General features: G+C 44.2%; 50 protein-coding genes and 1 tRNA gene (1 of these 51 only partly in view). 21 read left to right on the top strand and 30 right to left on the bottom strand.

All coding sequences use genetic code 11. The annotated features are described in order from the left end of the window. The 3 genes from ACQY3H_RS05895 to ACQY3H_RS05885 form a co-directional block, all read left to right on the top strand. A protein-coding gene (locus ACQY3H_RS05895; protein WP_428075650.1) for a hypothetical protein crosses the window boundary here: on the top strand, positions 1-765 show its 3' portion. It extends 24 nt beyond the left edge of the window; 765 of the gene's 789 nt are visible here — the last part of the coding sequence; the start codon falls outside the window, past its left edge; its stop codon occupies positions 763-765. A gap of 92 nt (positions 766-857) precedes the next feature. Beyond that, positions 858-1,601, top strand: a complete 744-nt coding sequence (locus tag ACQY3H_RS05890; RefSeq protein WP_428075649.1) for a hypothetical protein — start codon at positions 858-860, stop codon at positions 1,599-1,601. A 15-nt stretch (positions 1,602-1,616) separates the two neighbouring features. Then, positions 1,617-2,981: a hypothetical protein gene (locus tag ACQY3H_RS05885; RefSeq protein WP_428075648.1), complete on the top strand. Its 1,365-nt coding sequence runs from the start codon at positions 1,617-1,619 to the stop codon at positions 2,979-2,981. 119 nt (positions 2,982-3,100) lie between these two features. Here the strand turns inward: ACQY3H_RS05885 and pnp are convergent, their stop codons facing one another. The 5 genes from pnp to ACQY3H_RS05860 form a co-directional block, all read right to left on the bottom strand. After that, entirely contained in the window at positions 3,101-5,212 is a 2,112-nt protein-coding gene (pnp, locus tag ACQY3H_RS05880; RefSeq protein WP_428075647.1) for a polyribonucleotide nucleotidyltransferase, read from the bottom strand. A 9-nt stretch (positions 5,213-5,221) separates the two neighbouring features. Beyond that, positions 5,222-5,491 (bottom strand): 30S ribosomal protein S15, encoded by a 270-nt coding sequence (gene rpsO, locus ACQY3H_RS05875; RefSeq protein ID WP_428075646.1) that lies wholly within the window; start codon positions 5,489-5,491, stop codon positions 5,222-5,224. A 203-nt stretch (positions 5,492-5,694) separates the two neighbouring features. Continuing rightward, positions 5,695-7,077: a hypothetical protein gene (locus ACQY3H_RS05870; RefSeq protein WP_428075645.1), complete on the bottom strand. Its 1,383-nt coding sequence runs from the start codon at positions 7,075-7,077 to the stop codon at positions 5,695-5,697. Between the two features lie 5 nt (positions 7,078-7,082). Next, positions 7,083-10,745, bottom strand: a complete 3,663-nt coding sequence (locus ACQY3H_RS05865; protein WP_428075644.1) for a hypothetical protein — start codon at positions 10,743-10,745, stop codon at positions 7,083-7,085. A 139-nt stretch (positions 10,746-10,884) separates the two neighbouring features. Then, the gene (locus ACQY3H_RS05860; RefSeq protein WP_428075643.1) at positions 10,885-11,052 is read right to left on the bottom strand and encodes a hypothetical protein; all 168 of its coding nucleotides are present in this window, start codon (positions 11,050-11,052) and stop codon (positions 10,885-10,887) included. Between the two features lie 198 nt (positions 11,053-11,250). Here ACQY3H_RS05860 and hydE point away from each other — a divergent pair, with 198 nt between their 5' ends. Continuing rightward, complete coding sequence (hydE, locus tag ACQY3H_RS05855; RefSeq protein WP_428075642.1) at positions 11,251-12,291, top strand: [FeFe] hydrogenase H-cluster radical SAM maturase HydE; 1,041 nt, start codon at positions 11,251-11,253, stop codon at positions 12,289-12,291. A gap of 12 nt (positions 12,292-12,303) precedes the next feature. Continuing rightward, positions 12,304-12,870, top strand: coding sequence for a type IV pilin protein (locus ACQY3H_RS05850; RefSeq protein ID WP_428075641.1), 567 nt, complete (start codon positions 12,304-12,306; stop codon positions 12,868-12,870). 36 nt (positions 12,871-12,906) lie between these two features. On the opposite strand, the gene ACQY3H_RS05845 is transcribed toward ACQY3H_RS05850, so the two are convergent. Then, on the bottom strand, positions 12,907-13,473 hold the full coding sequence (locus tag ACQY3H_RS05845) for a hypothetical protein (protein WP_428075640.1): 567 nt from the start codon (positions 13,471-13,473) through the stop codon (positions 12,907-12,909). Between the two features lie 134 nt (positions 13,474-13,607). Here ACQY3H_RS05845 and ppdK point away from each other — a divergent pair, with 134 nt between their 5' ends. From ppdK to ACQY3H_RS05785, 12 genes are all read left to right on the top strand, one after another. Then, a complete protein-coding gene (gene ppdK, locus ACQY3H_RS05840; protein WP_428075639.1) occupies positions 13,608-16,394 on the top strand; it encodes a pyruvate, phosphate dikinase in 2,787 nt (928 codons plus the stop codon). A 162-nt stretch (positions 16,395-16,556) separates the two neighbouring features. Then, the gene (locus tag ACQY3H_RS05835) at positions 16,557-17,972 is read left to right on the top strand and encodes a hypothetical protein (RefSeq protein ID WP_428075638.1); all 1,416 of its coding nucleotides are present in this window, start codon (positions 16,557-16,559) and stop codon (positions 17,970-17,972) included. Positions 17,973-18,193: 221 nt separating this feature from the next. Further along, positions 18,194-18,745, top strand: coding sequence for a hypothetical protein (locus ACQY3H_RS05830; RefSeq protein ID WP_428075637.1), 552 nt, complete (start codon positions 18,194-18,196; stop codon positions 18,743-18,745). An 88-nt stretch (positions 18,746-18,833) separates the two neighbouring features. Continuing rightward, positions 18,834-19,385, top strand: a complete 552-nt coding sequence (locus tag ACQY3H_RS05825) for a type IV pilin protein (RefSeq protein WP_428075636.1) — start codon at positions 18,834-18,836, stop codon at positions 19,383-19,385. A gap of 39 nt (positions 19,386-19,424) precedes the next feature. After that, on the top strand, positions 19,425-20,021 hold the full coding sequence (gene gmk / locus ACQY3H_RS05820) for a guanylate kinase (RefSeq protein ID WP_428075635.1): 597 nt from the start codon (positions 19,425-19,427) through the stop codon (positions 20,019-20,021). 15 nt (positions 20,022-20,036) lie between these two features. Next, the gene (locus ACQY3H_RS05815) at positions 20,037-20,333 is read left to right on the top strand and encodes a hypothetical protein (RefSeq protein WP_428075634.1); all 297 of its coding nucleotides are present in this window, start codon (positions 20,037-20,039) and stop codon (positions 20,331-20,333) included. Beyond that, the gene (locus ACQY3H_RS05810; RefSeq protein WP_428075633.1) at positions 20,333-21,322 is read left to right on the top strand and encodes a uracil-DNA glycosylase; all 990 of its coding nucleotides are present in this window, start codon (positions 20,333-20,335) and stop codon (positions 21,320-21,322) included. Before ACQY3H_RS05815 ends, ACQY3H_RS05810 begins: the two co-directional genes overlap by 1 nt. A 2-nt stretch (positions 21,323-21,324) precedes the next feature. Continuing rightward, complete coding sequence (gene priA / locus ACQY3H_RS05805) at positions 21,325-23,295, top strand: replication restart helicase PriA (protein WP_428075632.1); 1,971 nt, start codon at positions 21,325-21,327, stop codon at positions 23,293-23,295. Positions 23,296-23,346: 51 nt separating this feature from the next. Continuing rightward, positions 23,347-23,976, top strand: a complete 630-nt coding sequence (locus ACQY3H_RS05800) for a DUF805 domain-containing protein (protein WP_428075631.1) — start codon at positions 23,347-23,349, stop codon at positions 23,974-23,976. 24 nt (positions 23,977-24,000) lie between these two features. Then, on the top strand, positions 24,001-25,161 hold the full coding sequence (tyrS, locus tag ACQY3H_RS05795) for a tyrosine--tRNA ligase (RefSeq protein WP_428075630.1): 1,161 nt from the start codon (positions 24,001-24,003) through the stop codon (positions 25,159-25,161). Positions 25,162-25,163: 2 nt separating this feature from the next. Continuing rightward, on the top strand, positions 25,164-26,129 hold the full coding sequence (gene mltG, locus ACQY3H_RS05790; protein WP_428075629.1) for an endolytic transglycosylase MltG: 966 nt from the start codon (positions 25,164-25,166) through the stop codon (positions 26,127-26,129). 88 nt (positions 26,130-26,217) lie between these two features. Further along, positions 26,218-26,727: a type IV pilin protein gene (locus ACQY3H_RS05785; protein ID WP_428075628.1), complete on the top strand. Its 510-nt coding sequence runs from the start codon at positions 26,218-26,220 to the stop codon at positions 26,725-26,727. A gap of 67 nt (positions 26,728-26,794) precedes the next feature. On the opposite strand, the gene ACQY3H_RS05780 is transcribed toward ACQY3H_RS05785, so the two are convergent. From ACQY3H_RS05780 to ACQY3H_RS05700, 17 genes are all read right to left on the bottom strand, one after another. Continuing rightward, a complete protein-coding gene (locus tag ACQY3H_RS05780; RefSeq protein ID WP_428075627.1) occupies positions 26,795-27,865 on the bottom strand; it encodes a UDP-N-acetylglucosamine--N-acetylmuramyl-(pentapeptide) pyrophosphoryl-undecaprenol N-acetylglucosamine transferase in 1,071 nt (356 codons plus the stop codon). A 3-nt stretch (positions 27,866-27,868) separates the two neighbouring features. Further along, positions 27,869-29,086 (bottom strand): FtsW/RodA/SpoVE family cell cycle protein, encoded by a 1,218-nt coding sequence (locus tag ACQY3H_RS05775; protein ID WP_428075626.1) that lies wholly within the window; start codon positions 29,084-29,086, stop codon positions 27,869-27,871. A gap of 2 nt (positions 29,087-29,088) precedes the next feature. Further along, positions 29,089-30,174: a phospho-N-acetylmuramoyl-pentapeptide-transferase gene (mraY, locus tag ACQY3H_RS05770; RefSeq protein WP_428075625.1), complete on the bottom strand. Its 1,086-nt coding sequence runs from the start codon at positions 30,172-30,174 to the stop codon at positions 29,089-29,091. Between the two features lie 2 nt (positions 30,175-30,176). Further along, the gene (locus ACQY3H_RS05765; RefSeq protein ID WP_428075624.1) at positions 30,177-31,523 is read right to left on the bottom strand and encodes a UDP-N-acetylmuramoyl-tripeptide--D-alanyl-D-alanine ligase; all 1,347 of its coding nucleotides are present in this window, start codon (positions 31,521-31,523) and stop codon (positions 30,177-30,179) included. A gap of 22 nt (positions 31,524-31,545) precedes the next feature. Beyond that, the gene (locus tag ACQY3H_RS05760) at positions 31,546-33,240 is read right to left on the bottom strand and encodes a peptidoglycan D,D-transpeptidase FtsI family protein (protein WP_428075623.1); all 1,695 of its coding nucleotides are present in this window, start codon (positions 33,238-33,240) and stop codon (positions 31,546-31,548) included. Between the two features lies 1 nt (position 33,241). Continuing rightward, positions 33,242-33,496 carry a hypothetical protein gene (locus ACQY3H_RS05755; RefSeq protein ID WP_428075622.1) on the bottom strand — a complete coding sequence of 85 codons (255 nt, stop codon included), beginning with the start codon at positions 33,494-33,496 and terminating at the stop codon, positions 33,242-33,244. A 1-nt stretch (position 33,497) separates the two neighbouring features. Continuing rightward, positions 33,498-34,379, bottom strand: coding sequence for a 16S rRNA (cytosine(1402)-N(4))-methyltransferase RsmH (rsmH, locus tag ACQY3H_RS05750; RefSeq protein WP_428075621.1), 882 nt, complete (start codon positions 34,377-34,379; stop codon positions 33,498-33,500). Position 34,380: 1 nt separating this feature from the next. After that, a complete protein-coding gene (locus tag ACQY3H_RS05745) occupies positions 34,381-35,607 on the bottom strand; it encodes a hypothetical protein (RefSeq protein ID WP_428075620.1) in 1,227 nt (408 codons plus the stop codon). Then, on the bottom strand, positions 35,604-36,251 hold the full coding sequence (rsmG, locus tag ACQY3H_RS05740; protein WP_428075619.1) for a 16S rRNA (guanine(527)-N(7))-methyltransferase RsmG: 648 nt from the start codon (positions 36,249-36,251) through the stop codon (positions 35,604-35,606). Before rsmG ends, ACQY3H_RS05745 begins: the two co-directional genes overlap by 4 nt. Then, complete coding sequence (mnmG, locus tag ACQY3H_RS05735) at positions 36,232-38,022, bottom strand: tRNA uridine-5-carboxymethylaminomethyl(34) synthesis enzyme MnmG (RefSeq protein WP_428075618.1); 1,791 nt, start codon at positions 38,020-38,022, stop codon at positions 36,232-36,234. The genes rsmG and mnmG overlap by 20 nt, the downstream gene beginning before the upstream one ends. 3 nt (positions 38,023-38,025) lie before the next feature. Further along, entirely contained in the window at positions 38,026-39,375 is a 1,350-nt protein-coding gene (gene mnmE / locus ACQY3H_RS05730; protein WP_428075617.1) for a tRNA uridine-5-carboxymethylaminomethyl(34) synthesis GTPase MnmE, read from the bottom strand. A 178-nt stretch (positions 39,376-39,553) separates the two neighbouring features. After that, positions 39,554-40,780 carry an RNA-binding cell elongation regulator Jag/EloR gene (gene jag, locus ACQY3H_RS05725; RefSeq protein WP_428075616.1) on the bottom strand — a complete coding sequence of 409 codons (1,227 nt, stop codon included), beginning with the start codon at positions 40,778-40,780 and terminating at the stop codon, positions 39,554-39,556. 11 nt (positions 40,781-40,791) lie between these two features. Then, positions 40,792-42,390: a membrane protein insertase YidC gene (yidC, locus tag ACQY3H_RS05720; protein ID WP_428075615.1), complete on the bottom strand. Its 1,599-nt coding sequence runs from the start codon at positions 42,388-42,390 to the stop codon at positions 40,792-40,794. A 69-nt stretch (positions 42,391-42,459) separates the two neighbouring features. Beyond that, the gene (gene yidD, locus ACQY3H_RS05715) at positions 42,460-42,696 is read right to left on the bottom strand and encodes a membrane protein insertion efficiency factor YidD (protein WP_428075614.1); all 237 of its coding nucleotides are present in this window, start codon (positions 42,694-42,696) and stop codon (positions 42,460-42,462) included. Continuing rightward, a complete protein-coding gene (rnpA, locus tag ACQY3H_RS05710; RefSeq protein WP_428075613.1) occupies positions 42,697-43,083 on the bottom strand; it encodes a ribonuclease P protein component in 387 nt (128 codons plus the stop codon). 5 nt (positions 43,084-43,088) lie between these two features. Next, on the bottom strand, positions 43,089-43,226 hold the full coding sequence (gene rpmH, locus ACQY3H_RS05705) for a 50S ribosomal protein L34 (RefSeq protein WP_087287867.1): 138 nt from the start codon (positions 43,224-43,226) through the stop codon (positions 43,089-43,091). A gap of 192 nt (positions 43,227-43,418) precedes the next feature. Next, positions 43,419-44,168 (bottom strand): hypothetical protein, encoded by a 750-nt coding sequence (locus ACQY3H_RS05700; protein WP_428075612.1) that lies wholly within the window; start codon positions 44,166-44,168, stop codon positions 43,419-43,421. 138 nt (positions 44,169-44,306) lie between these two features. Here ACQY3H_RS05700 and recO point away from each other — a divergent pair, with 138 nt between their 5' ends. Then, positions 44,307-44,984, top strand: a complete 678-nt coding sequence (recO, locus tag ACQY3H_RS05695; protein ID WP_428075611.1) for a DNA repair protein RecO — start codon at positions 44,307-44,309, stop codon at positions 44,982-44,984. Positions 44,985-45,542: 558 nt separating this feature from the next. On the opposite strand, the gene glyS is transcribed toward recO, so the two are convergent. Then, positions 45,543-47,618: a glycine--tRNA ligase subunit beta gene (glyS, locus tag ACQY3H_RS05690; RefSeq protein WP_428075610.1), complete on the bottom strand. Its 2,076-nt coding sequence runs from the start codon at positions 47,616-47,618 to the stop codon at positions 45,543-45,545. Continuing rightward, entirely contained in the window at positions 47,615-48,478 is an 864-nt protein-coding gene (locus tag ACQY3H_RS05685; protein ID WP_428075609.1) for a glycine--tRNA ligase subunit alpha, read from the bottom strand. The genes glyS and ACQY3H_RS05685 overlap by 4 nt, the downstream gene beginning before the upstream one ends. Before the next feature lie 78 nt (positions 48,479-48,556). On the opposite strand from ACQY3H_RS05685, the gene ACQY3H_RS05680 reads away from it, so the two are divergent. Then, positions 48,557-49,216 carry an HAD family hydrolase gene (locus tag ACQY3H_RS05680; protein WP_428075608.1) on the top strand — a complete coding sequence of 220 codons (660 nt, stop codon included), beginning with the start codon at positions 48,557-48,559 and terminating at the stop codon, positions 49,214-49,216. Positions 49,217-49,222: 6 nt separating this feature from the next. On the opposite strand, the gene ACQY3H_RS05675 is transcribed toward ACQY3H_RS05680, so the two are convergent. Both ACQY3H_RS05675 and lipA read right to left on the bottom strand, forming a co-directional pair. Beyond that, on the bottom strand, positions 49,223-49,549 hold the full coding sequence (locus tag ACQY3H_RS05675) for a hypothetical protein (protein ID WP_428075607.1): 327 nt from the start codon (positions 49,547-49,549) through the stop codon (positions 49,223-49,225). Between the two features lie 7 nt (positions 49,550-49,556). Then, a complete protein-coding gene (lipA, locus tag ACQY3H_RS05670) occupies positions 49,557-50,465 on the bottom strand; it encodes a lipoyl synthase (RefSeq protein ID WP_428075606.1) in 909 nt (302 codons plus the stop codon). Between the two features lie 62 nt (positions 50,466-50,527). On the opposite strand from lipA, the gene ACQY3H_RS05665 reads away from it, so the two are divergent. Continuing rightward, on the top strand, positions 50,528-52,597 hold the full coding sequence (locus tag ACQY3H_RS05665; protein ID WP_428075605.1) for a SpoIID/LytB domain-containing protein: 2,070 nt from the start codon (positions 50,528-50,530) through the stop codon (positions 52,595-52,597). 17 nt (positions 52,598-52,614) lie between these two features. Here the strand turns inward: ACQY3H_RS05665 and ACQY3H_RS05660 are convergent, their stop codons facing one another. The 3 genes from ACQY3H_RS05660 to hisS are packed head-to-tail and all read right to left on the bottom strand — an operon-like array spanning position 52,615 to position 57,413. Beyond that, entirely contained in the window at positions 52,615-54,387 is a 1,773-nt protein-coding gene (locus ACQY3H_RS05660) for a hypothetical protein (protein WP_428075604.1), read from the bottom strand. A gap of 51 nt (positions 54,388-54,438) precedes the next feature. Next, positions 54,439-56,187 (bottom strand): aspartate--tRNA ligase, encoded by a 1,749-nt coding sequence (gene aspS, locus ACQY3H_RS05655; RefSeq protein ID WP_428075603.1) that lies wholly within the window; start codon positions 56,185-56,187, stop codon positions 54,439-54,441. Further along, a complete protein-coding gene (gene hisS / locus ACQY3H_RS05650; protein WP_428075602.1) occupies positions 56,184-57,413 on the bottom strand; it encodes a histidine--tRNA ligase in 1,230 nt (409 codons plus the stop codon). Before hisS ends, aspS begins: the two co-directional genes overlap by 4 nt. A gap of 121 nt (positions 57,414-57,534) precedes the next feature. Here hisS and ACQY3H_RS05645 point away from each other — a divergent pair. Then, positions 57,535-57,607: transfer RNA gene (locus ACQY3H_RS05645), tRNA-Ala, on the top strand. Positions 57,608-57,671 lie beyond the last annotated feature (64 nt).

The raw sequence follows: 57,671 nt of genomic DNA, 5'->3' as shown, positions 1-57,671 counted from the left end.
TTGGCCCTGTTGCTGACAGGAAATAGTTTGGGGTGGGCGCAAAACACAATACTAGCCGCTCCGAAGCAAATAGGTAAAACGGTAACGGGAGAAGTTGTAGATGTCCACGCTTTGATTGCTCAACAAATGAGTGCGATGTGTCGTCAAATGATGATATCTACGGAGATTCGCGTATCGGAAAAATATAACATTCGGTTTGCGGATATGCGCAGTGATATTCCTTCTATCTTGGCTCTTGATTCCAAATTAGAAAATGCGCAAGACTATGTGTTGGCACGTATCGTTCCCAAAAATGATGATATTGTATATAAGCAAGCCTCGTGGAACTTGCGATTTTATTTAATGAATTTAATGAAAGAAGAAGGAACCCATTTTTTTTACCGGGGAATGCGGCTGGCTAGTTTAGAAGCCATTGATCATGTTTTATTGCACGGACTTGAAGTCAACAAAACTGCGTATAACGGAATTTACATGACACCAATGTTAGCGGTGGCCGAAGGATATTCCGGCTCTACGCAAGGAGAAATTCAGGTAATCGTCGTCTTGGACAGTGAAGCGGTAATTGATCATCTTAAACAGGATATGCCGGGGGAGGCATATTCGGAAAGAAACATTCCCCCCTTTGCTATTGTGGAAGTATTGGCCTTTCTTGAAATCAACGGAAAACCGGAATGGTACCGAGTTGTATTAGACGATGAAGGACGTGTGTTTATACCGTTACCCGCTAGCAAAAGAAAAATAGATGATTTTGAGATAGATGAATAACATGTATCACTAGTATGATGAAAAAGGTAGTTGTTATAAACGTATTGCTTTGTTGTTTTTCCCCTGTCTTTGCGCAACAGGGAAAAACGGCCATGGAACTGATTACAGGGAAAATCGGTGCGGATATTGCACGTCAAACTCAAGCGGCTATTTCGCAAGCCACTCGCGCGGCAGACAATGCCGCCCGGGCATCCTATCTCGCTGCACAACAGGTATCTGTTGTTTCCGAAATACAATACACAAAAATTATCAATATACCTGATCAACCAAGCGTCAAATTGAGCGGGAAGTTTGATAATTCTTCGGACGTTTTGTCCGTGCAACTGTTATCCGGATCGGACAGTTGGAATATAATCCGTCCGGCGGATGCTACCGGAAAGTACATGCGTGAAGTGTTTTTGCCGCAAAATATTTCGGGAAATGAACCATCTTTTTACCGGGGAATGAGTTTGGTAAGATTTGCTGATTTGAAGAATTTATTGATAAACGGGTTGGAAATCAGAAAAAGCAACTACGAAGGAAAAATTTTTGTTTCGCGAACTCCGGTGACTTCGCTGTGGTATGCTACCATGGGAAACGACCCTCAATTTCCCGTACTTATTAAAATTCCGTCAACGCCGACCTTGCGCTTATACGCACCGGAAGTATATCCGCCGCATACCTTACAAACGGCAGAAGAAACCGTTTTCCGCCGGGATGTTCCTCCCCGTTTGATTTCCGATGTGTGGGTTTTTTTGGCAGTGGACGGTAAGCCTGATTGGTATAAGGTGGTATTGGAAAAGGATGAATTGGTATTTATACCGGCTAAGGGTGAAATGAAAAAATTGGCCGATTGATTGAAAAGGAAAATTATGAAAAAATTAGCCGTTATTTGTCTTATCGTAGGAAGTTGTTTGCCGGCGTTGGCTCAAAAAGAGATCAAAGCCATAGAGACGGCCGTGCGGATAAATACAGAACTTTCGCGTACTATTTCTCAACAATTATTCAAGGCAGAACAATCGGCTGCTGTCCTTGCTAATACGGTTCAAACGCTGATTCCGTTGCAAATTACCGAAGTATCACCCTCTTTGCAAACAAAAATGGCTGTTTTGCTTGAAAGCATGCAAGGCAGAGACGTCGCCACCGGCAAACTGCTGCGTTCTACCTATATGCGGTATCAAGAGGCGGATTTGGCTTTGAACGATTATTTGGAGCGGATAAATCAAGCGGAAAATACGTCGTTTTTGTATCGGGGAATGCATGTAAATGATCTGCAAGATGTGCAACAAATTTTAGCGCAGGGCATGTTGGTAAACCAAACCGGATATAACAGTATTTATATGTCCGCTAATTTTGCGGTTGCCCGGCATTATGCCAAGTTGGAAGAAGGTATTCCCGTAGTAGTGATGATAAAGAAAGACGATATTGCCGGAAGTTTAAGGCCGGGCAATTTGCCTAACTTTTACGCGGAAAAGGATATTCCTCCTCAAGCTATTTTTGGGGTATTTGTGTTGCTGGATATCAATGGCACCCCGGGGTGGTATCGGGTTCTATGGCAAAATAAACTAATATTTACGCCGCTTACCAACGATACGGTAAAACCCGCCGCCAAATCTCAAGCGTATATCCAAATTACCAATATGCCCGGCGAGCCGACGGTAAAATTAGGCGGGGCGGTAGATAACGCGCCCGCTGTATTATCTGCGCGGTTGTTGCCGAGTGTGGACAGATGGGATATCATCAGTCCTACGGATCCTGTCGGAGTGTACACCGAGCAAACATTTTTGCCGAAAGATATTTTAGAGAACAAAGAATCTTTTTACCGTGGCATGAGATTGGAGAAATTAGACGATGTAAAGAATTTGTTGATAAATGGTTTAGAAGCACATAGAACCAATTATCACGGTGATATTTATGCATCCCTAATGCCTTCTATTGCGCTGGGGCATGCAATAATGGCGGGTGAAAATTTATCTGTCCTGGTACAAATTCCTGCGACAGACAAATTACGTTCCTATGCGCCGGAAGCATTCCCGACAGACGATCGATATGCCGCCAAAGCATTTCAAACAGGTGAAGTGTGCATTTTCCGACGGGATGTTCCCGCAAGTTTTATTTCAAATATATGGGTGTTTTTAGAAGTAAACGGAAAACCCGGGTGGTATAAAGCCACATTAGAAAACGACGAACTTATTTTTACTCCGGTCCCGGCCGCGTACTTGAAGAAAAAGAATTAATTATTCAGAAATAACGAATATGACCAGAAAACAATCCCCCCGGGCATAGCCGGGATTATTTATACAAAACACACCCCTCGCGTTAGACGAGGGGTGTGTTTTTTTGCGTAACTTACAAACTATTTGAGTAACGCTTTGCGTGAAAGACGTACTTTTCCGTTATTGTCAATTTCCACGCATTTTACTTCAATAATGTCGCCGATGTGCAAGACATCTTCAACTTTGTTAATGCGGTGTTTTTCAATTTCGGAAATGTGTAAGAGTCCGTCTTTGCCGGGCAGAATTTCTACAAACGCGCCAAAGGGTTGAATAGAAACCACTTTGCCTTTGTAGATTTTGTTGACTTCCGCTTCCGCCGTCATCATTTCAATTTCGGCTTTGGCTTGGTCCAACTTATCTGCGTTGGCGGCGGCAATCGTTACGGTACCGTCTTCCTCAATATCAATCTTGGTATCGGTCGTTTCGGTAATGCGTTTGATATTCTTACCGCCGGGGCCGATTAAAGCGCCGATTTTGTCAACCGGGATGCGCAGTTTGAAAATGACCGGCGCATAGCGGGAGACATTTTTATTCGGTTCGGCAATCGTTTTTTCCATGTGATCCATAATGAACATGCGGCCTTCGGTCGCTTGTTTAATGGCTTGGCGTAATACGTCTAGCGGGATACCCGTTTTGAGTTTTACGTCCATTTGGAACGCCGTGATACCTTTGCGAGAACCGGTGAGTTTGAAGTCCATGTCGCCGAGGTGGTCTTCCAACCCCATAATATCGGACAACACAACAAATTTGCCGTTTCCGCTAATAGCACCCATGGCAATACCGGAGCAGGCCGATTTCATCGGTACGCCCGCGTCAAATAGGGCGAGTGAGCCGCCGCAGACGCTGGCCATAGACGAAGAACCGTTAGATTCCATAATGTCAGACACTACACGGATCGTGTACGGGAATTCTTCTTCCGACGGAATAAGCGGCAACAAAGCGCGGCGCGCTAATTCCCCGTGGCCGATTTCGCGGCGGCCCGGAGAGCGATCCGGTTTGCATTCACCCGTAGCAAAACCCGGGAAATTGTAGTGGAGCATAAAACGTTCATACGATGTTTCATCTAACCCTTCTACCATTTGTTTATCATCGGGGGTGCCTAAGGTGGCTACCGCTAACGATTGCGTTTGACCGCGCGTAAAGAGCGCAGAACCGTGCGCACGCGGCAAGAGCCCTACCATAGAACTTAACGGGCGGATTTCGGTCGGTTTGCGGCCGTCCACACGTACGTTTTCGTTAAGTACCATTGCGCGGGATTCTTCGTACATAATATTTTCTAACGCAATACCGGCATAGGTAGCAGCATTGTCCGCATAGGTGGCCGTTAATTCTTCGGTGAAGGATTTTTTGAGTTCGGCTACTTGTTTGTCGCGGGTTTGTTTGTCGCTAAACGCGTGCAAAATTTGTTTGGCAGTTTCGCGGAATTTGCCGTTGGCAAGATCCGTTACTTCTTGCGGCAGTTTTTCTACCACATATTCAAATTTCGGTTTGCCGGCGAGTTCGCGCAATTTTAATTGCGCATCGCACATTTTGTCAATTTCCGGCTTGGCGGTTTCCATCGCTTTGATGATGGCTTCTTCTTCTACTTCTTTGGCGCCGCCTTCTACCATTAAAAGACCTTGTTTGGAACCCGCAATCACGAGGTCCATATCACATTCTTCGTGTTGGTCTTTGGTAGGGTTGACGATATATTGTCCGTCTTTGCGGCCGATGCGTACAGCGGCTACCGGCTCGTTAAACGGAATGTTAGAAATAACGAGCGCCGCAGACGAAGCGAGTACGGATAAAATATCCGCATCGTGTTTATCGTCGCTGGAAACGACCATCGCGGTTACGTTGGTTTCGCAAGCAAAACCTTCCGGAAAAATCGGGCGTAACGTGCGGTCAATAATGCGGGAAGACAAGGTTTCTTTTTTGCTGGCTTTTCCTTCGCGCTTAAAAAAACCGCCGGGGATTTTTCCTGCGGCATAAGTTCTTTCTTTATAATTGACCGTCAAGGGCATGAAGTCGGAAATGCCCGGTTTTTGTTCTTTGGTGGAAACGGCAGTGGATAAGACCATGGTTTCACCCACGGTTGCCATTACCGCGCCGTCGGATTGTTTAGCGATTAAACCCGTTTGTAATTTAATCGTTTGTCCGCCGACAGTGACTTCCACAGTTTGAATGTCAAATTTGTGGTTAAAATTTTCCATTTGGTTGTCCTATTTTCTGAGTTTGAGTTCTTTGGTAACGGACTGATATTTTTCAAAGTCAGAGCGTTTCAAGTAAGCCAATAAGCGTTTGCGTTGGCTAACGAGTTTGTTAAGCCCTCTTTCACCCGCAAAATCTTTCGGGTTCGTTTTGAGGTGGTTAGAGATATATTGGATACGTTCCGTAATGAGCGCAATTTGTACGGCGGCAGAGCCGGTATCGTTGGCGCTGGATTGGAATTTGCTGATGATGTCTTTTCTGTCTTTCAATGAAAGTACCATTTTTATTTACACTTAGGGCTGCAACCTAACGACCAAGCCGCATTTATCCTAAAAACGACCGAGCCGCAGCGGAGCCCTTCTCCTATGTTTAATTTTTATACCTTTTACAGTACCGTTTTATTATACCAATTTCCCCTCACTAAAAACAACCGTTTTCTTTTGAAAAACGGTTGTTAAAATATATGAGTTGGTGATATGTTTTTCTAAAGGGTAAAATTGACCATATAATCATCCATATAAGGCCGGAACAAATCGCGGTAGAGTTTGAAGATTTGGTGCGGTGTTTTATCTTGAACAAGATCTTGGGCATTGAGCCATAACGTATAACTGATATCGGGCTTGTCCGAACCTTCCCCCTCCGACGGAGAAATATGTTCTATATGAAAGTGTAATCTGCCCGCAAACGAATCGCTGGTCACCTGACCGTCTTGCAAACCGAATTCGTGGGGTGTCATGCGGACTGAAAAACCTTTAGGACATAAATCTTGAAATACACGCGCTACATCGGCGGCAGTTGTTCCTTCTTCCAAAAAAATTCCGGCGATAGAATCGCGGGTGATATAAAATTTAATGGGGCCGTAATCGTTTTGTAATGCTTTTTTGGCATGCGGTTGCCACTTCGTTAAACCGTTGATTTCTATTACTTCATGGAAATCTTTGGCTTGCGGTAAGGTGGGATTATCCCCGCGATAAGTCACCCGAACGGATCTCCCCTTATCGGAATAGCCTAAATGCATGGCATTTAAGGTGACTAAAATATCATATATCTCATCGTTTAATCCGTTCCCGGCAGCGGCTACACGTACCGATTCAAATGCTTTGGTGGTTTCGGGGGTAGGAATCATGTAGTTCCCATTGTCAAGAAGCCATTGCGGAAAATCGTTTGCCAAATCGCGTGCGTCGGGTGCTCGGTTAATTTCCTGACTAAACATCTGGCGCGATATCGGGCCAGATTGGTAATTGCTCGGATAATCTATCGGAGAAACTCCAAAGGCGTATTTTTCTTGTTCTTCTTGTAAGGCCAAAACAATGGGATCATTCGGCTCTGTGGATGCGAAGAAATATCTAATTCGTCTGGCTAATTGTATTTCTTGAATATCTTGTTTCGTGTACATATCCGGGGTTTTGTCTTCTATTTTTAGACGCGGGAAATGTCCGTTTTCGCTAATAAAAAGTTTGGTTTGAGCATAAAGTATTTCCGGCCCGTGGCGCCACGGAGCCTGATACGGTGGTTTGACATGGGTAACGGCGGGTGATTGGGCGCGTCGTATTGCATTTTCTACGGCGTTAGAAAAAGACGAAGCAGAAAAATCTATCATGTTTTCCGAAGATAATTTCATTTGTCCAAGTATATTTTCTACGTTTATATTGGCTTGCGGGTTGGCCTGCTTAACCAATTGCGTGGCCGCTTCTAAGGAAAGTTGTGGGTTTTGCATGAGCAAAAAGGCGATTTGTCTTTCCGCAGAAGATATCTGGCTTAAACGTTCCAGCCCTTTAATACCGGTTGAAACAATTGATTGGGCTTGAACGGAAATAAAACCGAAGATAATTAAAATGCAAGAGAGGTACAAATGATGTTTATGCATAGTTGTTACCTGCTGTAAATTCGTAATAAATTTTTGATGGCTTCAATATCCTTATCCGTAGTTGTTTGTGTTAAACTAAATCGATATGCCGCTTGACGCAAGGCCGTGCGAATAGGAGGTAATTTTCCGTCGTGTTCCTGAATATATTGCTCTAATTCCGCACGTACTTGAGTCGGCGTACGTTTAATGTTTTTTACATGCGATTCCCATAAGGTCCGCAAGGCGGAAAGGGTATGTTCGTCCCCTTCTACATGGTTGATAACGTGATAATAATTATTGCGTAACGGATGTCTCGCGGGTGGGAGTTGACCGTTATTCATTTCCAAATAAGTTTGTAAATTTTGATACACTTTCTCCGGAGTGCGTTGTACTTCCGGTTGAAATTTATTTTCATTTAGCAACCGCGTAATAGCCGCAATATTCGGATCGTTCTGGTTGCCGACACGTCGTAAATGCTCGGCGGCATTTCGTAATGAACTCCCCCCTTTGGGCAGTTCGTTATGCTCTTTAAGATAGATTTGTAATTGTTTCAACACTATAACGGCACGTTCTTCGGCAGGTGCTATTTTTTGCGCATGCGCTTGCCAAAATTGGACCAAGGCTTGTATATCCGGATCGTTGCTATACTCTTTTCTTACCAAATGCCGATACGCATTATTTAAGGAATGTTTATCCGGCGGCAATTTCCCGTTTTCATTTACATAAGCCACTACGTCTTCGTAGACTTGTTTGGCCGTACGGCGTGTGCGTTGGCGAAGTTTCCCCCACATTTCCGTCACGGCAATAACATCCGGATCGTTCGGATCGCCTTTATGAATGACATTATAAAGGGCTTGGTATAACGGTCCGTCTACCGGAATAGTTTCTTGGTTGGCTGCGTAAATTTCCAATTCCGCACGCACTTGTTTAGGCGAACGCGAAACCACGGTTACATATTTATTATACAAATCAATAATTTGATTGACTTCCGGGATGTTTCTATCGCCATGGTCAATTATATAAGTAATGGCATGACGCAAGGAAGTGGTACCCGGTGGCAATTTATTGTTATGTGTTTGCAAATAAACGACTAATTCATCATAGACTTGTTGGGGCGTACGTTTAGCATTTGCCGTATGCGGAGTAACTTGGGGTAAATCTTGCGGATCTACCGGCGCGGATAGCAATTCCGGTTTGATTTTACGGTACGGATTCGGTTTTTTATGGGCTTGCCACATTTCTTTAATCGCAATCACGTCCGGGTCATTGGGATCTCCGATTTTCATTATTTTGTAGGCGAACGTGTATAAAGGCGAGCCATTGGTAGGCAAACGGGTGTTGTCGGCAAAATAAGTTTCTAATTCGGCACGGCAATCGGCTGCTGTCTTGCCCCGTGTAATGATGTTGTGTTTGCCACCATACGTCTGAAGTAGCCGGATGATTTCCTGCACATCGGAATTATTTTGATCTCCCACTTTGCTTATTTTATACGCAGCCGCCCGTAAAGCATTGTTTTGTGGCGGGAGTTTATTATCGTGTTCGGTTAAATAATTTTCTAATTCTTGGCGCACATTAGCCGGTGTGCGGGTAACTTTTCCCCCTCTGGGTTGAACATGATTTTGCCATAAGGTACGCAAGGCAATCACATCCGGGTCATTGGGATTTTCTATACGAAGTGTCTTATAAATCAACGTGCGTAAAGGGCCGCCGGCAGGTGGAATTTGCCCGTTATGTTTGTTCAGATAAGTCAGTAAATCTTGACGTACTTGTGCCGGCGAGCGGAGAACAGATTGCCGCCCTTTGCTGTGGGAAGAATTTGTTGATAAAAGTTGATCGATAATTGCCATATCCGGGTCTTCGGGAAATTGTTTTTTCATCCTGCGGATTTTTTGGCGCAAACCGGAATTGTTGGGAGGTAATTCTCCGTCATGAAGTTGGATATATTCTTCTAAATCTTTGCGTGCTTTGGCCGGTGTGGTGTATTTATGATATACACTATGGTCTTCTATCATTTGCTGTATCCATTGGATATCCGGATCGGTAGAGGCGGATGCGTGCGAAGTTAAAGAAAAAATTGCCTGACGCAAAGCGCTATTATGCGGTGGCAGGGCGCCGTGGTGATTTTCTATAAATTCCGCTAATTCTTGGCGTACAGATGCCGGAGTGCGGACTTTTCTACTCCGTGTAGAAACCGGTTGTTGGTCTACTTCTTCTATTAATTCGTTAATCGGGGCGATGTCTTCGCTGTCTGTTGCCGCGACATCTTCGGTTGATAAATCGGGAGTTTCCGGCTCGTCATATTCTAATTCCACCCGTGGGGCAGGCGCAGAAGTTTGTAATCTTCTGGCGGCTAGTTTTTCCCATTGTTTGGCTAGCAGAGTGCCTACTCCGACTTGTAATGCCGCTTGCGAGAATTGTTCATCTAATCCGTGGCGAATTTCCTGCCATAATACCGTCACTTCCTGTGAACCATTCAAAAGCACATAGGCAAACGGATGGTGTAATATCAGGTCTTCCCGTAACAGTTCGGGAAGGGGCTCGTCTTGTAAGGCGATACGGTCTTCCGGAATGATAAGACGGGCTTTGTTTTTCGGAATTACGTTTTTTATTCCGCGCCAAACAGCGGCCAGTTGTTTGGGCTGACGTTGGCTATCTGTTTCTTTTAAGCGAATCAGGGCCAATTCCTGTAATTCTTTATAAGCCCCTAAATTAAGTAACGCGCGCGTGAAAAAATAATCTTTCCACAAATCAAACAGGCCGTAATCACGCCGGGCCATTTGTAAAATAGCGGGTGCTGCCAGTTGCGGAGTGCCAAACCAACCTAAATTGACGGCCGCGCTGGCGTACTGGGCAAAACCGTTCTCCGCATATACGGTTTTTTCCACCTGTCCGTTAGCCACACCGAGCCAATAATTTTGTGCAACATCCATTTGGGTAAAAGAAGGAATTATCAATTCGTCGGTAGGCTCTACTAATGCGGCGGGTAAGCCGGACTCAAAAAAAGCCTGTTTTTCCAATCCGCGCAATTCCAGCCATTTTTCTATCCCTTTTTCGTGGGTGATAATATCGTTTGTTCGAAGCGTTTGGGCAAACATATCACTGAAATTTTTTGAAATAACAACTGTTTTGCCGGTAGGATAAATTTTGGTGTACATATCCATAATACGTTGTATGTTCAAACCGAAATTTCCCATCGCCAAAAAATCATTTCTTCGTAATTGTTGGAAATAAATACCATAGCCGGGCACCGGTACTTGCGTTAAACGGGCGGTTGCCTCTCTTAAGGAAGCACTTGTTCCGTTTTCCAGTTGGGCAAAAGTTTGCGGTCTTCGGGGAACACGTTTGCTAGAAAGATTGTCAATAAGCGCTAGGGCTTGTTGTTGGGAAACGTGTGGTTCTGCTACCGGTACATATCCTACATTGTGCCGGAAGAAATATTCCAAATCTGCGTTGGTAGCAATAGGGTCTTGCTTTAAATATTGCATGGTTTTGCGAAGTGCTTCAACAGGAATTTCCGGGTTTTGGATACGTAAAAATTCCACTTGCTTTTCTAGTGAAAAAATAGCCCGCGCCTCACTTAAACCTTTAATAAGTGGGTTTTGCGCAAATCCCTTGATAGATAAGGCGGAAAAAATAATAGTAAGAATAATCCGTTTCCGCAAATTAAGGCTACTAATCAATTGATTCATATACTATAGTTTAAAAAATTTGTTTGCAATTCGCGAGAGTCAAAAGACCTATTTGCCAACGGGTCTTTAGGCCTATATTCTTTTTGATTTACAAAATGGGGCGCCCGCTGGAGAACGGGCGCCGGGTGTTCTGGAGATATTATGAATGTACGGGTTGTAAATCTTCCGCCAATTCTTTTTCCAGTTTGTCAATTTCTAACTGGGTGGCTTGGTACCAATCGGCAAAATCGCAATTGATATCAGCGAAGGCGCGTAGCAAACACGCCGGACGAACGTCTTGTGTAATATTTTGTTTGTTGTTGGCCATATTAGTACCTCCTTATCAAATTGGTGCGGCTTATATATATAATGTATCTGTTTCTGACGAAAACTACGAGGGTCTTTGGCTCTAGGCCCCACCGGAATTTAGACCCATGATTTTTGATAGAATAAGTCCTAAATTTTTTTCTTTCCGGGCCCAGAAACAAATAGGTAATTAGTCCCATATTTTTGATATACTTTTACTATGACAGACGAGATTTTACGGCGTGCCGTTCAAACGCATATCTTATCTAAAGAAGAAATTATCCGCTTGCTTTCTATGCAAAATGCGCAGACTCTTTTTGTTGCGGCGGATGAAGTGCGCCGGAAATTTGTGGGTGACGGCGTTTATTTGCGTGCGCTGATAGAATTTTCTAATTACTGTAAAAATAACTGTTTATATTGCGGTATCCGCGCGGGAAACTCACACGTTAAACGCTACCGCTTAACGCCGCAGCAAATTATAACAACCGCCAAACAAGCCGTATCATACGGCTATAAAACAATCGTGTTACAATCGGGCGAAGACTTGTGGTTTGACACGGATAAACTGTGTGAAATTATCCGCGAAATAAAAAAGTTAGATGTCGCGCTTACTTTAAGTATCGGCGAGAAAACTCGCGAAGAATATGCCGCCTACCGTCAAGCCGGTGCAGACCGTTATTTACTACGCATTGAAACGACCGACAAAGAACTGTACGAAAAATTAGACCCACAAATGCGTTGGGAAAACCGCGTACGGTGCTTGCATGATTTGAAAGCGTTGGGGTATGAAGTCGGTTCCGGTTCGCTGGTGGGGCTCCCGGGCCAAACGGTGGAAAGTTTGGCAGACGATTTATTGTTTTTTCAAAAACTTCCCGTAGATATGGCGGGAATCGGGCCGTTTATCCCCCACCAGCAAACGCCTTTGGCAACTGAAAAAGCCGACGGACATTTTGATTTGGCCCTTAAAATGATGGCGGTAATGCGTTTATTACTGCCGGACATCAATATCCCGGCCACAACAGCCATGGAAACCTTGCATCCGCAAGGGCGTTTGCTTGCCTTACAAGCGGGCGCTAATGTGGTAATGCCAAACACCACAGACACGGAATTTCGTCCGTTTTACGAATTATACCCCGGCAAAATTTGCTTGGGTGATTCGGCGGAAAAATGCCGCGGTTGTGTGGAAAATAAAATCAAATCTATCGGCCGCTTTGTTGCGCACAAAAAAGGTTTCCACGGTGACTATTTGAAAAAAGTTTAAAAGGAGCGTGTTATGAGAAATAGTATATCAGGTCGTTCGAGAGGTTTTACGCTAATAGAATTATTAGTGGTTGTTCTCATTATCGGTATTTTGGCGGCGGTGGCGTTGCCGCAATACACGAAAGCGGTGGAAAAATCGCGCGCCGTACAAATGATGACTCTTGCCAAATCTATCGGGCAAGCGTTGGAAATCTATTACCAAGCAAACGGAACAGGGCCGACTTCATTTGACGAATTGGACGTAGATTTACCTGCTGATTTTACCGGGAATACGAGTCTGTATGATTATTCATTAAAAGATACGCGTTCTAATGCAGATTGGTCTGCTGTTCTTGAAGTAGGAAATGTCATAGCAATTCATGTAGGAAGGCTAAAAGGTAATTATAAAGGGGCCGATTTTTCTTATTATGTAAATACCGCAGCCACCCATGCAAATATTCCTACTCACAAATTACTTTGCGGCGAGATAAAAGAACACAGTTCCTATGTTTTTGGTAAAAACGCGGGTGATTTTTGCGTCAAGTTTTTCAAAGGGGTCAAAAAGCACGATAGCGGTATCCGTTTGTACGAATTGCCTTAACATTAAAACTTTATTTTGCCGATTAAAAATACCGCGTTACCACTCGCGGTATTTTTCTAATAAATCAGCCAATTGCCCGGCATTTTGTGAACTGTCCGCAACGGCTTGTTTGCGTTGCGGATTCAAAATACACAGTTTGCCAAAACAATTTTGAAATATCCACGCAGTGGCACAATCCATACTTTGATGCCCCGGGCAAGAAACGGAAGTGGTTCTTCCTACCGTTATAATGCGTTTGCGGTAAAATTCATCAAATCCGCGTTGCGAAAACAACGTGTCAAATGCCCGCTTATAAGCCCGTGAGTACGGACAACCGGGATAAGTGAACAATAATACGTATTTATGGTTTCCGGTTAAATAGCGCTTAAATCGGGTGTCTTGTGCTAAACTGTCATATACTGTTTGCGGAATATTTACAACTTGCACATTGGCTATATTCTTTGCATAACGAACACTGCCGCCCATGTGTACGGGAACGGGCGAATCTTTTTTGAACATGTTTTCAAAATCAATTTGCCGCCCGAAATGCGCGCCCAAAATAAGCGCACATACTAAAAACACGATGACTTCCCACCCGTTTATTTGTGATAAAAAATTTCGCATATTCTGTCATTTATTATACATACTTTTTATATAAAAAATACTTCCTTTCATAGCGTAAATATACTACAATATATAGGTAATAAGCGGACTGTGTCCGCGGCTGTTTTATTTTATCTAGGAGAACAAAACCGAATATGGTAAAGAAAACCGTAAAAAAAGCGGCCCCCAAAAAAGCCGCTAAAAAAGCAGTAAAATATATCTACTCTTTCGGTGCCGGTAAAGCCGAAGGCAACGGCAAAATGAAAGAACTCTTGGGCGGTAAAGGCGCCAACTTGGCCGAAATGTCCGGTCAATTAAAATTGCCCGTCCCCCCCGGCTTCACGATTACTACCGAAGTCTGCACCTACTATTGGAACAATAAACGCACTTATCCGAAATCTTTGCAAGCCGATGTGCTTGCCAACTTGAAAGAAGTGGAACGCAAAGCGAAAAAAGAATTCGGTTCCGAAAAGAACCCCTTGCTCGTTTCCGTACGCTCCGGCGCGCGTGCTTCCATGCCGGGTATGATGGAAACCATTTTGAACATCGGTTTAACCGAAAAAACCATCCCGGGTATGATTGCCAAAACCGGCGATGCGCGCTTTGTGTATGACGCTTACCGCCGCCTCATTATGATGTACTCCGACGTAGTGATGGAAAAAGCCGCCGGTATTGAACCCAAAGACGGCGAAGGCATCCGCAAAATTTTAGACGGTATGATGGGCGACGTTAAAGCCAAACTCGGCGTGAAAGACGATACCCAAATCCCGGCTGAAGAACTCAAAAAACTTTGTGTAGAATTTAAGAAAACCGTTAAAAAAGTACTCAAAAAAGAATTCCCGGATGATCCGATGGAACAATTGTGGGGCGCTATCGGCGCGGTGTTTGCTTCTTGGAACGGTAAACGCGCTATTGCCTACCGCAACATTGAAAACATCCCGCACGATTGGGGTACTGCCGTCAACGTACAAACCATGGTGTTTGGTAACATGGGTAATGACAGCGCAACCGGTGTCGCTTTCACCCGCAACCCCGGCAACGGTGACAGCCACTTCTACGGCGAATATTTAATCAACGCGCAAGGCGAAGACGTCGTCGCCGGTATCCGCACCCCCTCGCCGATGAACAAATGGTCCACAAACGCTCACTCCAAAAACTTGCCCACCTTGGAAAAAGTAATGCCCAAAGTGTACAAGGAATTAGACCAAATTCAAAAGAAATTGGAAAAACACTTCCATGATATGTTGGATATTGAATTTACGATTGAAAACCAACGCTTGTGGATGCTTCAATGCCGCGTAGGAAAACGCAACGGTACGGCCGCGGTGCAAATGGCGTTAGACATGGTTAAAGAACGCTTGATCACCAAAGAAGATGCCGTCTTGCGTGTAACGCCTGCTCAACTCGGCGAATTATTACTCCCTGCCATTGATCCGAAAGCCGAAGCCGGTGCCAAACCGGTGGCCCAAGGTTTGCCTGCCGGCCCGGGCGGTGCGTGCGGTAAAATCGTTTTCAACTCCGTAGATGCTATTGAAATGCAAGAAAAAGGCGTCAACGCCATTTTAGTACGCGAAGAAACCAACCCCGAAGATATTGAAGGTATGCGCGCAGCGGCGGGTATTTTGACTCAACGCGGCGGTATGACTTCTCACGCGGCGCTCGTTGCCCGCGGTTGGGGTAAATGCTGCATCGTCGGTTGCGGTGAATTGGAAATTGACCTAAACAAGAAAACCGTTTCTATGGGTGGCAAAACCTATAAAGAAGGCGACGAAATCACCTTGAACGGTACGAAAGGTTATGTCTATGCGGGCGCACTCAAAATGTTAGCCGCCGGCGAAGGCAACAAAAACTTGGCCAACTTCCTCGCGATGTGCGATAAAGTACGCACCTTGAAAGTTCGCGCCAACGCCGATACGGAAGAAGATGCTATTAAAGCCCGCAAATTCGGTGCCGAAGGTATCGGTCTGTTCCGCATTGAACACATGTTCTACGGTAAAAATTCCGACAAACCGCTTTTCATCTTGCGCAAAATGATTCTTTCCGGTAGCGAAGAAGAACGCAAAGCCGCCGTCAACGAACTCTTTCCGTACATGAAAAAGGAAATCAAAGCCACGATGAAAGCCATGTCCGGCTTTGGTGTAACCGTTCGTTTGATGGATCCGCCGCTCCATGAATTCGTGCCGACCTTGCCCGAAAAACAACAAGAACTGGCTAAAGCGCTCGGTATTTCTATGGCCGTATTTAAGGAACGTGCCGCCGGACTCCACGAAGTGAACCCGATGATGGGACACCGCGGTATCCGCTTAGGTGTAACGTATCCGGAAATTACCACCATGCAATCGCGCGCGATTTTTGAAGCCGCTGCCGAACTTATTAAAGAAGGCGTAAAAGCCCAACCGGAAGTCATGATTCCGCTTACCTGCGATGTCAACGAAATCATCACCCAAAAGAAACTCATCCGCGCCGCTTACGAAGAAGTTGTAGCCAAGACGAAAGTCAAAAAACTTAACTACTCCGTCGGTACGATGATTGAAATCCCCCGCGCGGCCGTACTCGCTTACGAAGTCGCCGCCGAAGCGGATTTCTTCTCGTTCGGTACCAACGACTTAACGCAAATGACGTTTGGTTTCTCGCGTGATGATATCGGTTCGTTCTTGCCCGAATACCTGAAACAAGGTGTGTTGGAAAACGATCCGTTCCAAACGCTTGACCAACGCGGCGTAGGTATGCTCATTGAACACGCCGTTTGCGAAGGCCGCGAACAAAAACCGCATTTGAAAGTCGGTATCTGCGGTGAACACGGCGGTGATCCGGCCAGTGTGGAATTCTGCCACCGCGAAGGATTCACCTACGTGTCCTGCTCGGCTTTCCGTGTGCCGATAGCCCGCTTGGCCGCCGCTCAAGCAGCCGCCAAAGACGTGCTTGCTAAAAAGCATAAATAAGCATTATTAACGCAGTTTTAACAGGGGAAAAAGCAAAACTTTTTCCCCTGTTTTTTTAGATTAATCTACCCGAATTTACAAGTATTATTTCTCCTTGTTTTTTATTCAAATATCCATTATAATACAAGATATATAATTCCAAAATAGGGGAGCGTAATTTCGATGAAACAATTTACAACCATATGTATGAGTATCGGGTGTGTTTTTTTATTGACTTTGCAAGTGCAAGGAGGCAATTTGCACGGCCATTTGCAACAGCAAATACTTGTGTCTGTAAACCAACAAACAACTGCGTCGATTTACTCGGTAGTCCTGACCGAACTGCAACACTATTACGATCGTGAAAATTTTAATGATCCCAAACGAGAAACCGGATGGTATCGGGTGGATAATTTTTTAAGTTGGTTGGAAACAAACGCTTCCAAATTGGAAGAAGAAACAATCTCTTTGGGCAAATATACATTGTCCGTAAAACAGATAATTTCTTCAGATAAATTTCTTAAAGATCGTTCATTAAGCGATTTGTTGTGGGTTTATTTGGGCGTTCGTTATATAGCAGATATGTATCAGGTTAAGGCTGATTTTTCGCGCTTGCAACTTATCATGTCTAATTCTTCCAATCAAGCCATAGACGGATTAGGGATTATTAAAATTTCCTTGAAAGAGCAACGTTCTTTCATAGAACAAATAAATTTGGGCATACATGAAGGTACACATATTTTGCCTTATTTGATGGGCCATGATAAAGTATTATCGGAATTGGCTACATTTTATTCTCAATATAATTATGGGCTACCTGTTAATGCCAAGCAAACCGTACATACTATTAGCGGGGTACGGGATATCCGCCAAACATATCGGAATCATAACGGCTTTGCGTTACTGTATGAATATAACTATTTTGTAGCGGGACTGATCTTGAATAAACATCTTAAAAAGAACGAAGTGTTACAATTGTATCAAAACAAAAATACGTTTGCTACTGACACGGAAAATTGGATTCATGTGGTGCTGAATTTAATTGCCGCTGAAAATAATTCGTTTTTACTTACTATACCGAATATATCCTGTACTATGAATATACCTGCTCTTGTCTCTTATTTGAACGGAACCGGAATTACACAAACAGATCTTAAAAATTGGTCTGAGCAACCGGGACGTCGATTTTATATCGGGAAATCAGAGAACTTATTAAGTACAATATCAATTCCGCAAGATAGAAACCCTAAAATGGTTTGGACAGCACAATATTCACCATCTATTAATTCTTTCGTGCTGCAAGCCTATTTGCCGGCCAATCAAGAGCAATTTTTACAGGGAACCTTTGGTAAAAATGCTAAATATGTACGTCCGCTTTATAAATCTATTATATCGCATTTACCTCCCGAAATTATACAGACGGTAAAGGAAAAATATCCGATACAAACCCCTGAAACTTTTTCTGGGATTACGTTGGATGCCGTCGACGTGCGAGATACTCTTCTGATACCGCATCAAGAAGATTTTATGAAGGCATTACTGCTATCTTTGCAAGAACTTAATGCTCCGATATCTCCTATTCCACAAGGATATATTTAATACATAAAAAATCTTTAGATGTGCTTGCCAAAAAGAGAAAATAAACGTTATTAACGCAGTGTTAACAGGGGAAAAAGCAAAACTTTTTCCCCTGTTTTTTTACGTTTAGGCCTATGCGGTGTATGGGCCTTTTGACCCTTGTTGGTTGGTTTGTTTTTTACATACAATAAATATAAGGTTACCGGATGTAGCTTATATCTACGTCGGACAAGGAGAACATAATGAAATTCAACTGGGTGGTTATATTGACTCTTCTGGGATTGGTTTTGCCTACGCTGTCGTTGGCCAAACCTACCCCTATGGCAGTAAAAGAAAAAATTATTAACGAACTTATTCAACAAACCAAACAAGCCGAAATGTTTGCGGAGCAATTTAATAAGTTACGCAAAACATATCCGACATATGAAAAGGAAATTACAGATCTTGAGAAAATACATGAACAATTGCTTCGCGAGGCTGAAACAAGTTTAACGCGGGCATATCACCACACGTATTATATGCGTCATATGATACCGACGTTGGAGAAGATGTATAATCTGGTTCAATCTATCAAAGATCCCACAGCCAAAAAAGCATGTATCAAGGTGTTAAATCATGCCTATAGATATTCTACGGCACGTGATACGCCGTCTACTTATTCATACAAGTCTAATCTTAAACATATGACTGAAGTGGCTATCTCGGAAGAAAGCCAATATCGTGGAAAAACATACGCACCGGTCTGGGCGGAGTTTTACAAGCAGTTTGATTTCGATATAAATCAATCCAAATAATAGTAATTCTTGTATCCCTCGCTTTACGCGAGGGATATTTTTTTGTTAAATTGTGTTTATTAAAATAAAGCATGAAAGGCGTGGGATTATGAAAAATACAATATCGTATCGTTTGAATGGTTTTACACTAATAGAATTATTGGTCGTTGTTCTTATTATCGGCATATTAGCAAGTGTGGCCCTGCCGCAGTATAATGTGGCCGTAGCCAAAAGCCGCTTAATGCAATGCTTTACGCTGGCCAAAACAATAAGAGACGCCGAAGATGCCTATTTCGCGGCTAATGGCGAATATACCACCGATTTAGAAGCACTGAGTGTTGATTTAAGCAGTTATACGGCAGGCAGCACCAATAGCAGCAGTTTGGCAAATTTTACGCTTCCTAATAAATATAAGGTGCAATTGGCCGTCAATGGGGCCGGCTCTGCGGAAGATCGGGTGGAAGTGTATATTCCTTCGTCTCTCGCCGGAATAACATATTTCTTTGACAATGCTACGCCTGTGCATAATCCCCCCTTAAAAGGAATTTATTGTACCACGGACGGCAAAGCGACTTATCAGAAAGCCTGCAAATCGATGGGCGGCGTATATGCGTATACGGTAGGCGGGACGACCAGCGAAGTGTATAAACTGTCCTTGTAACCCTTGCGCCCGGCCTTTTCTATTTACTATAATAGCATTATGAAGGCGTTTCCCATTATTGTATCTTCTCCGTCGGGAGCAGGTAAAACTACGATTATTGATGCGGTACTTAAGCGCAACAAAACGGTTGCGCGCGTGATTACTGCCACCACCCGTGCCCCGCGCAAAGGTGAAAAAAACGGAAAAGATTACCACTTTTGGACGATAAAACAGTTTGAACAAGCCATCAAAAAAAACCAAATGTTGGAATGGGCGCAAGTTCATACATCGTATTATGGAATTCCCAAAAAATCGGTGGACGATTTAATCAAAAAGAACATCTGCCCTATTTTGGTTATTGATGTGCAAGGCGCGCGCACCGTCAAGAAAATTTATGAAAATGCGGTGCTTGTGTTTATTATTCCGCCGAGTCTAAAAGAACTTAAAAAACGTATTTTAGGCCGCAACGATAACACGCAAGATATTGAACTGCGTTTGGAAACCGCTAAAAAAGAAATACAGGAATTAGACCACTACGACTATGTTTTGCTCAATGCCGATTTAGAAAAAGCCATTACGGATATGGCCGGAATTGTATCCGCCGAACAATGCAAAGTGGCACGGCAAGATTTGAAAAAGATTAAAAATCTGAAATAATTACGAGGGAGAAATATGTCCGCAAAGAATGAAAAAGAATTAGATGCTAAACTCATGGATTTTGACGGCGATCGCTATGATATCGTCGTGCTCGCGTCCATGTGGGCTAAACAACTTCGCAAAAAAAATGAATACAAAAGACAACCGCACGCGGTTGTTATTAAAGTAGCGTTAGACGATATTTTGTCGGGCCGCGTTTCTAAAGAAGATGTTTTGCACGTCAGCAAAGACAACTTGGAAAAAGAAATGAAAGCCCAAGAAGAAGCCCGCTTAGAAGCGGAACGCAAAGCCAAAGAACCGTTGAAATTATAATGGCAAAAAATTCACTGAGCCAACTGGCAGGAGAACTCAAAAATTTCTTGCAAAGTTGTGACGAAGACGAATTTATAACTACGGCGGCTACCCCTCATCAGGCGGCCGCCGCAATTTCACGTGTTCCTAAAAAACAGGCGGTTACTTCTCAAGAAACTGCTGTCGAGGTATTTTTTCAATCGGCTCACATCCCTGAACAAGTGACTTCTGCACAACCCGCTCCGGCTACGGCACCCGCTATGCAGGAAAACTCTACGTTAACGATAGAATTTCGTTCTGTTACACATCCTACAACGGCTGTTCCCAACGCGTCGGCGCAAACTACATCTAACACACAGGAGGCAACCCCTATGCTTACTACGGCCCAAAAACAAGCCGCTTTGCAAGAACTTGCAGAAACTATTAAACAATGTTCCCGCTGTCCGCTGGGCAGTGCGCGCTTAAATGCCGTCCCCGGTGAAGGAAATGTAGATACTGAACTGATGTTTGTAGGCGAAGGCCCGGGGTATGATGAAGACCGTCAAGGCCGTCCGTTTGTGGGGCGTGCCGGGCAGTTATTAGATAAAATGATTGCCGCTATGGGGCTTACACGTGAACAGGTTTTTATTGCTAATATCGCTAAATGCCATCCTATGGTGGACCCGCAGCATCCCGAAAAACACGGTAATGACCGCGCCCCAAATTCCGAAGAGATTGCTTGTTGCCGTAAATTTTTGGAAAAACAAATTGCTATCATCTGCCCGAAATATATCGTGGCGTTAGGCGGTGTGTCGGCAAAAGCATTGATTTCGGATGCCAAATCGTTAGGGGCACTTCGCGGACAGTTTTACAATTTGCATCTAGACAGTGTGGAACTCCCCCGCCCGGTGCAAATTCTCGCTACCTTCCACCCGGCTGCCTTACTGCGTAATCCGAATTGGAAAAAGGATGCATGGAAAGATTTGCAACTTGTTATGGCAAAGTTAGGGCTTAAAGGTATCGCCAAATAAATATGTTTTGTAAAGTTGCGTTTGATGTTCCGCTGGATAAAGCGTTTGATTACCGCGTGCCGGTTGAATTGGCGGATAAACTTCGCCCCGGTATGCGTGTAACTGCGCCGTTCGGGCGTGTATTAACGGGCGGCATTGTAACGCAAGTAACCGAAATATCCGATGCTCCCGCTCATATTGCCTTAAAAGATATCGTCGCTTTGATAGATAAACAACCTGTTTTTGGGTCTGATTTTTTTCCGCTTGCCCAGTTTATTAAAAATCAGTGGGGTGGGCCTATCGGACAGATTTTAGGCGGGCTGATTCCGGTAGAACCTTACGTCAAATTCCAACCGCCTACGCCGCAAGTTAATGTAACTGTTTCAATGCCATCCTATCATTTAACGCCGTCGCAAATTTCGGCATTAAACGCGCTGGAAAATGTACCTGCATACACCTTCTCGGCTTTTTTATTAGACGGCCCGGCTTATACGGGTAAAACCGAAACCGTTTTACGCGTTGCCGCTAAAGCCTTAATGGGATACGGGCAGATTTTAATTACAGTTCCCGATATTGCCGCCGCCCGGCAATTTATCAGCGAAGCCGAAGGCCGTTTTGGCGCGGATAATGTGTTTTGTTGGCATAGCCGTATGCCGGTAAGTAAAAAGAAAAAATACTTTGCGGCCATTTCTTCCGGACGGCCTTGTGTTGTCATCGGTACACGCTCATCCGTATTATTACCGTTTAAGAATTTACGCTTTGCCGCTATGCTTAATGAAGGTGATGATAATTATAAACAAGAAGAAAATAAACCCTATTATCACGCGCGCGATGTCTTATTTTTCCGCGCTAAAGCCCATGGAGCGGTACTTGTTTTATCATCGGCTACGCCCAGCGTGGAAGTAGAACACCAAGCCCAACAAGGCCATATTAAACGGCTTGTTTTTACGTCGGCCGTTCCGGGGCATGCGTTTACCCCCCAACTCAAATTTGCCGAAAAAAAAGGTGAAAAATCACGCTTTTTGTCTGATTTATTGGTCTCGGAATTAACCGACAATTTACAACGCGGTGAGATGTCTTTACTTGTGTTAAACCGTATGGGATATGCTAACGCGTATGCTTGTTTGAACTGCGGTACGTACGCGCGTTGTAGCACCTGCGGCGGTATTTTAGCATACGAAAAGACAAAAGACGGCTCCATACTTGTATGTAAAAAATGCGGTGCAAAAGCCCCACTTGAACAGGAATGTCCCAAGTGCCATAATTTGATTTTTAAGTCGCGTTCCGGCGGTACGCAAAAAGTAGCGGCAGACCTCGCTAAAATTTTCCCACAAGCCAAATTGTTGCGTTTGGAATCTGATACGCTCGCCACAAAAGACGGCGAAGGATTTGAAGCATTAAACGCGCTAAAGAACGGACAAGCGGATATTATTATCGGTACGAGAGTGGCGGCAGGAGCGCTTCGCGGTGCCAAAATTACGTTGTGTGCGGTATTGGACGCCGAATTGGAATTGTCCTCATCCGATTATCGTGCCACCGAAAAATTTACCCGCTTACTTTTTGAGTTGCGCGGTCATTTATCAGGTGGGAAAAATGGACGGCTTATTATTCAAACGGCCGATAAAGAATCGTATGATTATGCCCCGCTTTTTGCGGCCGATTATAAGGATGCCGCCGAAACGGAAATGGCACTTCGCGAAAGTTTCAATTATCCCCCCTTTGTGCATTTATTCAAAATGACCTTAAAAGCCAAGGATGTGGCTTTGTTAAACCGAGAAACGGCCCGTCTTAAAAAATTGGCCCAATCGCTTTGTAGTGAAATTTTAGGGCCGGTATGGTGCGCTAAAAAAACCGATACCCTTAAAAAACAATACTTGCTTTTTAAGACGGATAATGAAAAACGGGCCGATCTGCTTGCTTTATTAGATTCGTTTGAGCCGGAGAAAAAAGTAACGGCAAAACTGGCTGTTGATCCGTATGATTTTATTAGATAGGGTAAAAACAACCCTACGACGGTTTTGCTATAATATCTATATGGAGAAGATATGTTAAAACATTTATTTGGGTTTTCTTCCCGTTCCAATCGGGCAGAATTTTTGTTTTGGTTAGTGATGCTTGTTATTATTTGCTTGCCGGTATCTTCCCTTTTACAGTCGGCCGGGCAGGGCAATATGTTAGCCCTTTTGGCGCAACAAATATTGAGTATAATTATTTGTTGGTTTGATTGTGCTTTGATTGCACGCCGTCTGCACGATTTTGATTGGTCCGGCTGGTGGTCATTACTCGTCGTGCTTGGGTTGCCTTTCCTCATCATCATAGGTATATTCGTGGCTTTGTTCACTCGTACGATTTCTTTTTCTTTTGTTATGGGTGTGTTTGTTGTCATCTATGCAATTCTCAATTTAGTTTTGATGATTATTCCGGGCACTCCGGGAGAAAACCGCTTTGGCGCTTGCGATAAACATTATTATCCTGCATTTATGGACAAACGCGCTGTATTTAACGGAATGCTTGTTCTGTGGGTACTGTTCTCTATTTTTGGGGTCTATAACGGATCCCGTCGTGTACAAGAAATGGATACTATAATGATGCAATTACAAACAGAACAACAACAATATATGAACCAAATTCGCCAACAACGGATGCAAGCCCAACCGGCTGCTCCGTTGCAATAGCGACATTTATTTTAGGAGTATTTTATGACGATTGATGAACAAATTTCTTTTTTAACTCGCGGGTGCGTGGATATTGTGTCCAAAGCAGACCTCGCTAAAAAATTGGAAAGCGGAAAAACGCTTAAAGTAAAACTCGGTTGTGATCCGACCAGCGCCGACTTGCATTTGGGGCACAGTGTGGCCTTATCGCTCTTGCGCCGTTTCCAAGATTTGGGGCATAAAGCCGTACTTGTGATCGGCGATTTTACGGCCGCTATCGGCGATCCGTCCGGGCGCGATTCAACCCGTCCCGTTTTGGGCCGCGAACAAATTTTGCAAAATGCTAAAACCTATACCGACCAAGCCTTCAAAGTATTAGACCCCGCCAAGACGGAAATTTGTTTTAACAGCGAGTGGTTAGAGCCGTTTGTCAGCGGAAAAGATTTACTGCAAACCTTGCAAAAAATTACGGTCGCGCAAGTGTTGGAACGTGATGACTTCAAAAAACGTATGGCCGCCGGAAACCCGATCAGCATGTTAGAAGTGCTTTACAGTTTGTTCCAAGGGCAAGATTCTGTGGCTCTGCACGCTGATGTGGAACTGGGCGGTACAGACCAAATTTTCAATTTGCTCGTCGGCCGTCAATTACAAAAAAATAACGGCATAGAGCCGCAAGTAGCGCTAACCGTACCGTTGCTCGTCGGTTTGGACGGGGTGAAAAAAATGTCCAAATCATACGGCAATTATGTAGGGCTTAATGATGCACCTAATGATATGTTTGGCAAGTTAATGTCTATCCCCGATGAACTAATGCCGATGTATTACGAACTTTTAACCGATGAAAATTTAGACGAAATCAAAGCCATGCACCCAATGGCAGCCAAAAAGAAATTAGCCGGCATTTTAGTGACGCGCTTTCACAACGAACAAGCCGCCGCGGATGCCTTGGCCCATTTTGAACAAGTGTTTTCTAAAAAAGAAATCCCGACGGATATGCCGGAATTTAAGCCGGAACCGGGGGCCATGTTATCCGCCGTTTTATTTGCTGCCGGCGCGGCTGCCAGCAAAAATAAAGCACGTGGGCTGATTGAACAAGGCGCGGTTCGCTTAAAAGGCGAACGCATTACCCAAGACGGGCCATTAGCCTTTGAAAACGGCGACGTGTTACAAGCCGGGAAACGTCATTTCTTTAAACTGGTTAAATAAACATGAAAAAATTACTTTTGCTCTTTATTGTGTTTGTATTGCTCGTCGGAGGAATATACTGGGGAGCAAAAGTATATTTATTTAGTCCGGGCTCGCCCATGGTGTTTACTATTAACGCCGGGCAAAGCGGCAGTTCGGTAGCACGGGAACTGAAGAAGAAAGGTATTATCCGCAGTGAACTTTTATTCAAAATTGTATTAAAACTTACCTCAAACGATAGCGATTTGAAAGCCGGCAAATTTGATTTGCGAACAAATATGTCCGATTTTGAAGTCATCAACTGCATCAAAAGCGGACGTTGCACCCACTACGAGCGCGTTACCTTTTTAGAAGGTTGGCGCAGCGAAGAAATTGCCGAGCGGTTAGCCGAAATCGGTATTACCGATGCACACGATTTTATACGTATCGTGCGGGAAGATAAATTAGAAGGTAAATTATTTCCTTCTACGTATCTCTTTGCGGCAAATACGCCGGCGCAAACCGTTATCAACAAAATGACGGAGCAATACCATCAAGCCGCCGTTCCGTTGTTTGAACAATTCCCGACCGACCTTACGGAAAATCAAGTCCTTACGTTGGCCTCTATTGTGGAACGTGAAGCCGTTGTGCACGATGAGCGACCGAAAATTGCGGCTGTTTATATCAATCGTTTTAATATCGGTAAAAAATTAGAGGCCGACCCGACCGTCCAATACGCCTTGGGATATAATTTGAAAGAAAACCGCTATTGGAAAAAAGGATTAACTTATGGGGATTTGAAAACCGATTCCCCCTATAATACCTACCGTTACGGCGGACTACCGCCGGGGCCGATTTGTAACCCGGGTTATGAATCTATTAAAGCCGTTTTGCAACCCGAGCCGGATTTTGAAGCATTATATTTTGTGGCCGAATCTGAAGGCAGACACGTTTTTTCGCGTACTTATGACGAGCATAAACGTAATATCCGACGCATCCGCGGGAAATAAATTAGATTATAAATAACCGAAAAATTTCCCTTGAGAAATATACGAAAAAATCTTATACTATTAGTAGATTTATTATAGGAGAAAAATTATGAAAAAAGGTTTTACCTTGATTGAAATGTTAGTTGTTGTTTTAATCGTCGGCGTTTTGGCCGCCGTAGCGATCCCGCAGTTTGAATCTGCCATTGAAAAATCACGCACTACCGAGGCATTAGTGACGGCAAAAGCCATTAAAGATGCCGTTCAACGCTATTATCAGGCCAATCCCAACGAAATGGGAACCCCGGTGTGCCATTGGTATCAAATTGCTGATGTAGATTTGAACTCGGACCAATGGGCTCCGAAGATGAGCGCTGCCGGATCAGGAGGCTGCGATTCTTACCGCACACAGACTTTTACCTATGACCTCGGAGAAGATGCATTACTGATCTATCGTATAGACAGAGCCAATCCGGCTGCAGATAGAGATGCCCCCAGTGATCGTGACGCTGCAGAATATGAAATCAAATATATGATTACTCCTTACGATAACACCAAAGGGTGCGATTGGAGAGGTAATGAAAAATACGAATCCATTTGTAAGTTTATAGAAACGCTTTAGTTTTTTGGATGCAATAAAAAATACCCCGAGCAGAAGTTCGGGGTATTTTTTATGGTAAAAGTTTTGATTATAATTTCATCAATATCCGTGCGATATTGCGCGCAGCGTTAATCGGGTTCGGTAACCGTAAACGTAAATACGCATAGCGCATCAATGATAATTTACGTTTATCTAACTGATTAAACGCTTTGGGTAACGTTTGGGATAATTGGTCATCATCCGTCACGATAAGAGCCGCGCCTGCTTTTTCCAGAATTTTAGCATTATAATACTGGTGATTTGCCGCTGCATGCGGAAACGGTACAAATATCGTAGGCAGTTGGCAATAAATCAGTTCGGCTATGGTGCTTGCGCCACTGCGGCAAATTGCCGCATCTACCACTTGCATAAGGGCATAAATCTCGTGGCTGTATGGCAAAACCACCACGCGGGGATTATCCCCATGTAAATTCTTGACGTCTTGATACCATCGTTCCCCTGTAATATGAATAAATTGCCACGTAGTAGCCGTTTTGGCCAGTTGGGCAACGGCCGCGTTTAGGTGTTTAGCCCCTTGGCTTCCCCCCACCACTAAAACGGTACGACGGGTTGGATCTAATTGAAGATTACTGAAAATTTCGTTCCGGTCGGTAGGATTGGCAAATTCCGGGCGGATAGGAGTGCTGACTAATTTGGCATTTTTGAGTTTTTTATCTATCGGAAGGCCCAACATGAATAAATCAGCGAATTTGCCGCATATTTTGTTGGCTAATCCCAGGCGGGCATTAGAATCGTGTACGGCGGTTTTAATGCCCATAAAATGTGCGGTAAAAATCAGCGGGAATGAAATATACCCCCCCGTTCCTAATACAGCATGCGGGCGGAATTTGCGGATAATTTCACGTGTTTGCCGTAATGATTTTAGTAATTTACCTGTAAAACGGATATGGCGTAATGGGTTAATACTGCGCGGTAAGCCCATAAAATCAATTTCACGGTATTTCAGATGAGCGGCTTTCAAAATAGCAGCGGCCGGATCATTCTTTCGTACAATAAACAAAACTACACATCCACGTTGTTTAAGTGCTTTTCCCAAAGCAAAGCCCGGGTAAAAATGTCCGCCGGTTCCGCCGGACGCAATAATAAATCGTTTTTGCATAAGTTATTTATTCCTGTTTCTGTAAGATGTTACATCTTCGCGCAAATTATTTTGTGCGCTATCTACGGCGGCCAAATTTAAAATAATGCCCATCATCACCAGCGTCATAATAACGGATGATCCGCCATAGGAAAAGAAGGGCAATGCAATACCTTTTGTTGGCATTAACCCAATTGCCATAGCCATATTAAAGAAGGCCTGCAGACAAATAGTAATGGTTAAACCAAAAATAACCAAACTGCGAAAATGTGTCTTGGCCACTCCTGCCAAACTAATACCGCGTACTAACAGCCAACAAAAGCCAAATAAAATCAGCGCAATACGAAATAGCCCGAATTCTTCACACATTACCGAGAAAATAAAATCGGTATGGGCGGCGGGTAAATATTCTAATTTTAATTCGCTGTTTCCTAATCCTTTACCAAACCAACCGCCGGAACCGACGGCTAAGAACGATTGTACCAACTGATACCCGGTACTGCCTTCGGTGGCAAACGGGTTTAAGAACGAGAAAATACGGTCACGCCGATAACCCACAAAAAATAATTGGTGGATAATCAACGGGGACAGAATAACCGCAGGGACTACTAAATGCAGAAAACGCATCCCGGCTACTAACATCATACATACAAATACGATTCCCATTAAAAAGGGCGTCCCGAAATCACGTTCGGCCAAAATAAGCCCCAATGTAATACCGGCTACAAGCATTGGTTTGAATAATAATTTGACATTTCTTTCTAACCGTCCGGCTACGCTTTCCAAATAATGCGCAATATAAATAACCAAAGTTACTTTGGCAATTTCAGAAGGTTGCAGTTTGAAAAATCCAAAATCAATCCACCGGTGCACATTGGCTTGCGTACGGGTAAACAATACCCACACTAAAAAGAACCACGTTATATACATTAAATAAATAGGTTTGCACCATTTGGATTGTTGGATACGGTCATAGGTTTGTGTCAGTATAGCGGCCACAATTAAACCTAAAATATCAAAGATAAGTTGTCGCTTAAAAAATGCCGCGGAAGAAAATGCACTGGACGAATAGGTAAAAACAAGCCCGGTCATCACAAAGGCAAACGTAATGATGACCAACCGCTTATCCAAGCGCAACGGTCGCCAATCATTTCCTTTGTTCGTCGTAGATTGACGGTGGGCTGTCGTTTTGTGAAGCACCACCCCGCGCGAGCGTGAAGATGAACTAAATAATTTCCCCATACTTATCTAATTTTAAGCGATGCTAATGCAATTAACATTAACATAACGCCTACAATCCAAAACCGGACAATTACTTTCGGTTCGGCAATTCCCATCAGTTCAAAATGGTGGTGAATAGGAGCCATTTTGAATAATCGTTTGCCGTGTGTTAATTTGAAATATCCCATTTGTAACATAACAGATAGGGTTTCCAAGACGAATATTCCGCCGGCAATAGGTAGTAATAATTCTTGTTTAACGCATAAGGCAGCCGTTCCGATTACACCACCTAAAAACAGGGAACTGGTATCTCCCATAAATACTTGTGCCGGATACGCATTAAACCACAGGAAACCCATACATGCACCGACGAGTGCCCCCATAAATACGGTAATTTCTCCCGCGCCGGGCACGTAGATGATTTTTAAGTAATCGGCAAATTGAATATTGCCGGCCAAATAGGCAAATATACCGTAAGTTACCGCTGTAAATACCATACATCCGCTGGCTAATCCGTCCAATCCATCTGTCAGATTCGTAGCGTTGGATGAGCCCACAATCACGAGCATGGCAAACGCAAAATAGAATACAGATAAATTGATAAACATCTTGCTCATATACGGAATAATCAACGAGGTAGTATATTGTGCATTTGGCGGATTCATTCCCAGATATCCTACCACCACGATAGCCGTAAACAACTGTATGGCTAATTTAATAGACGATTTCATCCCTTCGGGATTTTTCTTAACAAGTTTGGTGTAATCGTCCATGACTCCCGCAAAACCTAACGTTACGGTGGTAAAAATAAGCAACCATATATACGCACTGTCCAGTCTGGCCCATAAGAGTACGCTGACAATCAAACTAACAAAGATCAGTATTCCGCCCATAGTCGGCGTTCCGCTTTTAGATAAGTGGGAAGCCGGGCCATATTCGCGCTCAATTTGTTGTATTTTATAAGAACGTAATTTGGCTACCACACGCGGGCCGATTAGTAACGTCAAAAAGAATGCTGTAAAAATCGCCGCGCCGGTGCGAAACGTAATGTAATTAAAAATATTCAAGAATCCAATATCATCTTTGAATAGGGATAAGTAGTACATCATAGTTAAATCTCCTTAAATATATTCTCAAAACGCATCGAGCGCGAGGCTTTGATTAAACATACAGCTCCGGGAGTCAACGCCTTTTGTAAGTCTGCCAACCATGCTTTGGAAGACAGCGAATAATGGGCTTTTACGCCGGACGCCGTTTTTAGAATATCATACGCGTAGTGCATTTCCGGCCCGGCTAAAAACACTTCGTTAATACCGTTTTCTACCACATGATGCGCCACCAAGCGGTGATAATCTTTAGAGGTATCTCCCAACTCTTTCATATCGCCTAAGACAGCAATCTTCGGCGAGGATTTTTCACGGCCGAGAATTTCCAAAGCGGTTTGCATACTGGCCGGGTTAGCATTGTAACAATCTAAAATGAAGTGTACGCCTTTTTTATCTATACGCTCTAAACGCATCGGCATGGGCGTAAACGATAGGAGCCCTTGCCGGATATTTTCTTCCGATAATCCTAGTGCAAAGGCGGCGGCACAGGCGGCTGCGGCATTTAATTTATCATGACGCTCAAAATGTTTTTGCAGTATAAATGCTTTACCTTGATAAATAAATGAGAAATCTTGCGTGTCTAATACCCGCAAATCGGCGGATTGCGCAAAACCAAAAGAAATTTGTTTGCCGGTAAATTCTTTTTTAAGTCTGGCTAAATATTCATTATCGGCATTATATACTAGCGTGCCGCCTTTGTTTAAGCAATGGGCAATTTCGGTTTTGGTTTTATAGACGGTTTCCAAATCTTTAAAACACGCCAAATGCGCCGCAGATACATTGGTAATTACCGCTACGTCCGGTATGGCTAATCGGGCCGTTTCTTCGATATCTCCGGGGTGGGAAGCGCCTAATTCAAATATGCCAAATTTATGTTTGGGTTGTATTTCTAATAACGAGAACGGTACACCGAACTGGTTATTAAAATTGCCTACATTGGCGACGGTTTCCCCCGCCGTTTGACAAATGGCTCGTAACATTTGTTTGGTGGTGCTTTTACCGTTAGAGCCGGTAATGGCGGCCACTTTAAGGGTGCTGTGTTGGCGGTGGTATTTAGCGATGGCCTGCAAGGCATGTTTCGTATCCGGAACAAGAATAAAAGCGGCTTTTGTGTTGGTGGGCACTGTAAAACCTTCTTCTTGGGCAATTACGACGTTGGCTCCTTTTTCTAATACTTGGCCGATAAATTGCCGGGCATCAAATTGTTCGCCTTTCAACGCAATAAATGCATCACCGGGGGCTACGATTCGGCTATCCGTTACAAACGAAGTAACAACGGTATCGGGTGAGCCGCCGACTTGCTTGCCGTGCATTACTTCGGTAAGTTTGCGAAGGGTAAAGTTTAGTTTCATAATAAAATCTCCTCAATAAAAATTAAAAATCTAATTGATCGGGCGGCACACCTTTGCGCGCCAAAAGCGGCTCTGCAATTTCCTTAAACACCGGGGCCGCCGCCGTTCCGCCGAAAGCATATTTCGCCGGGTTATCTAAAATCACTAAAATCGTAAATTGGGGATCCGTCGCCGGAACAAACCCACAAAAAGATACCACGTGACTACGTTTCCCATATCCTCCGCCGGCACTCAATTTCTCGGCCGTCCCTGTTTTTCCGGCTACATTATATCCCGCAATCCGCGCCCGTTTCCCCGAGCCGTTTTCTACCACACTTTGTAATACTTTTGTCATAATAGTGGCAGTATCTTTTTTATGAAAAACATTACGTATTTTAATCGGTTTAGCCCGCTTTTCTATTTTACCGTTTTCATATTCAATATGGTCTATTAAATGCGGTTGCATAAGGGTTCCCCCGTTAGCAATAGCGGAATAAGCCGTAATGAGTTGGATAGGAGTTACGGCAACCCCATAGCCATACCCTTTAGTAACGGTATCCACTTTGGTCCATTTGGTATGCGGCGTTAAACTTCCTTTAGATTCTCCGTTAAAATTGATATCGGTTTTAGAGCCAAACCCAAATGACTTAATATAATAAAATAAATTTTTTGCCCCCAGTTCCAACGCTATCTTTCCGGCCCCGATATTAGATGATAGTTGCATGATTTCCGGGATAGACAAATAGTCTTTATCATGTTGGTTGTCGCGAACCGTAAAACCTTTAACTACTTCCCATTTACGGTTTTCCATATATACGCTGTCGGTAATGCTGGCGGTTCCCGCATCAATAGCAGAGGCCACCGCAATCGTTTTGAAAGTAGAGCCCGGTTCATACGTAAATTGAAACGCAAGTGATTGCCCGTCTTTTATGGGATAAGAAGCAGCGGCCAAAATACGGCCTGTTTTCGGTTCTTGCACCAATGCAATACCATGTTCCGCACCCACGTCATCAACGGCCTTTTTTAAGGCTTTTTCGGCATAGAATTGGGCAACTTCATCTATGGTTAGATATACGTTTCCCACTTGTACTTCATTTTTTAATTTACGGTCATAAATAACTGCCCCGCGCCGAGCGTGTTTGGCCCGCTTTTTGCTGATATCTTGGCTTAGTTCCGTATTAAACATTTGTTCAATACCCGATAAGCCTAAATTTTTGGAGTTGGCCGAGCCGATAATATCCAAAGCACTTTCTCCGTAAGGATGGATACGTTCATATTCGGGTGTCAGTTCCAAACCTTGCCCTAACGGTGTATGCAATACGTCGGCAATTTTGATATAGGTATCGGGCTTGATTTTTTTGGCTACAAAAAAGAAATGTCCGGCCCGGTTCCATTTTTCTGTTAAACGGTTTTTGGGAATATCTAATGTTTTGGAAAGAAAATCAATGGTTTTCTCTTTATCTATGACGTAGCGTTTACTGATACCACACGAATGTGTGCGTACGGATTCGGCCAGGGCTTTGCCGTTAACATCTAAAATTTTACCGCGGATACGGTCTTCGGCTAAATAGTTATAAATAGCACGTTCGGCTTTGGACGCAAATTCTTCATGCAAGAAAGTTTGCATATAAAAAAGACGTACAAAAATAACCAAGGGGATTAACAACATCAAAAGCCCCAGCGTACGCATGCGGTTTTTGATGTTAAAAACAAGTGGAGATGAAACCGATTTACGCATATTATTTATCCAATACTACTACGTGGGATGGTTCAATAGGTTGTAAGCCGAATTTTTCTTTAGCCAGTTCGGAAATAGTTTGCGGATTAGACAAACGTAAAATTTCCAATTTCAAATACTGGTTGCGGGCTTCTTTAATTTCTACATCATTTTGAAGGATACCTACTGCCCGGCCCGAACGATTTACTTCAATACGAATCCACACCACCCCAAAAGCAATAAGGGCCATTAAAAACATAATTCTGAAAATCGGCATATTAGTTGTTCCTCTCTATCACACGTAATTTAGCACTACGGGCCCGATGATTTTGACGGACTTCATTATAATCGGGGGCTAATGCGTGTTTATTAATTAACGTCCATTGTCCGCTTTGCGCTAATGTTTTGAAATAGTTTTTCACCAAACGGTCTTCTAACGAATGAAACGTCAGTACGGCCGCACGGCCGCCGGGACGTACCAATTGGTCTAATGTTTTTAAGGCTTGTTCAACCGTTTCTAATTCTTTATTACAGGCAATACGAAGGGCCTGAAACGTTTGCGTAGCGGGATGTTTTTTCCCATAACGCGGTACTATATTTTCTACAATATTTTTCAAATCTTGTGTCGTTTGAATAGGCGCGTTTTTACGCGCAGCCATAATAGCCAGGGCAATTTTTTGGGCATTACGTTCTTCACCGTAGTCGGTTAAAATACGTACCAAGTCATCTAACGAGAACGTATTGACTATATCCGCAGCCGTTAACGTGGCCGATAAATCAAAACGCATATCCAGCGGTCCATTTTGCAGCAAACTAAACCCGCGTGCCGGATTATCTAATTGATACGAACTTAACCCTAAATCAAACAAAACACCATCGGCCCCGTTTATTCCCATTTCTTGCAACTTTTCAGGGGCTTGGGTATAACTGGCGTGAAAGGCTAGCAAACGCTTGTCGTTGACCCGTTCTTGTGCCATTGCAAGAGCTTCTTCGTCTTTATCAAATCCTAAGATACGGGCCTTCGGGCCTAACCGGGTTAAAAAGTATTTGGTATGTCCGCCAAGGCCAAGGGTTCCGTCTATATATATTCCATCCGGATTTTGTAGTAGCAAATCGGCGATTTGGCTGGCCATAATGGGAATATGTGTCCATGTGGTCATATTAAAATCCCCCCGAATAACTGGGCACCGGCACCGTTTGTAATTTGTTAATTTTTGTTTTTTGCGGTTGCGGTTTTGGGGCCGGTTTAGGAGCCTGTTTAGGCGCCGGTTTTGATACATTTGCCCCTGATTTGGTTGACGGTTTCCCGGCGGGTGTAATACCGTCTGCCGGCGGAAGTTGCGTCATAGCCGACGGCGGCGGGGCTTGCAAAATACGCCCTTCCTGATAGGCCTTTTGTAAATCGTGTAACCATACGTTTTGCAATACGCTAACTTTATTAAACGGCATACCGTACGTACGATATAATGCTTGGTGCAAGGGCGTCTTATTTTTTAACTCGGTACATAATTTGTAAAATTCATCACGCGAACGGTGGTTAAGCAGATAATCTACCAAACTATATGCTTGCGTGTACCAAAGCTCGGCTTTGGCAGTATCGTAGGAATTTAAATCTTCGGTGGCGGTCATTTCTTCAAGCGGAATGATATCTCCCGCTAAAATGCGCCGCAAACTATCATCAATCCACTGGGGCCTTTGTTTAGACTCGTATATTTGCATATACACGGCAATTCCTTCGCTTATCCACAATGGGGAAATCGTGGGCAGAAAATATCCGTCAAAATACAAGTGTGTCAATTCGTGCACGGAAAGCGGGAAGAAACTATTTCCCTCAATAACATACATACTATCCGATTGCAAATCGGACGATGCCCCTGACCACGAAGGCAAATGCGTAAAATTGTGGTAACTGTCACGCGTATTAAAGAGCATAACTAAAATTTTATTCGGCTTGACTACCAACGTAAAAGGCGTTAAGTCCAGCATTAAATTACCGTGGATATTATCCAATACGGTTTTGATATTTTGCGTAACGGGAGCGTCTTCGCGATAAATTAAATAGTTAAATGTATCAGCCGTCAGAAATCCGGGCGGTGGTGGGGCCCACCGGACTTTATGATAAGAATCTTGCGGACGAATGGCTTGTGTCGGCAATCCTTCTAATCCAGCGCCCCCTGCTACCCCGCTGTTTTTAGGAACGGTAAGTGCACTGGATGTCGTATTTAACGGGACCGGTTCCCCTGCAGATTTTTTAGTGTGTGAAGCCGGTTTGTCGGAAAAAACGGCTTTGACCACATCCCCCACTTCCCATGCATCTCCGACGGCTAGTCCGATCCCGAGCACCAGCAAAAACGAGAGCATAAATTTAAAGAAAAAATTATTACTCATTGTACTTCCTTTTCAAACAGTGCCAAGTGGCGATGTCTTTTATCACAAGGTAATTCGTACGGTATTTCCCGTATAAATCGGCCTGCATATTTTTGTGCCGGAACCGACGACGCAAGCGAATTTTCCCCCTGATACGCTACGAAATATCCGCCCGATTTTACGGCGGATAAACAAATGCCTAAAATATCGGAGAGTTGTCCCATCGCCCGCTCGGTAACAAAATCGGCCTGTAATTCTTTTTTCTCGCCGAGGCGTACTTGTTTTACTTGCACATTTTTAAGTCCTATATTCAAAATTGTCCAATTCAAAAACGCACACCGCTTTTCCAAACTTTCTATAAGTGTTACTTGTACATTCGGTAATGCTGCGGCAATCGTTAAACCGATATAGCCCGCCCCCGAGCCTGCATCAATAAGCGAAATCTTTTCTGGCCGCTTATCGGCCAAGTTTCGTACGCACGCGGCTCCTTGTAAACCGTCGCAAATATGGCGCGTTAAAATCTCATCTAAACTAGCCGCACTGGTTAAATTCAAAAAATCTTTTTTCTGCCATACACATTGTGCATAACGAACCAATGTTTGGGCTTGCTCGGCCGACAGCGGTAACTCAATTTTTTCAGCAAAATTAACGAGCGTTTGCCACATGTTTCAGTCTCCTAAACCGCTCAATGTGTACAGCAAGCAGTTGAATATCCGACGGTGTAACCCCCGGGATACGACTTGCTTGCCCCAAGGTCTGTGGTTTAACTTCGCGCAGTTTTTGCGCACTTTCAAATAAGAGTCCGCGCACGGTTGACGGATCAAATCCTTCCGGAATTTTTATGGCATCCACTTCGGCTAATTTCTCGGCATCTTTTTTGTTACGTTCGTAATAGCCTTCGTATTTATGGTGAATATCAGCGTGTCTGCGTGCTTTTTCTGCCGACCAAGGAAATAAATCCGGATCTTCGCAAATCACTGCATTGATGTTATTTTTTAACGTGTCGCATAAGGCACGATATTTTTCAAAAGCGGGTTCATAGGTTTTATCTAACAATCCTAACCGGAATGCATGGGGCATTAAGCGTAAATCGGCGTTATCGTTACGTAGTAAAATACGATATTCGGCACGCGAGGTGAACATACGGTATGGCTCATTGACGCCTTTGGTAACCAGGTCGTCAATCAAAACGCCGATATATGCCTCGTCGCGGCGCAACACGAACGGCTCTTTGCCTTGTACTTTTAGTGCGGCATTGATACCCGCCATCAGCCCTTGTCCGCCGGCTTCTTCGTATCCGGTTGTACCGTTAATTTGTCCGGCGCAAAATAAACCGGGGCCAATTTTGCTCTCCAAATGTGGGTATAAGTCCATGGGATCGGAGCAATCATACTCCACCGCATATCCCATACGCGTAATAGAGGCATTTTCCATACCGGGTACAGAAGCAATCAACGCGCGTTGCACGTCTTCGGGCATACTGGTAGAAAACCCTTGAATGTAAAATTCTTCGGTATGTGCGCCTTCCGGCTCTAAAAATAGCGGGTGGGAAGTTACTTCCGGGAATTTCTTAATTTTGTCTTCTACCGACGGACAATACCGCGGCCCTTGGCTGTGGATATTGCCGCCGTACATAGCCGAGCGTTGGAAATTTTCGCGTAAAATTTTATCGGTAGCCAAAGTTGTATGCGTGATATAACAACTTAAAAACTTTCGTTTTTGCTGTTCTTTTTCGTCGGTAAAATGGGAAATCGGTTGCAAGGGGTTGTCCGATGGTTGCAAACGAAATTTGGAATAATCAAGTCCGCGTGCGTTAATACGCATAGGGGTGCCCGTCTTAAAACGCATTAAGTGTAAGCCAAGTTCTGTACTTAAATTTTTAGAAAGCAAGTTGGACGGCATATCGTTATATCGTCCACCGGGTGTCATTACCGTGCCGATGTGAATGGTGCCACCCAAGAAAGTTCCCGTCGTCAAAATAACGGTTTTAGTGTGATAGAGCGTATCACGCAAGGTCAAGACTCCGTCAATTTTGTTATCGGTGGTTGTCAACCGGACGGCTTCATCTTGCATAATATCCAAATTAGGTTGCAGTTCCAAAAAATGCTTAAACGTGAATTGATAAACTTTTTTATCGCATTGGACACGTGGTGAGTGTACCGCCGGACCTTTGCCGGTATTTAACATGTGATAATGCAAGGCGGAAAAATCGGTTACGCGGCCCATGGCCCCACCGAGTGCATCAATCTCGCGCACGATTTGCCCTTTGGCAATTCCGCCGATAGACGGATTGCACGACATTTGAGCAATTGTATCTAAATTCTGCGTAAGTAATAGTGTTTTGGCACCGAGTTTGGCAGCCGCCAAAGCGGCCTCGCATCCGGCGTGTCCGCCCCCGATAACTACTACGTCATATTGTTCACTGCAAACAAACATTTTTTACTTCCCCATACAAAATTTGGAAAAAATAACGCCTAAAATATCGTCGGGCGTTACTTCTCCCATTAAATCTTTTAAGTGCGTCAGGGCACCGCGCAAATGTTCGGCATAAATTTCGCCGCCTGCGTTTTTAGTGAGTTGCATCAGTGCGCTTTCCAATTCCGTTTGCGCACGTAATAATTCTTCATAATGGCGTAAATTGGAAATTAGCAAACTGTCTTTTTCTACCTCGTTCATGGGAGCGGTTAGCGTGTTTTTTAATTCATTTAGTCCGGCGCCCGTTTTACAAGAAACGGTAAATTGGGTGTACTGTGTTACGTTTTCTAAATCTATTTTTCCCGAAGATGGTTTATCGGTTTTGTTGAGCACGATAAGCGTACGCTTGTGTTGCGTTTGAATATCTTGCCACAGTTGTTTTTCTTCCGCACAAACAGGGCGAGACGAGTCTAATACAAACAAGATGACATCGGCATTTTCCATGGCACGCTTGCTGCGGCGCATACCTTCTTGCTCGGCTACATCTAATGCGTGAGCACGGATCCCTGCCGTATCGGTTAACCGGATTTTTTGACCGTTAATTTCCAAAGTTTCTTCCACGGTATCACGCGTGGTGCCGCATACATCGGTCACAATAGCGCGGTCAAAACCGACAAGTGCGTTTAATAAACTGGATTTACCGCTGTTAGGGGCGCCGACGATAGCCACTTTCAGTCCGTCTTTAATTAAACGTCCGACGGAAAATGTATCGGTTAAGGTTCTAATAGCGGTTAAAACGGCGGTAATTTCTTGTGTAATAAAATCGGTGGAAAGAGGCGTCATTTCTTCGTCAACATCATCTAAACGTACTTCAATTTGTGCTAAAAGTTCAGTTAGTTTTGTTTTAATTTCGCTTAGTTTGCCGCTTAGTTTGCCGTCTAACGCGTTCATGGCTAGACGGTGGGCGGATTGGTTCCCGGCGGCAATTAGGTCGCAGAGTCCTTGCGCTTCCACTAGGTCCATTTTGCCGTTGAGAAAAGCGCGCTGGCTAAATTCCCCCCGTTTGGCGGGAACCGCACCGGATTGGCATAATAACTCTAACGTGCGTCCGATAATATACGGCGAGCCGTGCAAGGCAAACTCCACGACATCTTCGCCCGTAAATGAGTGCGGGGCTTTGAAGTAGGTAACAAGGGCTTTGTCTAATATGTTTTTTCCGTCGTAAATAGAGCAAAAAGTTTGACGCCGCGGCTCAAAGAGTTGCGTTTTACTGGTAAGCGTATGCGTAATAACAAGCGCGTCCGGGCCGGACAGCCGCACCAAGGCTACTGCCCCCCCTTGTCCGCTTGCAAGCGCGCAGATAGTAGATTGCATACCATTATTTTATCAATTTTAGGGCGTAAACGCACCCCTTTTTTAGTGTATTTTTCAAGAGTTATATCCCCCTATCTTTTTTGTCATCTTGCTTGCTGGCGATATTTTGTTAAAGCAATCAAAAAAACCGCCCTTATCCATAATTGGAAAAGGGCGGATATTTGTTAGGGAAAACCGTTTATTTATTTTCGGTATTTTCCGTAGCGGTTGCAAATAACGGACCGCAATCGGCAGCCGTTCCTTGCGGTTTGGCTTCCGTCGTAGATTGGGCAACAGGTTGTTCTTGCGTAGTCACCGGTGCGGTGGACGGTTGCGCTTGAGTAGTTTTGGCGGCGGGTTCTTGTACGGTTTGTACCGTTTCCATAACCGCCGTTTCTTCCACTTTTACCCCATCTTGCGTAGTATGTGTTTCCATGACCGCATTTACGGTTACTTCAGCGCAGACTTGTGTTTCGGAAGATGGTGTTGCTGTCGTTTCTTCCGGTTTATCTTCCCCGATTACACCGGGTACAAAATCTGCCGGGGCTTTACGCGTGTTTAAGAGTTCGGCCACTTTTTCCGTCGGACGGAAGGTTACTTTGCGCCATTTTCCTTCCCCTTCAGACGCCGTGGTGACATATTCGTTACCTTCTAATGCACGGTGAATATAACGGCGAAGCTGCGCCGGCATCGGGCGGAAACGAAATACACTATGACCGCTCTTAATCAGTTCAATACCGCGTTCAATTTCGGCATTGAGTTTATCTTCGGCTTTGCGCCAATAGTTTTGCGTATCGGTAATCACCGAAATCGGTTTGTCAAAGTGGCGGCTTAACGCAAGCGTGGACAAGTATTGTATGGCCTCTAACGTTTTGCCTTCTTTACCGATAACTATAGCCGGGTGGTCGCAATCAAACGTAAGCAAAATGCGTTGTTGTTTTTCGTCCCACCAAACATTGAGATTTTCCACTTTTACGCCCATATGCGTAAGCACTTGTTCCAAGTGTTCTTTGGCTTCTTGCATGGGGGCTTTCAAATTTTCCGGAATTACGGCATTGCGAATTTCTTCCGACGGTAATTGTTGAGGTTCATTTTCTTTAGGGGCTCTTTCGGCGCGCGGAATACGAACTTCTAAATCTTCGGTACGGCGGCGGGCATAACGGCGTCCTCCGTTACGTCCGTTGCGGCCTTTTCCCCCTTTGCGTTTGGGAATATCCATATAAATTTGCGCATCCAAATCGGCACTGCTCCAACGTTTGGGACGTAATTCCACAATAGCATCCTTGGCACCGATTCCTAAAAAGCCTTTTTTAGGTTGTTGCAAGACGGATACTTCCACTTGATCACGGCGCAATCCTAATTTTTTAAGGCCTTTGGTAATAGCTTGCGAAACTTCTTTGGCTTCTATTTTAATTTTGTTTGGCATATAAAATCTCCTTAATTAGTTTTAGCAATACGACGGTTTAATGTGACTTGAATTGCAAACGTCAGCAAACTGTTCGTCAACCAGTACAACACCAATCCCGATGGGAAGTTCATAAACAACAGCGTAAAAATAAGCGGCATATATTTGAACATAGCGGCTTGTGCCGGATCTGTTCCCGCCGGCATAGAATGACGTTGTTGGAAGAACATCACCGCACCCATTAAAAGCGGCAAGATGTAATACGGGTCTTTAGACGACAAGTCCGTTATCCACAATACAAACTTAGCCCCGTGCAACGCCCACGACGTACGTAGTGCATTAAACAGCGCTAAGAAAATCGGTAACTGAATCAGTAACGGCAAGCACCCTGATAACGGATTGACCTTATGTTTACGATATAAGTTCAATGTTTCACGGTTGAGGGCTTCAGGGTTGCCTTTGTATTTTTCTTGAATGCGTTTCATTTCCGGTTGGATTTTTTTCATTTGCGCGGCTGATTTTAATTGCATCACCGTAAAGCGCAGTAAAAGCAACTGGATAAGTATAGTCATCAAAATAATAGCAACGCCGTAATTCCCCGTCCAACCGTATAACCACTCTAATACGTTGCGGGCCAGTTTACCCAGCGAACCGAAAAACCCGAACGCGATACTGCGTTCAAAGTGATACGGTAATTTTAAGAAGGCTTTATAATCTTTCGGCCCGAAGTAAAAATCGGACTTATATGATACGGTAGATTTCGCGGCGACGGTTACACCGGGTACGGCAATTTGCAACGCCGGGCCGTCTAACTCTCCTTCGGATAAACCGAAAAAGCGTTTTTGTTTGCCGACAGTTACTTTTTGGGCGGATAATTCACCGGGAGTCCACTCTTGCGGAATAAGCACTGCTAAAAAGTAACGGTTTTCAAGTCCGGCCCACATCCACGGTAAAGAAGGTTGTTTGCTTTTGGGTGTGAATGTTTCCAACGTCGGTTTGCGTTTATCTTCTTCTTGCACGAGATAAACGGCTTTAGACTCGCGCTCGTTATCGTTCATTTCACTTTTGACGGTAGCCAAACCGGGGCCGAAATTCCACTTCCAAGGCGAAAGTGTCAAATCGCGTCCGGTGCTGTTATGAAACGATACCGTAAGTTGGTTGATGCCGTTTTCATTAAATGTATATGTTTTTTGAACGGAAAAACCGGCAATAATATCCCCGGTAAACGTAATGGAATTTTGGGTGCGGGAATATTCAACAAAGTCAATTTCGGGCAAGGTGGAAAAATAGCCTTCTCCGTCGTACGGAGTCAAGTCCACATCTCCCAAAATATCTTTGAATAAGTATGTTTTGATACCGGCCCCTTTAGAAGAAAACGTTACATCTGCTTGCGGCAAATTTAACGTAATCAGTTCTTCCGGTTTGGGAGCAGTAGCCGATTCTTTACTTACGAGTGCCGTTTCCCCCGCACGAACGAGTGTAGCGGCGGTTTGTTTTTCTTGTTCTTGTTTTCTGAGTTGCTCTTCAGCGGCTTGTTGAGCGGCTTTGGCGCGTGGGACAACTACAAACTGATTATATCCTGTTAAAAATAACAGAAAAATCATCAGCGTAGTCAAAAACTGTCTGTTCATAGAAACTCCTTAATCGGCCTAGACATGTGCGTCTAAGCAAACGGGAAAAACAGACGGATAGAAAAACGATTAGGGCACCGGGTCGTATCCACCTTCATGAAAAGGGTGGCATTTTAATAGACGCCGGGCGGCTAAATAACAGCCCTTTAGCGCACCATATTTAACAATGGCTTCTTTTGCATACTGACTACAAGTCGGCGTAAAACGGCAAACACCGCGCGGCCCGAGTAAAGGTCGCACGACAACCATTCCTGCCGTAAGTATGCCTAGTGTAAGTTGGGTAACCCAACGAGAAAACCGTTGCATTTAATTCTCCCCCGACTCATTCGGGGCGGATAGCGGTTTAAGTAATGCGGTCTGACCGCTAATTGACTTGAGTGCTTCTTGCACGGCATGCAAATTACTTAATTTCTCACTATCCCGCGGACTAACGATAATATCAATGCCGTCCGCCCAATTTTTTCTATTTAGTCTGAAAACTTCCCGCAGTAATCTTTTTATGCGGTTACGTACTACAGCAGGGCCTAATTTGCGGGAAACGACTACTGCAAAGCGGGATGGGCGGTTATCATTTCGTACCACGTACCACACGATAAGTCCGTTTCCTTTTAATTTAATGCCGCCTAAAATAACGCGCTCAAAATCACGTTTAAGATGTAGGCGGCAAGAGTGCGGCAAACCCTGCTTGGGCATAAAAACTAGGCCCGGATAAGTTCGTGGCGGCCTTTGGCACGGCGAGCACTAAGCACTTTGCGTCCGCCGGCAGTAGCCATGCGAGCTCTAAAACCAATGTGTTTAGCACGTCTTCTTTTATTAGGTCTGTATGTCGGTAACATGTTATTCTTATACGTTAATTCTGGCCCGCAAGGCGAACTGAAAAAAACGTATCTCCTATTTATAATTTCAAAGGGTTTTTTACAAAAGTGTTAAAAAAACCTCACAACTATTATATCTTTTCCGAAGATTATTTGCAAAAATTTCATTAAAAAATCCGGCGGATTAAGCCGGATTTTCTAATCAAACAGTTTTTAAGGTTCTACTACCGTATCGGGTTTTAACCGATAAAACCGTAAGCCGTCTTTGTCAAATTTTACCAATTGCCCCCGGTTTCGTTTGGGATAAAAAACAACAATGGCATCTTTTTTCTGTAACGATTGAGATTGCGCGTGTCCGGAATAAACGATTCCATCAAACGGTAAGGTATAAATGAGAACATCTTGTTTGGTAAGAATTTCTTGTGCCGGAATACCTTGCCCTTCATATAAGCGGTGGATATCCTGCACTAATGACTGTTGGTTATTATATTCCATTTTTCCGCCAATTTCTTGCCAACGGGTTTGCAAATCTACATTTTTATAGTTTATATCCCAACGTTGGATGATTTTTTCTAAATCCATCGGCACGAAATGATCCGTATGCCCCCGGCGGGTAGGTACTTCTAATCCGTAATCAATATTCAAATCTCCCGTTACCGAAAAAGAACGCACCGTTCCCACCCCGGGCACGTTAGTCGTCCCCGCGGATGCTTCTTTCGCCACACGTGTTTGTTCAACTCCCATTTTGGGTAAATTGGTTAAAACTGCGTTTGCGGCTTCTTCCGTCGCTCGGATTTGTTCCATTGCAGTTCGAGTCAACGCGTTTGTAATCTCGGAGGAAATTTTCCCGCCGCCTGTGACTGCTTTCCCCACTTGTATGAGACCCTCAATCTCTGGTTGGGCCATACAAACAGCCGGCAGACAACTCAATAAAACTCCGGTTAATAAAAGTTTTCTTTTCATTTCTTCTCCTTATTATCCTACTTCTTTATTTTATTGTAGATTAAATTTTTCCATATGCACAACGGCCAAAAGACCTAAAAATTTTCTAGGTCCGGTCCTATATAGAATACCGGGTTAAAATTTGCTATGCTTATTACAATGATATTTACCGATAAAGCCATTGTACTGCTTCGCCAAGCCTTTAGGGAAACCGACCGCGTGCTTTGTGTATATACCCGTGAGCACGGACGGCTTAATTTGCGCGTTCCCGGGGTGCTTCGTCCGACGGGGAAATTAAAAGCTCTTAGCGAACCGCTTATCTGTGCGGATATGCGTATCTATACTCGCGGGGGTGGTGTAATGGGCACGCTGACAGGTGGTAAATTAGAAAATGTTTTTCCGGCCATCCGCAACGATTTAAAACGTGTATCCTTAGCCTTGCACTTTTGTGAGTTAATGATGCGTTTAACGCCACTACACCAACCGAGCGAAGGAAAATTTGAATTATTATATCAAGCATTAACGGAACTTGAACAAAACGGTGCTAATTCCGCTTTTCAAGCGGCGTTTACGTTGCGGCTCATGATGCTGGCCGGGTTCGGGTTAGACCACCCGGTATTACATATTTCTCCGGAATTTTGGCAGAAAATGCACGAAGATAAATTTAGCAATTTGCTTTTTAGTGAGCCGGAAGATTTGCTTTCTCTTGCTAAATGTAACAATGTCTGCCGACGTTTCTTAAACCAATATCTTACCTATCCGTTACACACTTCAGAGAATTTTGGACTCAAAGAAGAAACTGCTTCTGTTGTTACACTTCAAACTATTGCACAATAAAAAGCCCCCCGGTTTATCCAACCGAGGGGACTAGTTTTGCACCTTCATCATTACTCCTTTACTGCAGCATGTACTACTTGCAGGCAACTTGGGATTTACTTCACACCTTAAGGATTCTTCCTCCCCGCCGAAGCAAACTATCAACCGGGCACAGAACCCACACTAAGAATACGGCCCACCAACCAATCGGCCCTACTCAAAGCCAGACATCTAATCTGTCACACGCAAGCCCAACGCTCATCACGCTACGCCCACGCCGTCCGATCCACCCCGCGAACGCCTTGCCCAAACCACGACTTCGGGAACGACCCTCCGCCACATTCATGCAACGCCCTTTCACAAGGCCAACCGGCAATTAGCATCTGCAACGGGCACCATCTCACGGGCACCCCACATCCGGCATGACACCCAACCGCCTACGGATGTACAACTCATATCTCTAGTATAAGGGAAAAGTAAAATTTGTCAAGGGGTAATTTTAAAATTATTTTTACCGTCGGAAAAATGAAAAAAACGGGACGTTTTTATGCGTCCCGTTTTGTTACTTTTTACGATTTTTTACAGCCGTGTAATATCCGCGCCGGTTTGCGCTAAACACGTACGTACGCGCGCGAGTAATGCCAGGCGATTATTGCGTACGGCCACGTCTTCGGCGTTAACCATTACTTCCTTAAAGAAAGTCTCTAGCGGAGCTTGGAAGGCAGTACACGTTTTTAAGCGGCTTAAATAGCCGTTTTTATCGGTAGTTTGCGGTAAAGCAGCCATTTGTTTTTCCACTTGCTGCACGGTTTCAAATAACATTTTTTCAGCCGGAAGTTCAAAACGCGATACGTCAATCTGCGCTGACACTCCATCGGCTTTTTTCAAAATGTTATTTACCCGTTTAGCGGCTTCCAATACGGCGGCAAATGCCGCATCTGTTTTAACGGTTTCTAACGCACTGACAAGAGCTTCTACTTGTGTAAGCGGCATTTCATACCAATCGGAAACACCGTCTAATACACCCGGTTGATGCCCGCGTTGTTCAAGCACAAGCGCCACACGTGCTTTTAAAAATGCGGGGAGTTCTTTGGTGCCTTTATCGGCCGTTTGCGCCGGATATAACGAAAGTGATTTCTCCACTAATTCTTTTAAGGAAACCGGGAATGCGCCTTCCAATAAAATACGTACCGCCCCAAAGGCTTGACGGCGCAAGGCAAAGGGATCTTCGCTCCCCGTCGGAATTTGACCGATTAAAAAGTTACCTACGAGCGTATCTATTTTCCCGGCCAGAGATACCAATTGCCCGGCCTTATCCGACGGCAAAACAGAGGTGCTCGTTAGCGGATAGTAAAATTCTTCCATCGCTTTAGCGGCATCTTTATGGCCTTCCAACGCGGCATATTGTCCCCCCATATAGCCTTGTAATTCAGGGAACTCATATACGACGTGACTGGCCAAATCTGCATATGCGTGCGAAGCGGCATAATCTACCGTATCTTTTAAGGCAGTTTGATTTGTTTTTTCACACAACCACAACGCAAGTTGTTGGGTACGTTGTGATTTTTCATACATAGAGCCGAGTCCTTCTAAAAACGAAATGTTTTTAAGTTTATTTTTGAAGATTTCAAGGCCTTCTTTTTTATCGTTTTCAAAGAAAAAAACCGCATCGGATAAACGTGCCGACATTACTTTTTTGAATCCGCCTTGCACTTCGTTTTGATTCACCGAAATACCATCACGTACCGCAATAAAATACGGTTGTAATTCCCCTTTATTGTTAAGCACCGGGAACATTTTAATTTGTTTTTTTAAGACGGTAGTAATAAGTTCTTTGGGCAGCGTTAAAAACTTAATTTCAAAGTCTCCGCTTACCGCCACCGGGTGTTCGGTAAACCACACCGTTTCTTCCACTAAACTTTCATCCAAATCGGCTTGATATCCGCGCACTTTGGCTTCATTGGAAACCGTTTTAATAAGGGCGTCTTTACGTTCTTGCGGAATTACCAAAACAGGTTGCGGTTGATTGCGTAAGAGTTCGGCATATACTTTTGCATCGGCGGTTGCTACTTTAATCGGTTTGCGCCCAAACGACGAGAGCGGATAGGTATTTCTGTTGGAAGTTACCCCGGCCACCGTAAATTTAATTACTTTATTTCCGTACAGACCGATCAGCGAACGAATCGGGCGACCGTAACGAAGCCCCGATTCTTCCCAAATCATATTTTTGGCAAATTCAAGTCCGGTAACCAAACGCGTAAAAATTTCAGGCAATAATTTAGCGGTCTTTTCACCTTTGATTTTGACTTTAGCGTAAATAAAAGGCCCCTTGTCCGTTTCTACAACGGTTAATTTTTCCGGAGCAATACCGTTCTTTTGGGCAAACCCGGCGCTTTGCGGGGTGAAATTTCCGTTGGCATCTTTTAATAATTTAGCGGGCGGCCCTTTGACTTCTTTTTGTACGTCAGCCGATTTGTCCGCGATATTGACAATTTCCACCACCAACCGGCGGTACGTACCAAACGCATTGATACGTTCATAAGAAATACGTTTTTCCGTCAATAAATCTGCGGCTAATTTTTCCAATTGCGCTAATGCCGGTTTCATAAACCGCGCCGGTAAATGTTCTACTCCGATTTCTAACAAAGCGTTCATTTCGCGGCCTCCTCTTTCTTTTCCACACTTTCCACATACGCTTTAGCGCACGCTTTGGCCAAGTTGCGAATTTTGGTAATGTTGTTAGTGCGTTCGGATACACTAATCGCGCCGCGCGCTTCTAACATATTAAAATAGTGTGACAGTTTCATGGTGTTATCATACGCCGGAAGGTATAAACCTTTTTTGCAAAGTGCAAAACATTCTTCTTCACATTCTTGAATATAACGACGCAAGTGTTCCACGTTAGATTCTTCAAAATAATAGTGCGAAAATTGACGTTCGCCTTCGTGGTGTACGTCGCGGTACGTGACGTTATCGTTCCAGCGCACGTCAAAGACGTTATCCACTTTTTGGCAGTACATCGCAATACGTTCAAGCCCGTAGGTAATTTCTACCGTAATGGGGTTTAACGCATAACCGGCCATATTTTGGAAATAGGTAAACTGTGTAATTTCCATACCGTCTAACCAAATTTCCCAACCGACGCCGGAAGCCCCTAATGTAGGCGATTGCCAATCGTCCTCAATCCACCGCACGTCGTGCTGTTTGGGATCTAAACCGATGGCTTTTAACGAATTTAAGTAAAGTTCTTGAATGTTTGCCGGAGCAGGTTTGATAATAACCTGATATTGATAGTATTTGCCCAAGCGGTTGGGGTTTTCGCCATAGCGGCCATCAGCGGGACGGCGGCAAGGTTCTACATAGGCGCGGCTGACAGGTTTTTTAGTAAGCGCGCCGAAAAAAGTTTCCGGGTTATATGTACCGGCTCCTTTTTCTACGTCATAGGGCTGAACAAGGATGCACCCTTGTTTCGTCCAATAGGTGTTCAAAGCGGATATAATATCCTGAAAATTCATACCGTATTTCATAACTATCTATATTATATAAAATAAGCAACATACCCGGTGAACAGCCGAAAATTATACAATGTAATTATGATCAAACATGTCATTTTTGATATGGACGGACTTTTGTTAAGTACCGAACCGATTTATTTTTTATGTTACCAACGTGCCGCTGACAAAATGGGGCAGACCTTCCCTTTTGAACTCTATGAAGCATGCGTAGGGATGAGTACGTCCGATGCGGCTAAAATTATTGATAACTATTTTAAGGGTGCCGTGGATGTTAAACAATTATACCGCTATGCGTATGATGAATTTGAAAATTATATTTTTAACGGCGGCGAAGTAGATTTCCGCCCCGGGGCCAAAGAAGCGGTACGGTATTTTAGCGAGCGCGGTTTTCTGCTGGCGCTTGCGTCGTCAAATATCCGGCGGTGGGTAGATTTTTTGTTAGATAAAAAAGGAGTCCGTCAATTTTTTCCGGTCATTACCACCTCGGAAGATGTATCTAAACCGAAACCAGACCCAGAGATTTATTTAGTTACTGCTTCCAAATTACACGCCGCCCCGAGCGAGTGTTTATCCTTTGAAGATTCTATTGCCGGAGCGACCTCTTCCATTACGGCGGGAATGCGCGTATGCGTTGTTCCGCAAATTAAACAGCCCGACACATTTGTACGTGAACGGGCGTTCAAAGTATATGAGTCGCTGGAAGATATTTATCCGGATATAGACGAGTTATTAAGGTAGATATACCTATTCTTGTAAAATACTGGGTGGCGGCAAGAACGATTCATCTTCCGCCGGCACAATACTCTGCGCCGAAGAATCACCCGACTCATTTTCCCCTTCTTCATCTTGCAAAGGAGTAAGTGTCATTTCTTCGTAGGCTTCATCTTGCAACGAAATATCTAATTCTTCCATAGGTTGCGGTGGACGATTTTGCGTGGCTACCGGGCGAACCGTTTTTTGTTTCTCTGTTTTGTCATAAGAACGACCGGTCGGGTTCCACCATGCAGGCGGATTTCCGGCACACGCGGCCAACCACAAACAACCCAGTAAAATGGAAAAAATTTTCTTCATAAATTTATTATACCTTATCCGTACGAATTTGTTTATCTTTTGCGCTAGCCGCACGGAAAAGCGCCCCCGCCCGGTAACTGCTGCGCACAAGCGGCCCGGCGGCAACTCCCTTAAAACCAAGGGATAGGGCTTGCTTTTCCCATTCTTTATATTCTTCCGGCTCGGGATAGCGTGCTACCGGATAGTGCTTGGCGGACGGAGCAAGATACTGCCCTATGGTAAGCAAATCTACACCGGCAGAGCGTAAATCACCAAGTAATTGGCTGATTTGCTCTTGCGTTTCGCCCAGCCCTACCATAAAACCCGATTTCGTTAAAATATGCGGCGCCAATTTTTTACTGTTTTCTAATACCGTTAGTGTACGCTTATACTGAGCGCCGGCGCGTACAAAAGGGTACAATTTTTCTACCGTTTCCACATTGTGCGCCAACACATTGGGCCGTGCAGATAAAATAGTTTTTAATGATTCTTGATTACCTTGCAAATCGGAGATAAGCGGCTCAATACAAACATCCGGCGTGCGGGTGTGAATAGCGTTAATTACACGTGCAAAATGAGCGGCACCGCCATCCGGTAAATCATCACGCGTAGGCATAGTTAACACCGCATAGCGGATATGCCACTCGTCAACGGCTTGGGCAACGCGTTCGGGCTCGGTACTATCGGGCGGCAAAGGCGTTTCGCGTGATACCGCACAAAATCGGCATCCGCGTGTACAACGTTCGCCAAGCACCATAAAGGTAGCGTCCCCACAATTAAAACATTCCCCTCGGTTGGGGCATTTGGCCGCATGACAAACGGTATGTAAAGCGTAACGTTGCAACGAATCTTCCGCCGACAACGCCACTGCCGAACGCAAGGCGGCTTTATTTTTCCCCACCATTTCTTTAAGCCAACTAGGAACAGGTAATGTCATACGTTTATTATACTAAAAGCATGGACGGGTAATATGATAAAATAAGTACAGTTACCAAGCGTATGAAAAAATTTTTACTGATTTTCGTGTGTTGTTTTGCAACATTTAATGCGTGGGCACAAACCGCTCAATTACCGACGGAAGAACGGCTACAAGAGGCGGCTGATTTGTATTTTTCGCACCAACCGGAAAAGGCATTATCCGCCTATATCACGTTATCCAAAGAAACGCAAGAAAGAGATGCTTTTTTAAACGCGGCCTTTATCGCTATGGAGCAAAACAACCCTAAACTGGCCGTAGATATTGCTACGGCGGCCTATCGTTTATATCCGCAAGACAGCGAAGTAATTCAAACTGCCGCCGATGCTTATTTGTCCGACGGCCAATATGCCAGTGCCGAGATGCTCCTTTCTCAACTGTCTGAACCGCCCGGACGCACGGAGTTGTTACATATTAATTTAGCGCGCGCACAAATCGGTTTAGGCGAAAAGAAATTGGCGAAATACAATTTACGGTTGGCCACCCACGGGAAAGTACATACCGCATTAGCGCACTATTTGTTGGGGATACTGTACGAAGAAGAAAAAGATTATAAATCTGCCGTTAAACATTTTAAGGTGGCTTCCGAGTACGACCATCAATTTATAGAAGCCAAAATGCACTATGCCCATGCCTTAGAAAAAACAAAAAATTACAACGAATCATACCGTCAATACCGTATGATTTACGCGCTTGAAAAAAATAATGATACCGTACGAAATGCACTTGCCAGATTACTGCCCAAACTTACCCGCACCGAAAAAGAACTGACCGCTACGAAACAACGAGATGATCATACCCTTGTTAAAATGATGCTTATTCCTGCCGGTAAAAAATATCCGCAGGAAATTAAAGTAGGCCTGGGTATGGGGCCCAGCGGCAAACCTCCCGCGCGCGATAATTTACAATTTTCCCCCTCCCATGATTTTACGGTTACCGATGATAAAGGAAAAGAAATTTTGCGCGGAAATGCAAAAGAATTTTGGACGGTGGTGTTAGAAAAAGGGCATTCCTATTTAGTTTCACCAACCGGTAAAAAAACGGCTTTTTCCAAATCAATAACGGTAAGCCCCGTATCCCACACCGCAGGAGAAGGCCATACGATTTTGGTAAAAAAGTTGATGAGCGGCGCGGGTATGACATGGGCCAGCATGGACGACAAAGAATATCGCGGCAAATTGCAAATTGTACATAATACGCGCCTTAATACATTAGTTCCTATCAATATACTGACGGTGGATGAGTATTTGCAAGGGGTCATTTCTTCGGAAATGCCGATCAAATTCCCCATGGATGCGTTACGCGCACAAGCGGTACTTGCACGCACGTATGCCCTGAAACATTTAGGAAAACATAAAGCATACGGCTTTGATTTGTGCGATACGCAAAACTGTCAAGTGTATGGCGGAGTAAGTGCGGAAAGCGAACGCGCTAACGCTGCCGTAGAATCTACTATCGGCGAGATTTTAACGTATAACGGAAAACCGATTGAGAGCGTTTTCTCGGCCAATTGCGGTGGTATTACACAAAGTTCTAAAGAAGCGGGTTGGAGTGAAACACCTTATTTACACCCCGTATCCGATTATAAGAATTTTGACTTTGATAACCTGCAACCGTATCAGTTCAAAAATTTATTGCAATACGATAATGATGCTTACAGCCGTTATGATAAAAATGTAAGTATGGCAGCATTTAGATGGGTACGCGTGGTGGAAGAAAAAGAATTAAGAGAAATCATTAAACGTAAGAAAAAAGATATCGGATCAATTAAAGCCATTATTCCGTTGCACCGCGGTAAATCGGGCTATGTCAGCCGGTTACTTGTGCAAGGAACCAAAGGTAGTATTACCCTTAATAAAGAAAATGTGATACGCAATAATTTAAGTTTAGGAATGCTTCGCAGCAGTTATTTTATGGTAGAACCCAATTATGAAAACCGCCAATTAAAATACTTTGTGTTTTACGGCGGAGGTTGGGGACACGGCGTGGGCTTTGATCAAACCGGTGCCGCCGGGCGCGCCGATGCCGGACAAGATTACAAAACAATCTTACACCACTATTTCCCCAAAGCCGATTTTGTGGACGGAAAATAACTTTTCGTTAATTTATTTTATTGTCCGGCCAGTTGTTGCTGGGCCTCATTTTGAATGGCTTGAATTTTTTGTTGCTTTTCTTGCGCAGACAAATTCGGATCGTCGCTAACCGCATTTATACGAGAGAACATATGTTGCAAAATCGGGCGGGCTTGTTGTTCAAAGGCTTGCCGTTGTGCCGGTTCTGCATGGGCAAGCGCCGGATCTTTCATCAGTTTATCCATCGTCATATTTACTTGATTAGTCTCACGTAATTCTTGCATTTTCGGAGATTGTTGGAGTTTGAGCAACTTTTCGTTAGCCTCTTGACGGACTTGATTTAATTGCGTTTGCATTTCTAAGTAGGACAAATCACGGCGGCTTAAAATTTCGTTGGCCTTGGCATCATGTTCACGATAAATAGAATCTATAAGTTCTGCCCCGGCCGCGCCATAAATAGTTCGGGCCGTACTGTTTTTTTCTTGGCGTTCTTTCTCTAAATTTTGGGCAAAAGCCGTTTTTTCTTCCGGGCTGGCTACATAACGTTGAGGGGCCGTATTTCCTTTTTCTTCTTCTTGTTGCATTTGAGTCAACATATCTTGCGTCCGTTGATCCTCGGCACTACGCAGCCCTTTTAACGATTGACCATTGGCCACTAAGGCCTGTTCCATTTCTTTGCGTTGGGCACGCTGATTTTCTAACGATTGGCGATAATATTCTTCGGCAGAAATATCTTTTTGTTGGGCAAGTTGCAAATCTTTTTCACGGTATTTTTCCATGATATCCCCCAGTTGTCCGGCCATCTCATCACCATATAACTCGGCTAAATTTTGTTGAAAAGCACTATCTCGAGCCTCGCGTTCTGTTTTCAAACGTTCCAACCCGCTCTTTTGGCTGATTTCCTGTAATTTTTGGTTATATTTTTCGCTGATAGAACGCGTTTGTTGTTGGAGTTGTTCTTTCGTTATATTGGCTTGTCCAAGCAAATTCATTACTTCGTGTTTATAATTTTCCATTTGTTTGGATGCTTCGGAAGCCGCCTTGTTTCCAAATGCTTTTTTCATACTGTTGACCATGCCGGCGGTTTGTCCGTCAATTTGTTGTTCTAATGTGGCAAAAGGGCTGTTTTTATTACCGGAATTATGAGATAAATATTTCTCTATATTCATATCTTTTTTACTTTTAGGTAAAAAGGCACGCAATACGGCCGCTTCTATGGCACCGGGCAAACTTTGTAATTGCTGATTTAACGTATTGGCTTGTTCTTTTGTTAATGCAGACATATACGGAGCCAAAGGATCAAGCGGTTGTTTTTGTTGTCTATTGGCGTTGTCGGTTCGCACGTCTCTGCCGGCTAATTGATTGACTTGCTGGCGAGCCGTAACCCTAGTTTGATTTTCCGCATTCAAACGGGATATAGATGTCATCCCTTGATAAGGCGAAGACGTTGATGCGGGAGAAGATGACACGGTATCCATAAACAATTCATCACGGTCGGTGTCATATATCTGACCGGTAGTAGGGTTTTGTAATTGTTGATTATATCTTGCCGACGGAGTATACGGCCCGTTTTGGCTAGCATATCTTTTGTCAGGAGACAACGACGAGTTATGCGGTTCGTCCATTTCGTCTTCAAAAAACTCTTGGGCTTTGAGTTGGGCTAACGATAACTCCGGCTGATTGGATTTTGATTTTTTGGAATTAGCCCAATGAAGTTGCGGATTAGAAGAGTACAAAATCGCCGCGCCAATAATAAGCAAAATGGCGATTGTAAATAATAACGGCATCAGCGATTTTTTTTGTTCGTTCATAGTCTCTTTAACAAATAAGGCCGGGCCGCCCTAAAAAGCGGCCCACTTTTATTATTCTTTTCTAATTTCAATACCAAGTTCTTCTAACTGTTTTTCATCTACTTTGTTAGGAGATTCCGTTAACGGACACGATGCTTGCGCCGTTTTGGGGAACGCAATCACTTCGCGAATAGATTCTTCCCCGGCGAGCAGTGCCGTAATGCGGTCTAACCCAAGGCCGATACCGCCATGGGGAGGAGCGCCGGCTTCTAATGCATTTAAGAGCATTCCAAAGCGGATGGCTGCGTCTTCTTTGGAGTGTTTCATTAAGGCCAAAATACGTTCTTGTACGTCACGGCGGCAGTTACGTACGGAACCGGAAGCAAGTTCATTTCCGTTAAGTACTAAATCAAACTGATACGAACGTACCGAGCCGGGGTCTTTTTCCAAATTCGGCAAATCTTCTTCTACGGCTGCCGTAAAAGGATTGTGGGCTGCATCCCAGCGATCTTCTTCCGGGATATATTCCAACAGCGGGAAGTTGGTAATCCACGCGAATGCCCAGTCGGTTTTTTGCGGCAACTCTTTGACGAGTTCTTTGCGTAGTGCCCCCATAAAATTTTGACACGTGCGTTTTTGCGCGTCACTACCTACTAACATCAAATCACCGTCTTGCGCATTTAAGGCTTGTTTAAGGGCGTTCAGTTCTTCGGGCGTGAAAAATTTAGCCGCGGGACCTTCGTAATTTTCACCTTTGACTTTAAGCCATACAAGTCCTTTAGCGCCGTTTTTCTTAGCCAGTTCGGTCAGTTTATCTAATTTTCCGCGCGAATAAGCGGCCCCTTTTTCACCTTTGAGTGCATAAATCGCACCGTTAGCGGCAAGCACCTCTTGGAACACCTTAAAGCCGGTGTTTGCAAACAATTTTGTAACATTGACAAGTTGCAAATCGTAGCGCAAATCGGGCTTATCCGAGCCGTATTTATCCATGGCTTGGTCAAACGGAAGTTTGATAAACGGCGTTTGCAATTCTTTGCCGGCCGTTTTGAAAATTTCCTTCATGAGCCCTTCCACAATTTCGTGAATATCGTTAATCGTCACAAACGACATTTCCATATCAATTTGTGTATGTTCGGGTTGGCGGTCTGCGCGCAAATCTTCATCACGAAAGCACCGCGCTAATTGAAAGTAGCGATCAATGCCGCTGGCCATTAGGGTTTGTTTGAACATTTGCGGGCTTTGCGGCAATGCATAAAATTCTCCATGGTGCACACGAGACGGGACCAAATAATCACGCGCGCCTTCGGGCGTAGAACGGGTTAAAATAGGCGTTTCCACTTCCAAGAAACCTTGCGCATCCAAATAACGCCGTGCGGCTTGCGCGATACGGTGACGCAATAATAAATTGGCATACATTTTAGGATTGCGCAAATCTAAGTAACGGTATTTTAAGCGGATTTCCTCGGCCACACCGCGTGAATTTTCCACGTCAAAAGGCAAGGGAATACACGTATTTAATACTTTCAAATCTTCCACTAAAATTTCAATTTCGCCCGTTTTCATATTCGGGTTAACGGCGCCTTCAATGCGGCGTTTGACCGTACCGGTAACTTCAATTACATATTCGTTGCGAAGCCCATATGCAATGTCAAAAAACGGACTATTAGGTTCTACGACAAGTTGACACACCCCGCTACGGTCGCGCACGTTGATAAAAAGCACTCCGCCGTGGTTGCGGTAACTGTTCACCCAACCGCATAAAGTTTGTTTGGTACCCAGTAATTTAGCGGTGATATCTCCGCAGTAATTCGTTCGTTTCATACTAATTTTTTTACCTCATTTGCTAAAGCATCAAAGGAGACTTTTTGCTGTTCTCCCGTCTGTAAATTTTTTATAGTGACTTCACGTGCGGCTAATTCGTCCGAGCCGATAATAACCGCGTACGACGCCCCACACCGGTCGGCTTGTTTCATTTGCCCTTTGATGTTTTTATCAAAGAGTCCACCTTCCGTTTTAATGCCGGCGGCGCGCAATGTCTGCATCAAATTAAACGCGGCTTCGTTGCAAGTTTTATCCATGGACACAAAGTAAATACTTTTGGGGTTGGCAAATGCTACGTCGCCACGTGATAAAATCACACGCTCTGCACCCATGGCCCATCCGATAGCCGGAGTAGCCGGGCCGCCCATGTTTTTCACAAGCGTATCATATCTCCCCCCTGCCGCAATCGCGTTTTGGGAAGCATCACCCGCCTGAAATTCAAATACAGTGCGGGAATAATAATCAAGTCCGCGTACAAGCATCGGATCTACTACAAAATTGATTTTACCTTGGAGCAAGCGTTGTACTTCGTCAAAATGTGCTTGGCACTCCGGGCAGAGTTGCATCGTAGGAACACGCCCCGCAAAACGGGCCCCGTCAATTTTACAATCTAACACACGCAAAGGATTTTTTTCCAAACGTGTTTGGCAGTTTTCGCACAATGTATCTTTTTCGTTGGAAAGAAAATCAATCAGCGCTTGACGGTAAAGCGGGCGGCATTTATCACACCCTAAACTATTGATTTTGACGGTATAATTTTTCGCGCCGAATTTAGCAACGATATCTTTTAACATTAAAATTACTTCGGCATCGGCAGCCGGAGCGGAGTTGCCGATATATTCGGCACCGATTTGTTCAAACTCGCGGTAACGACCGGCTTGTGGGCGTTCGGCACGGAACATATTGCCGATATAATAAAACTTTTGCACAGGTGCTTGTTGGACAAAATTATTTTCCAAATAAGCACGAACTACACCGGGGGTGCCTTCCGGGCGGATAGCCAGTTGGCGGTGTCCGGCGTCCTCAAAAGCGTACATTTCTTTTTGGACGATATCTGTAGTTTCTCCGGTAGATTTTACAAATAATTCTTTTTGTTCTACCGTCGGTAAGCGCAGTTCGCTAAACCCGTAAAGAGAAAACACTTCGCGGGCGCAAGATTCTAATTGGGTAAAATTTTTTGCTTGGGGTTCAAAAATATCCCGAAACCCTCTAACTAATTTAGCCATATAAGATATTTTAGCATTTTATACGCGCGTACGGAGTGAAGAAAAAAACAGATGAATTTTGAAAAAGATTTTCATATTTGTTATAATAAGTATGTTGTTGAAAGAAGTAATACCGATTTACGGGCGTGTAGCTCAGCTGGGAGAGCGCCTCGTTCGCAACGAGGAGGTCGTCGGTTCGATCCCGATCACGTCCAAAATTTAAGAACCCTACGTAAGTAGGGTTTTTTAATTTTATATGTGTACGAATCGAACAGACCG

This window comes from Candidatus Avelusimicrobium luingense, assembly GCF_902757105.1.
Classification (GTDB): Bacteria; Elusimicrobiota; Elusimicrobia; order Elusimicrobiales; family Elusimicrobiaceae; genus Avelusimicrobium; species Avelusimicrobium luingense.
This window is presented reverse-complemented; position numbering and strand designations above follow the sequence as displayed.

Bases quoted from the DNA above. Each gene is read 5' to 3' on its own strand.
- ACQY3H_RS05845 (WP_428075640.1), bottom strand. From the start codon at position 13,473: ATGCGAAATTTTTTATCACAAATAAACGGGTGGGAAGTCATCGTGTTT.
- ACQY3H_RS05660 (WP_428075604.1), bottom strand. From the start codon at position 54,387: ATGAACGAACAAAAAAAATCGCTGATGCCGTTATTATTTACAATCGCC.
- ppdK (WP_428075639.1), top strand. From the start codon at position 13,608: ATGGTAAAGAAAACCGTAAAAAAAGCGGCCCCCAAAAAAGCCGCTAAA.
- aspS (WP_428075603.1), bottom strand. From the start codon at position 56,187: ATGAAACGAACGAATTACTGCGGAGATATCACCGCTAAATTACTGGGT.
- ACQY3H_RS05775 (WP_428075626.1), bottom strand. From the start codon at position 29,086: ATGGGGAAATTATTTAGTTCATCTTCACGCTCGCGCGGGGTGGTGCTT.
- mraY (WP_428075625.1), bottom strand. From the start codon at position 30,174: ATGATGTACTACTTATCCCTATTCAAAGATGATATTGGATTCTTGAAT.
- ACQY3H_RS05760 (WP_428075623.1), bottom strand. From the start codon at position 33,240: ATGCGTAAATCGGTTTCATCTCCACTTGTTTTTAACATCAAAAACCGC.
- ACQY3H_RS05745 (WP_428075620.1), bottom strand. From the start codon at position 35,607: ATGAGTAATAATTTTTTCTTTAAATTTATGCTCTCGTTTTTGCTGGTG.
- ACQY3H_RS05850 (WP_428075641.1), top strand. From the start codon at position 12,304: ATGAGAAATAGTATATCAGGTCGTTCGAGAGGTTTTACGCTAATAGAA.
- ACQY3H_RS05885 (WP_428075648.1), top strand. From the start codon at position 1,617: ATGAAAAAATTAGCCGTTATTTGTCTTATCGTAGGAAGTTGTTTGCCG.
- ACQY3H_RS05800 (WP_428075631.1), top strand. From the start codon at position 23,347: ATGTTAAAACATTTATTTGGGTTTTCTTCCCGTTCCAATCGGGCAGAA.
- pnp (WP_428075647.1), bottom strand. From the start codon at position 5,212: ATGGAAAATTTTAACCACAAATTTGACATTCAAACTGTGGAAGTCACT.
- hisS (WP_428075602.1), bottom strand. From the start codon at position 57,413: ATGGCTAAATTAGTTAGAGGGTTTCGGGATATTTTTGAACCCCAAGCA.
- yidD (WP_428075614.1), bottom strand. From the start codon at position 42,696: ATGCAACGGTTTTCTCGTTGGGTTACCCAACTTACACTAGGCATACTT.
- hydE (WP_428075642.1), top strand. From the start codon at position 11,251: ATGACAGACGAGATTTTACGGCGTGCCGTTCAAACGCATATCTTATCT.
- mltG (WP_428075629.1), top strand. From the start codon at position 25,164: ATGAAAAAATTACTTTTGCTCTTTATTGTGTTTGTATTGCTCGTCGGA.
- ACQY3H_RS05665 (WP_428075605.1), top strand. From the start codon at position 50,528: ATGAAAAAATTTTTACTGATTTTCGTGTGTTGTTTTGCAACATTTAAT.
- rnpA (WP_428075613.1), bottom strand. From the start codon at position 43,083: ATGCCCAAGCAGGGTTTGCCGCACTCTTGCCGCCTACATCTTAAACGT.
- lipA (WP_428075606.1), bottom strand. From the start codon at position 50,465: ATGACATTACCTGTTCCTAGTTGGCTTAAAGAAATGGTGGGGAAAAAT.
- ACQY3H_RS05825 (WP_428075636.1), top strand. From the start codon at position 18,834: ATGAAAAATACAATATCGTATCGTTTGAATGGTTTTACACTAATAGAA.
- ACQY3H_RS05755 (WP_428075622.1), bottom strand. From the start codon at position 33,496: ATGCCGATTTTCAGAATTATGTTTTTAATGGCCCTTATTGCTTTTGGG.
- ACQY3H_RS05865 (WP_428075644.1), bottom strand. From the start codon at position 10,745: ATGAATCAATTGATTAGTAGCCTTAATTTGCGGAAACGGATTATTCTT.
- ACQY3H_RS05700 (WP_428075612.1), bottom strand. From the start codon at position 44,168: ATGAAAAGAAAACTTTTATTAACCGGAGTTTTATTGAGTTGTCTGCCG.
- tyrS (WP_428075630.1), top strand. From the start codon at position 24,001: ATGACGATTGATGAACAAATTTCTTTTTTAACTCGCGGGTGCGTGGAT.
- yidC (WP_428075615.1), bottom strand. From the start codon at position 42,390: ATGAACAGACAGTTTTTGACTACGCTGATGATTTTTCTGTTATTTTTA.
- rpsO (WP_428075646.1), bottom strand. From the start codon at position 5,491: ATGGTACTTTCATTGAAAGACAGAAAAGACATCATCAGCAAATTCCAA.
- jag (WP_428075616.1), bottom strand. From the start codon at position 40,780: ATGCCAAACAAAATTAAAATAGAAGCCAAAGAAGTTTCGCAAGCTATT.
- ACQY3H_RS05675 (WP_428075607.1), bottom strand. From the start codon at position 49,549: ATGAAGAAAATTTTTTCCATTTTACTGGGTTGTTTGTGGTTGGCCGCG.
- ACQY3H_RS05780 (WP_428075627.1), bottom strand. From the start codon at position 27,865: ATGCAAAAACGATTTATTATTGCGTCCGGCGGAACCGGCGGACATTTT.
- ACQY3H_RS05815 (WP_428075634.1), top strand. From the start codon at position 20,037: ATGTCCGCAAAGAATGAAAAAGAATTAGATGCTAAACTCATGGATTTT.
- rsmH (WP_428075621.1), bottom strand. From the start codon at position 34,379: ATGACCACATGGACACATATTCCCATTATGGCCAGCCAAATCGCCGAT.
- ACQY3H_RS05835 (WP_428075638.1), top strand. From the start codon at position 16,557: ATGAAACAATTTACAACCATATGTATGAGTATCGGGTGTGTTTTTTTA.
- rpmH (WP_087287867.1), bottom strand. From the start codon at position 43,226: ATGTTACCGACATACAGACCTAATAAAAGAAGACGTGCTAAACACATT.
- ACQY3H_RS05680 (WP_428075608.1), top strand. From the start codon at position 48,557: ATGATCAAACATGTCATTTTTGATATGGACGGACTTTTGTTAAGTACC.
- mnmG (WP_428075618.1), bottom strand. From the start codon at position 38,022: ATGTTTGTTTGCAGTGAACAATATGACGTAGTAGTTATCGGGGGCGGA.
- glyS (WP_428075610.1), bottom strand. From the start codon at position 47,618: ATGAACGCTTTGTTAGAAATCGGAGTAGAACATTTACCGGCGCGGTTT.
- recO (WP_428075611.1), top strand. From the start codon at position 44,307: ATGATATTTACCGATAAAGCCATTGTACTGCTTCGCCAAGCCTTTAGG.
- ACQY3H_RS05860 (WP_428075643.1), bottom strand. From the start codon at position 11,052: ATGGCCAACAACAAACAAAATATTACACAAGACGTTCGTCCGGCGTGT.
- ACQY3H_RS05870 (WP_428075645.1), bottom strand. From the start codon at position 7,077: ATGCATAAACATCATTTGTACCTCTCTTGCATTTTAATTATCTTCGGT.
- rsmG (WP_428075619.1), bottom strand. From the start codon at position 36,251: ATGTGGCAAACGCTCGTTAATTTTGCTGAAAAAATTGAGTTACCGCTG.
- ACQY3H_RS05765 (WP_428075624.1), bottom strand. From the start codon at position 31,523: ATGAAACTAAACTTTACCCTTCGCAAACTTACCGAAGTAATGCACGGC.
- ACQY3H_RS05785 (WP_428075628.1), top strand. From the start codon at position 26,218: ATGAAAAAAGGTTTTACCTTGATTGAAATGTTAGTTGTTGTTTTAATC.
- mnmE (WP_428075617.1), bottom strand. From the start codon at position 39,375: ATGCAATCTACTATCTGCGCGCTTGCAAGCGGACAAGGGGGGGCAGTA.
- ACQY3H_RS05890 (WP_428075649.1), top strand. From the start codon at position 858: ATGGAACTGATTACAGGGAAAATCGGTGCGGATATTGCACGTCAAACT.
- ACQY3H_RS05685 (WP_428075609.1), bottom strand. From the start codon at position 48,478: ATGAATTTTCAGGATATTATATCCGCTTTGAACACCTATTGGACGAAA.
- gmk (WP_428075635.1), top strand. From the start codon at position 19,425: ATGAAGGCGTTTCCCATTATTGTATCTTCTCCGTCGGGAGCAGGTAAA.
- ACQY3H_RS05810 (WP_428075633.1), top strand. From the start codon at position 20,333: ATGGCAAAAAATTCACTGAGCCAACTGGCAGGAGAACTCAAAAATTTC.
- ACQY3H_RS05830 (WP_428075637.1), top strand. From the start codon at position 18,194: ATGAAATTCAACTGGGTGGTTATATTGACTCTTCTGGGATTGGTTTTG.
- priA (WP_428075632.1), top strand. From the start codon at position 21,325: ATGTTTTGTAAAGTTGCGTTTGATGTTCCGCTGGATAAAGCGTTTGAT.